At 69.1% G+C, this 57,090-nt stretch carries 50 protein-coding genes, 2 tRNA genes and 1 pseudogene (1 of these 53 only partly in view); 26 read left to right on the forward strand and 27 right to left on the reverse strand.

The genetic code is table 11. The features are described 5' to 3' along the window. Positions 1-199: 199 nt before the first annotated feature. The 7 genes from ndk to NJE57_RS06210 form a co-directional block, all read right to left on the reverse strand. Complete coding sequence (ndk, locus tag NJE57_RS06180) at positions 200-610, reverse strand: nucleoside-diphosphate kinase (protein ID WP_319027536.1); 411 nt, start codon at positions 608-610, stop codon at positions 200-202. 30 nt (positions 611-640) lie between these two features. Then, positions 641-1,057, reverse strand: a complete 417-nt coding sequence (locus NJE57_RS06185) for a DUF4233 domain-containing protein (RefSeq protein WP_319027537.1) — start codon at positions 1,055-1,057, stop codon at positions 641-643. Then, positions 1,054-2,646: a bifunctional tetrahydrofolate synthase/dihydrofolate synthase gene (gene folC / locus NJE57_RS06190; protein ID WP_319027538.1), complete on the reverse strand. Its 1,593-nt coding sequence runs from the start codon at positions 2,644-2,646 to the stop codon at positions 1,054-1,056. The genes NJE57_RS06185 and folC overlap by 4 nt, the downstream gene beginning before the upstream one ends. Continuing rightward, positions 2,646-5,354 carry a valine--tRNA ligase gene (locus tag NJE57_RS06195; RefSeq protein ID WP_319027539.1) on the reverse strand — a complete coding sequence of 903 codons (2,709 nt, stop codon included), beginning with the start codon at positions 5,352-5,354 and terminating at the stop codon, positions 2,646-2,648. The genes folC and NJE57_RS06195 overlap by 1 nt, the downstream gene beginning before the upstream one ends. Positions 5,355-5,417: 63 nt before the next feature. Further along, positions 5,418-6,410: a malate dehydrogenase gene (locus tag NJE57_RS06200; RefSeq protein WP_107748166.1), complete on the reverse strand. Its 993-nt coding sequence runs from the start codon at positions 6,408-6,410 to the stop codon at positions 5,418-5,420. A gap of 130 nt (positions 6,411-6,540) precedes the next feature. Further along, positions 6,541-7,170 (reverse strand): 3-oxoacid CoA-transferase subunit B, encoded by a 630-nt coding sequence (locus tag NJE57_RS06205; protein WP_107748165.1) that lies wholly within the window; start codon positions 7,168-7,170, stop codon positions 6,541-6,543. After that, positions 7,167-7,940: a CoA transferase subunit A gene (locus NJE57_RS06210; protein WP_107748164.1), complete on the reverse strand. Its 774-nt coding sequence runs from the start codon at positions 7,938-7,940 to the stop codon at positions 7,167-7,169. Before NJE57_RS06210 ends, NJE57_RS06205 begins: the two co-directional genes overlap by 4 nt. Before the next feature lie 129 nt (positions 7,941-8,069). Between NJE57_RS06210 and pcaD the strand changes: the two genes are divergently transcribed. The 3 genes from pcaD to NJE57_RS06225 all read left to right on the forward strand — a co-directional run bounded on the left by pcaD (position 8,070) and on the right by NJE57_RS06225 (position 11,021). Further along, the gene (gene pcaD / locus NJE57_RS06215) at positions 8,070-8,852 is read left to right on the forward strand and encodes a 3-oxoadipate enol-lactonase (RefSeq protein ID WP_319027540.1); all 783 of its coding nucleotides are present in this window, start codon (positions 8,070-8,072) and stop codon (positions 8,850-8,852) included. Beyond that, the gene (locus NJE57_RS06220; protein ID WP_319027541.1) at positions 8,849-9,745 is read left to right on the forward strand and encodes an IclR family transcriptional regulator; all 897 of its coding nucleotides are present in this window, start codon (positions 8,849-8,851) and stop codon (positions 9,743-9,745) included. Before pcaD ends, NJE57_RS06220 begins: the two co-directional genes overlap by 4 nt. Positions 9,746-9,809: 64 nt before the next feature. Beyond that, positions 9,810-11,021 (forward strand): acetyl-CoA C-acetyltransferase, encoded by a 1,212-nt coding sequence (locus tag NJE57_RS06225; protein ID WP_319027542.1) that lies wholly within the window; start codon positions 9,810-9,812, stop codon positions 11,019-11,021. 130 nt (positions 11,022-11,151) lie between these two features. Here the strand turns inward: NJE57_RS06225 and catC are convergent, their stop codons facing one another. The 3 genes from catC to catA all read right to left on the reverse strand — a co-directional run bounded on the left by catC (position 11,152) and on the right by catA (position 13,667). After that, on the reverse strand, positions 11,152-11,436 hold the full coding sequence (gene catC / locus NJE57_RS06230; protein ID WP_107748160.1) for a muconolactone Delta-isomerase: 285 nt from the start codon (positions 11,434-11,436) through the stop codon (positions 11,152-11,154). 103 nt (positions 11,437-11,539) lie between these two features. Then, a complete protein-coding gene (locus NJE57_RS06235; protein ID WP_319027543.1) occupies positions 11,540-12,661 on the reverse strand; it encodes a muconate/chloromuconate family cycloisomerase in 1,122 nt (373 codons plus the stop codon). Positions 12,662-12,785: 124 nt separating this feature from the next. Then, positions 12,786-13,667, reverse strand: coding sequence for a catechol 1,2-dioxygenase (catA, locus tag NJE57_RS06240; protein ID WP_319027544.1), 882 nt, complete (start codon positions 13,665-13,667; stop codon positions 12,786-12,788). Positions 13,668-14,014: 347 nt separating this feature from the next. Here catA and benA point away from each other — a divergent pair, with 347 nt between their 5' ends. The 7 genes from benA to NJE57_RS06275 all read left to right on the forward strand — a co-directional run bounded on the left by benA (position 14,015) and on the right by NJE57_RS06275 (position 24,738). Further along, positions 14,015-15,442 carry a benzoate 1,2-dioxygenase large subunit gene (gene benA / locus NJE57_RS06245; protein WP_319027545.1) on the forward strand — a complete coding sequence of 476 codons (1,428 nt, stop codon included), beginning with the start codon at positions 14,015-14,017 and terminating at the stop codon, positions 15,440-15,442. A gap of 47 nt (positions 15,443-15,489) precedes the next feature. Then, positions 15,490-16,044, forward strand: coding sequence for a benzoate 1,2-dioxygenase small subunit (benB, locus tag NJE57_RS06250; protein WP_413464370.1), 555 nt, complete (start codon positions 15,490-15,492; stop codon positions 16,042-16,044). Positions 16,045-16,138: 94 nt separating this feature from the next. Continuing rightward, complete coding sequence (benC, locus tag NJE57_RS06255; protein WP_319027546.1) at positions 16,139-18,235, forward strand: benzoate 1,2-dioxygenase electron transfer component BenC; 2,097 nt, start codon at positions 16,139-16,141, stop codon at positions 18,233-18,235. Beyond that, positions 18,232-19,065: a 1,6-dihydroxycyclohexa-2,4-diene-1-carboxylate dehydrogenase gene (locus tag NJE57_RS06260; protein WP_319027547.1), complete on the forward strand. Its 834-nt coding sequence runs from the start codon at positions 18,232-18,234 to the stop codon at positions 19,063-19,065. Before benC ends, NJE57_RS06260 begins: the two co-directional genes overlap by 4 nt. 135 nt (positions 19,066-19,200) lie before the next feature. After that, complete coding sequence (locus NJE57_RS06265; protein WP_319027548.1) at positions 19,201-20,637, forward strand: aromatic acid/H+ symport family MFS transporter; 1,437 nt, start codon at positions 19,201-19,203, stop codon at positions 20,635-20,637. A 4-nt stretch (positions 20,638-20,641) separates the two neighbouring features. Next, complete coding sequence (locus tag NJE57_RS06270) at positions 20,642-23,446, forward strand: helix-turn-helix transcriptional regulator (RefSeq protein ID WP_319027549.1); 2,805 nt, start codon at positions 20,642-20,644, stop codon at positions 23,444-23,446. Then, a complete protein-coding gene (locus tag NJE57_RS06275) occupies positions 23,443-24,738 on the forward strand; it encodes a benzoate/H(+) symporter BenE family transporter (protein ID WP_319027550.1) in 1,296 nt (431 codons plus the stop codon). The genes NJE57_RS06270 and NJE57_RS06275 overlap by 4 nt, the downstream gene beginning before the upstream one ends. Positions 24,739-24,822: 84 nt before the next feature. On the opposite strand, the gene clpX is transcribed toward NJE57_RS06275, so the two are convergent. From clpX to NJE57_RS06300, 5 genes are all read right to left on the reverse strand, one after another. Next, positions 24,823-26,091 (reverse strand): ATP-dependent Clp protease ATP-binding subunit ClpX, encoded by a 1,269-nt coding sequence (gene clpX, locus NJE57_RS06280; protein ID WP_107748151.1) that lies wholly within the window; start codon positions 26,089-26,091, stop codon positions 24,823-24,825. Positions 26,092-26,236: 145 nt separating this feature from the next. Then, positions 26,237-26,860: an ATP-dependent Clp protease proteolytic subunit gene (locus NJE57_RS06285; RefSeq protein ID WP_031264516.1), complete on the reverse strand. Its 624-nt coding sequence runs from the start codon at positions 26,858-26,860 to the stop codon at positions 26,237-26,239. Between the two features lie 68 nt (positions 26,861-26,928). Continuing rightward, complete coding sequence (locus NJE57_RS06290; protein WP_319027871.1) at positions 26,929-27,480, reverse strand: ATP-dependent Clp protease proteolytic subunit; 552 nt, start codon at positions 27,478-27,480, stop codon at positions 26,929-26,931. A 317-nt stretch (positions 27,481-27,797) separates the two neighbouring features. Continuing rightward, positions 27,798-29,201: a trigger factor gene (gene tig, locus NJE57_RS06295; protein WP_319027551.1), complete on the reverse strand. Its 1,404-nt coding sequence runs from the start codon at positions 29,199-29,201 to the stop codon at positions 27,798-27,800. Positions 29,202-29,251: 50 nt separating this feature from the next. Next, a tRNA-Pro gene (locus NJE57_RS06300) sits at positions 29,252-29,328 on the reverse strand. A gap of 198 nt (positions 29,329-29,526) precedes the next feature. Here NJE57_RS06300 and NJE57_RS06305 point away from each other — a divergent pair. Continuing rightward, a tRNA-Gly gene (locus tag NJE57_RS06305) sits at positions 29,527-29,600 on the forward strand. A 21-nt stretch (positions 29,601-29,621) separates the two neighbouring features. Here NJE57_RS06305 and NJE57_RS06310 read toward each other — a convergent pair. The 4 genes from NJE57_RS06310 to NJE57_RS06325 are packed head-to-tail and all read right to left on the reverse strand — an operon-like array spanning position 29,622 to position 32,147. After that, positions 29,622-30,461: an Fpg/Nei family DNA glycosylase gene (locus tag NJE57_RS06310; RefSeq protein ID WP_319027552.1), complete on the reverse strand. Its 840-nt coding sequence runs from the start codon at positions 30,459-30,461 to the stop codon at positions 29,622-29,624. Between the two features lie 6 nt (positions 30,462-30,467). Continuing rightward, on the reverse strand, positions 30,468-30,941 hold the full coding sequence (locus NJE57_RS06315) for a ribose-5-phosphate isomerase (RefSeq protein ID WP_182644118.1): 474 nt from the start codon (positions 30,939-30,941) through the stop codon (positions 30,468-30,470). Positions 30,942-30,988: 47 nt separating this feature from the next. Further along, a complete protein-coding gene (locus NJE57_RS06320; protein WP_319027553.1) occupies positions 30,989-31,516 on the reverse strand; it encodes a GNAT family N-acetyltransferase in 528 nt (175 codons plus the stop codon). Positions 31,517-31,520: 4 nt separating this feature from the next. Continuing rightward, complete coding sequence (locus tag NJE57_RS06325; RefSeq protein ID WP_319027554.1) at positions 31,521-32,147, reverse strand: DsbA family protein; 627 nt, start codon at positions 32,145-32,147, stop codon at positions 31,521-31,523. Between the two features lie 94 nt (positions 32,148-32,241). On the opposite strand from NJE57_RS06325, the gene pepN reads away from it, so the two are divergent. The 3 genes from pepN (at position 32,242) to NJE57_RS06340 (ending at position 37,935) form a co-directional block, all read left to right on the forward strand. Further along, a complete protein-coding gene (gene pepN / locus NJE57_RS06330) occupies positions 32,242-34,836 on the forward strand; it encodes an aminopeptidase N (RefSeq protein WP_319027555.1) in 2,595 nt (864 codons plus the stop codon). A gap of 338 nt (positions 34,837-35,174) precedes the next feature. Beyond that, a complete protein-coding gene (locus NJE57_RS06335) occupies positions 35,175-36,215 on the forward strand; it encodes a cytochrome P450 (RefSeq protein WP_319027556.1) in 1,041 nt (346 codons plus the stop codon). A gap of 55 nt (positions 36,216-36,270) precedes the next feature. Beyond that, positions 36,271-37,935, forward strand: a complete 1,665-nt coding sequence (locus NJE57_RS06340; RefSeq protein WP_319027557.1) for an FAD-dependent oxidoreductase — start codon at positions 36,271-36,273, stop codon at positions 37,933-37,935. Positions 37,936-37,978: 43 nt separating this feature from the next. Here NJE57_RS06340 and NJE57_RS06345 read toward each other — a convergent pair whose 3' ends face one another. After that, positions 37,979-38,617, reverse strand: coding sequence for a TetR/AcrR family transcriptional regulator (locus tag NJE57_RS06345; RefSeq protein WP_319027558.1), 639 nt, complete (start codon positions 38,615-38,617; stop codon positions 37,979-37,981). 123 nt (positions 38,618-38,740) lie between these two features. Between NJE57_RS06345 and NJE57_RS06350 the strand changes: the two genes are divergently transcribed. The 5 genes from NJE57_RS06350 to NJE57_RS06370 are packed head-to-tail and all read left to right on the forward strand — an operon-like array spanning position 38,741 to position 44,649. Then, positions 38,741-39,880, forward strand: a complete 1,140-nt coding sequence (locus NJE57_RS06350) for a VOC family protein (protein WP_319027559.1) — start codon at positions 38,741-38,743, stop codon at positions 39,878-39,880. Beyond that, entirely contained in the window at positions 39,877-40,815 is a 939-nt protein-coding gene (locus tag NJE57_RS06355; RefSeq protein ID WP_319027560.1) for a fumarylacetoacetate hydrolase family protein, read from the forward strand. Before NJE57_RS06350 ends, NJE57_RS06355 begins: the two co-directional genes overlap by 4 nt. After that, positions 40,812-42,698, forward strand: coding sequence for an acyl-CoA synthetase (locus tag NJE57_RS06360; RefSeq protein ID WP_319027561.1), 1,887 nt, complete (start codon positions 40,812-40,814; stop codon positions 42,696-42,698). Before NJE57_RS06355 ends, NJE57_RS06360 begins: the two co-directional genes overlap by 4 nt. Then, positions 42,695-43,057, forward strand: coding sequence for a DoxX family protein (locus tag NJE57_RS06365; protein ID WP_319027562.1), 363 nt, complete (start codon positions 42,695-42,697; stop codon positions 43,055-43,057). The genes NJE57_RS06360 and NJE57_RS06365 overlap by 4 nt, the downstream gene beginning before the upstream one ends. Then, a complete protein-coding gene (locus NJE57_RS06370; protein WP_319027563.1) occupies positions 43,054-44,649 on the forward strand; it encodes a bifunctional 3-(3-hydroxy-phenyl)propionate/3-hydroxycinnamic acid hydroxylase in 1,596 nt (531 codons plus the stop codon). Before NJE57_RS06365 ends, NJE57_RS06370 begins: the two co-directional genes overlap by 4 nt. A gap of 6 nt (positions 44,650-44,655) precedes the next feature. On the opposite strand, the gene NJE57_RS06375 is transcribed toward NJE57_RS06370, so the two are convergent. The 4 genes from NJE57_RS06375 to NJE57_RS06395 all read right to left on the reverse strand — a co-directional run bounded on the left by NJE57_RS06375 (position 44,656) and on the right by NJE57_RS06395 (position 49,360). After that, a complete protein-coding gene (locus tag NJE57_RS06375; RefSeq protein ID WP_319027564.1) occupies positions 44,656-45,528 on the reverse strand; it encodes an SDR family oxidoreductase in 873 nt (290 codons plus the stop codon). Positions 45,529-45,930: 402 nt separating this feature from the next. Continuing rightward, positions 45,931-47,763: an FAD-dependent monooxygenase gene (locus NJE57_RS06385; protein ID WP_319027565.1), complete on the reverse strand. Its 1,833-nt coding sequence runs from the start codon at positions 47,761-47,763 to the stop codon at positions 45,931-45,933. Further along, positions 47,760-48,386 carry a VOC family protein gene (locus NJE57_RS06390; RefSeq protein ID WP_319027566.1) on the reverse strand — a complete coding sequence of 209 codons (627 nt, stop codon included), beginning with the start codon at positions 48,384-48,386 and terminating at the stop codon, positions 47,760-47,762. The genes NJE57_RS06385 and NJE57_RS06390 overlap by 4 nt, the downstream gene beginning before the upstream one ends. Next, positions 48,383-49,360, reverse strand: a complete 978-nt coding sequence (locus tag NJE57_RS06395; protein WP_319027567.1) for a fumarylacetoacetate hydrolase family protein — start codon at positions 49,358-49,360, stop codon at positions 48,383-48,385. Before NJE57_RS06395 ends, NJE57_RS06390 begins: the two co-directional genes overlap by 4 nt. 117 nt (positions 49,361-49,477) lie before the next feature. Between NJE57_RS06395 and NJE57_RS06400 the strand changes: the two genes are divergently transcribed. The 4 genes from NJE57_RS06400 (at position 49,478) to NJE57_RS06415 (ending at position 52,705) form a co-directional block, all read left to right on the forward strand. Beyond that, the gene (locus NJE57_RS06400; protein WP_319027568.1) at positions 49,478-50,191 is read left to right on the forward strand and encodes a TetR/AcrR family transcriptional regulator; all 714 of its coding nucleotides are present in this window, start codon (positions 49,478-49,480) and stop codon (positions 50,189-50,191) included. A 401-nt stretch (positions 50,192-50,592) separates the two neighbouring features. Continuing rightward, complete coding sequence (locus NJE57_RS06405) at positions 50,593-51,027, forward strand: TetR/AcrR family transcriptional regulator (RefSeq protein ID WP_319027569.1); 435 nt, start codon at positions 50,593-50,595, stop codon at positions 51,025-51,027. Continuing rightward, positions 51,024-51,965, forward strand: a complete 942-nt coding sequence (locus NJE57_RS06410) for a fumarylacetoacetate hydrolase family protein (RefSeq protein ID WP_319027570.1) — start codon at positions 51,024-51,026, stop codon at positions 51,963-51,965. Before NJE57_RS06405 ends, NJE57_RS06410 begins: the two co-directional genes overlap by 4 nt. After that, the gene (locus NJE57_RS06415; protein WP_319027571.1) at positions 51,962-52,705 is read left to right on the forward strand and encodes an MBL fold metallo-hydrolase; all 744 of its coding nucleotides are present in this window, start codon (positions 51,962-51,964) and stop codon (positions 52,703-52,705) included. The genes NJE57_RS06410 and NJE57_RS06415 overlap by 4 nt, the downstream gene beginning before the upstream one ends. A 148-nt stretch (positions 52,706-52,853) precedes the next feature. Here NJE57_RS06415 and NJE57_RS06420 read toward each other — a convergent pair whose 3' ends face one another. Then, positions 52,854-53,408 (reverse strand): helix-turn-helix domain-containing protein, encoded by a 555-nt coding sequence (locus NJE57_RS06420; RefSeq protein ID WP_319027572.1) that lies wholly within the window; start codon positions 53,406-53,408, stop codon positions 52,854-52,856. Between the two features lie 58 nt (positions 53,409-53,466). Between NJE57_RS06420 and NJE57_RS06425 the strand changes: the two genes are divergently transcribed. Beyond that, the gene (locus NJE57_RS06425; protein WP_319027573.1) at positions 53,467-54,417 is read left to right on the forward strand and encodes an alpha/beta hydrolase; all 951 of its coding nucleotides are present in this window, start codon (positions 53,467-53,469) and stop codon (positions 54,415-54,417) included. Positions 54,418-54,731: 314 nt separating this feature from the next. Here NJE57_RS06425 and NJE57_RS06430 read toward each other — a convergent pair whose 3' ends face one another. Further along, entirely contained in the window at positions 54,732-54,887 is a 156-nt protein-coding gene (locus NJE57_RS06430; protein WP_319027574.1) for a hypothetical protein, read from the reverse strand. 611 nt (positions 54,888-55,498) lie between these two features. Here NJE57_RS06430 and NJE57_RS06435 point away from each other — a divergent pair. Then, a pseudogene (locus NJE57_RS06435) lies at positions 55,499-56,518 on the forward strand (reverse transcriptase family protein); the annotation flags it as partial. 114 nt (positions 56,519-56,632) lie between these two features. Here NJE57_RS06435 and NJE57_RS19990 read toward each other — a convergent pair. Continuing rightward, entirely contained in the window at positions 56,633-56,791 is a 159-nt protein-coding gene (locus NJE57_RS19990; protein ID WP_413464381.1) for a siderophore-interacting protein, read from the reverse strand. A 205-nt stretch (positions 56,792-56,996) separates the two neighbouring features. Between NJE57_RS19990 and NJE57_RS06440 the strand changes: the two genes are divergently transcribed. Then, positions 56,997-57,090 carry the 5' portion of an alpha/beta fold hydrolase gene (locus NJE57_RS06440; RefSeq protein ID WP_319027576.1) on the forward strand. Its footprint extends 932 nt past the window's final position, so 94 of the gene's 1,026 nt are visible here — the first part of the coding sequence; its start codon is at positions 56,997-56,999; its stop codon lies off the right edge, out of view.

The following is a 57,090-nucleotide window of genomic DNA, read 5'->3' on the forward strand; positions in this document are numbered from 1 at the left end:
GGGGTGTTCCGGGCCGCGGATGGCGGGCGCCCGGTACCGGGGCTCACGGGTGTTCCGCTCGCCGCGAATACGGGCTTCGCCCATTGTCCCACACACGCCGACGATCCGTCGCCGCGCGGGCGCGGGCGGATGAACGAGCGCCCGTCGGTCCGGGGACCGACGGGCGCGGGCAGTCGCGGTGGCTGGGGACGATCCCGGATCAGAGGTCGGGGAACCAGAGCCCGATCTCACGCGCTGCGGACTCCTCGGAATCCGACCCGTGCACCAGGTTGAACTGGGTCTCCAGACCGAAGTCGCCACGGATGGAACCCGGGGCCGCCTTCTCCACCGGGTCGGTACCACCGGCGAGCTGCCGCCACGCGGCGATCGCGCGCGGCCCCTCGACGACACCGGCCACGACCGGGCCGGAGGTGATGAACTCGAGCAGGTCTCCGTAGAACGGACGCTCGGCGTGCTCGGCGTAGTGCTCGGCCGCCGTCTCCTGCGCCACCCGGCGCATGTCCATGGCGACGAGCGTGAGGCCCTTGGCCTCGATGCGGGCCAGAATGGTCCCGGTCAGGCCTCGCTGGACGCCGTCGGGCTTGATGAGGAAGAAAGTTCTCTCGGTCACAGCGGCAATGCTACAAGTACCCGGCGGATGTCAGTCGTGCTGGCTGGGCAGGTAGCCGCCGGCGATCCGCCTGGACAGGTCCCGCCGCAGATAGAGGATGTACGCCCACACCGCCGCGAACATCAGACCACAGACGCCCATCGACCAGTGCACGGCCCAACCCGCCACTGCCAACCCGGCGAGGGTGAGGTTCATCGGGATCGCCCACGGCCGTCGCTGCAGCCCACTGGCCACCACCATCGCCACGGCGAGCAGGCTGACGAACCACACCTTCCAGGTCTGGAAGTGCGCCCCGTCGTCGACCCGGGCGATCACGGTGAGGACCAACCCGATGACGATCGCCTCGAGGATGAGGGTGCCGGCCATGATCCCCCGCAGACCCTTCCACGGGTCCACCGAGGGTTCGGGGACCGGGCCCCGGGCGTCGGTGGGGCTCGGATCCGTCACTGTGCGTCCTTTCCGAACAGGCTGCGGGCGGCCCCGGCGGTCACCACGGATCCCGTGACGATCACGCCGACGCCGGACACGTCGTCGTCCGCGGTCGGATCGGGGACACCCACCAGGTCGAGAGCGGCGCTCACCGCGTCGGGGAGGGTGTCCACCACGTGGACCCGCTGCGCGGTGAACCGGTCCTCGGCGATGCGGGCGAGCTCATCGAGGTCCATCGCCCGCGAGGACGCGGCCCTGGTGACGACGACCTCGTCGACCACCGGCTCGAGGGCCGCGAGGAACGCGTCGGCGTCCTTGCCGTCGAGCATGGCCACCACCGCGACGAGCCTGCGGAAGTCGAACTCGGAGGTGACCGCCTCGGCGAGAGCCCGACCACCGTGGCCGTTGTGCGCCGCGTCCACCAGCACGGTCGGGCTGGAACTGAGCCGCTCCAGCCGGCCGGGGTTGTCCACGGCGGCGAACCCGGCGCGGATGAGTTCGGGATCCAGCGACCGCTCCGGGCCCGCACCGAAGAACGCCTCCACGGCGGCGAGCGCGGTGGCCGCGTTCTCGGCCTGGTGTTCACCGAACAGCGGCAGGAACACCTCGGGATACTCGCCCCCGAGGCCGCGCAGGGTGAGCTGCTGTCCGCCCACCGCGAGGCGACGCTCGACCACGTCGAACTCCGAACCGAGGCGGGCCACGACGGCGCCCACCTCGACCGCGCGCCGGAGGAGCACCTCCATCGCCTCGGGCTCCTGCCGACCTATCACGGCGACCGGGTCGCGCGGTAGGAGTTCGTCCTCGAGCCCGGGCTGGATGATCCCCGCCTTCTCCCCCGCGATCGTCGCCAGGTCGTCACCGAGGTAATCGGTGTGGTCCAGACCGACGGGGGTGACGACGGCGACGGCCGGCCGCACCACGTTGGTGGCGTCCCACGTGCCGCCCATGCCGGTCTCCACCACGGCCACGTCCACGGGGGCGTCGGCGAAGGCCGCGAAGGCCATCGCGGTGAGCACCTCGAAGTAGCTCATCCGGGGCCCACCACCGGATTCGGACCGCTGATCCACCAGCTCGAGGTACGGCTGCAGCTCGCGGTAGGTGTCTACGAACAGCCGGGCGGTGACCGGCTCGCCGTCCACGGCGATGCGTTCGGTGACGGTCTGCAGGTGCGGGCTGGTGTTGCGGCCGGTGCGCTGGTGCAGGGCCCGCAGGAGAGCGTCGATCATCCGGGTGACCGAGGTCTTGCCGTTGGTCCCGGCCACGTGGACGACCGGGTAGGCGTGCTGCGGATCACCGAGGACGGCGGTCAGCTCCGCGATCCTGTCGAGGCTCGGCTCGAGGCGGGACTCCGGCCACCGCGTGGCCAGCTCCTCCTCGACCACCGTCAGTTCTGCGATGTCGGCCTGCCACTCGGGGCTGCCGACCTCCGGGATCGGGCGCGGCTCCTGGTGGTCGTCCCCGTCCTCGTCCCCGGGCAGTGGCCCTCCGAGGGAGACCCCGGAGACCAGGCCCTCCTCACCGAGCATCTCGGCGACGTCTTCCTCCGTCGGAGTGTCCCAGCCCTCGTTCGGGTCATGTGGCTCGAGCCACCGATGGCCCGCCATCAGGCGTTGCTCCCGGCCGGGAGGCCCTCGAGTCGCGCGGAGATCCGGGCGACCTCGGCCTCCGAGAGATCCCGGCGCGCGCGGATCTTGTCCACCACGTGGTCGGGGGCCTTGCCCAGGAACGCCTCGTTGCCCAGCTTGGCCCCGGTGGTCTCCAGTTCCTTCCGAGCGGATGCCAGGTCCTTCTCCAGACGGCGCCGTTCGGCGGCCAGGTCGATGGTCCCGGAGGTGTCGATCTCGACCCCCACCGTGGACAACCCCAGCCGGACCTCCAGCGAGGCCGTGGCGGTGAAGTCGTCCTCGGCCCGGGTGAACCGTGCGAGCGAGGCCACCTGGTCGAGCAGGTCCGCGGGCAGGTCCGCCTGGTCGACCCCGGTGACGCGTGCGGGCACCCGCTGGCCCGGCTTCAGGCCCTGGTCGGAGCGGAAGCGGCGGATCTCGGTGACGAGGGTCTGGGCGTCGGCCACCCGGCGCACGGACTCTGCGGCGCCCTCTGCCGGGACCACGTCGGAGGGCCAGTCGGCGATCACCACGGAGTCGCGTCCGGTCAGGCCCGTCCACAGCACCTCGGTGACGAACGGGATGACGGGGTGCAGCATCCGCAGCACCACGTCGAGGACGTGTCCCAGCACGAGCCGCGTGTGCTCGGCGCGCTCGGAGCTGCGCGCCTCGTCGTCGTTCCCGAACTGGACCTTGGCGAGCTCCAGGTACCAGTCGCACACCTCGTCCCACGCGAAGTGGTAGAGCGTCTCGCAGGCCTTGGAGAACTCGTAGCGGTCCAGTGCGTCGTCGACCGACAGTCGCACCTCGCCGAGCCGGTGGAGGATCCATCGGTCGGCGTCGGTGAGTGCGGACGCCTCGGGGAGCTCGCCCACCTTCGCGCCGTTCATGAGCGCGAAGCGCGTAGCGTTGAAGAGCTTCGTGGCGAAGTTGCGCGAGGCCTGGGCGGCGTCGTCGCCCACGGACAGGTCGCCGCCCGGGTTGGCGCCCCGGGCCAGGGTGAAGCGCAGGGCGTCGGCGCCGAAGCGGTCCACCCAGTCCAGCGGGTCGATGCCGTTGCCCTTGGACTTGGACATCTTCTGACCGTGCTCGTCGCGGACGAGCCCGTGGAGGAACACATCCGTGAACGGGACGGGGCCCGGGGTGGCCTTGTCGCCGGTGAGGGTGCGGCCCACGAAGGTGCCGAACATCATCATCCGGGCCACCCAGAAGAACAGGATGTCGTATCCGGTGACCAGCACGGACGTGGGGTAGAACCGCTCCAGGTCGGCGGTACGGTCGGGCCATCCCATGGTCGAGAACGGCCACAGTCCGGAGGAGAACCACGTGTCGAGCACGTCCGTGTCCTGCGTGTACCCGGCGGGCGGCTGCTCGTCGACGCCCACGCAGACGACCTCGCCGTCGGGCCCGTACCAGATGGGGATGCGGTGGCCCCACCACAGCTGGCGGGAGATGCACCAGTCGTGCATGTCGTCGACCCAGTCGAACCAGCGCGGTTCCTGGCTCTTCGGGTGGATCACCGTGTCACCGTCGCGCACGGCATCGCCGGCCATCCGGGCCAACTCTTCGACCCTGACCCACCACTGCAGGGACAGTCGCGGCTCGATCGGCTCGCCGGAGCGCTCCGAGTGGCCGACGGAGTGCAGGTACGGACGCACCTCCTTGACGATCCGGCCCTGGGCGGCGAGGTCCTCGCGGATCACCCTGCGTGCCTCGAACCGGTCCATCCCGTCGTAGCGGGTCCCCGTGTCGGCGATGCGGCCGGCCGCGTCCATGATCGTGGGCATCTCGAGCCCGTGGCGCTGGCCGATCGCGAAGTCGTTGGGGTCGTGCGCGGGCGTGACCTTGACGGCGCCCGTGCCGAACTCGGGGTCCACGTGGTCGTCCGCCACGACGCGCATGGTCCAGCCCTCGCGGAACGGGTGCTCGATCTCTGTGCCCACCAGGTGGGCGTAGCGCTCGTCCCCGGGATGCACGGCGATCGCCGTGTCGCCCAGCATCGTCTCGAGCCGGGTCGTGGCCACCACCAGGTGCGGCTGCGAGTCGTCCATGGACCCGTAGCGGAAGCTGACCAGCTCGCCCTCGACATCCGCGTACTTGACCTCGATGTCCGAGATCGCGGTCTGCAGGGTCGGCGACCAGTTGACCAGGCGCTCGGCCCGGTAGATCAGCCCCTGGCCGTAGAGCTCGGCGAAGATGGTCTGCACGGCGCGGGACAGGCCCTCGTCGAGCGTGAACCGCTCGCGTGACCAGTCCACACCGTCGCCGAGCCGGCGCATCTGCTCACCGATCGTCCCGCCGGACTCGCGCTTCCACTCCCAGACCTTCTCGATGAAGGCCTCGCGTCCGATCTCGTGCCGGTCGATCCCCTCGGCGACGAGCTTGCGGTCCACCAGAGTCTGGGTGGCGATTCCCGCGTGGTCCATACCCGGCAGCCACAGCACCTCGAACCCCTGCATGCGCTTGCGACGCGTGAGCACGTCCATGAGCGTGTGGTCGAGCGCGTGCCCCATGTGGAGGTTGCCGGTGACGTTGGGCGGCGGCAGGACCACCGAGTACGCCGGCTTGTCGCTGGAGGGGTCCGCCTCGAAGTAGCCGGCGTCGACCCAGCGCTGATACAGCTCGGACTCGACCTCGCCGGGGTTCCAGGAGGCGGGGAGGGAGTCCGCACGGTCGGTCTCGGGGCCGGGAGTCGCTGCAGTCGTCACCCGACCATCGTAGGCCGTCGGGCCCGCGACCCCACATACGCCGCCCGGGCCCCGCCCCCGGGGTCAGTCGGTCAGGCCGAGGGCGTGCACGGCGTCGCGTTCGGAGATCAACTCGGCCACCGAGGCGTCGATGCGGGCGCGCTGGAAGTCATCGATCCCCAGACCCTCCACGACCTCCCACTCGGCACCGCGGCTACGGCAGGGCAGTCCGGTGACCACTCCCGGGACGGTGCCGTACTGCCCCTCGGAGGGAAGCGCCACTGTGGTCCAGCTCTCCCCCGGGGTCCCGTGGACCCAGTCGCGCATCTGATCGACCGCCGCGCCGGCCGCCGACGCGGCGGAGGACGACCCGCGGACGGAGATGATCTCCGCTCCCCGGTTCGCGACCCGGGGGATGAAGGTCTCGGCCAGCCAGTCCCGCTCGAGGCCGGTGGTCACGGGCTCACCGGCGCGGGTGAGATAGGAGACGTCCGGGAACTGGGTGGCCGAGTGGTTGCCCCAGACCACCACTCCGTCGAGGTCGGCGACGGGGGCGCCCAGCCGGGTGGCGAGCTGGCTCAGCGCCCGGTTGTGGTCGAGCCGCATGAGGGCGGTGAACCGACCGGCCGGGACGTCGGGGGCGTGCTTGTGCGCGATGTAGGCGTTGGTGTTGGCGGGGTTGCCCACCACCACCACGCGGATGTCGTCCGCGGCGCCGGCGTTGATCGAGCGCCCCTGGTCGCGGAAGATGGCGCCGTTCGCACTCAACAGGTCGGAGCGCTCCATGCCCTTGCCCCGCGGCATGGCCCCCACGAGGAACGCGGCGTTGGTGCCGTCGAACGCCGCGGTCGCGTCGTCGGTGATGTCGATCGAGTCGACCAGGGGAAGGGCGCAGTCCTCGATCTCCATCGCCACGCCCTCGGCGGCGGTGACCGCGGACGGGATGTCGAGCAGCCGCAGTCGGACCGGCGTGTCGGGGCCGTAGACCAGGCCGGACGCCAGGCGGAAGAGCAACGAGTAGGCGATCTTTCCGGCGGCGCCGGTAACGGTGACGGTGACCGGGGTGGAGGTGCTCATGCGTGGGGACCTTCCTCAGGCGACGACGGGGTCGGCCCCCACAGTAGTGAGAAACCGACCCCCGGTTGATCGCCTGAACCGTCGTACACCCGTTGTTCGCCCCGGGGCCAGTCGGCGGTGTGCGGTCCCGCTAGGTGTGGACCTCGGCGCCCGTCTTGGCGCGGATCTCCTCGATCGTGACGTCCGGGGCCGGTTCGACGAGCCGGAACCCCTCGGCGGTGATGTCGAGGACACACAGGTCGGTGACGACGCGCTGAACGCACCGGCGGCCGGTGTACGGCAGGGAGTTCTCGGCCATGAGCTTGATGTCCCCCTTGCGCGTGACGTGGTCCATCATCACGATCACCCGGCCGGCGCCGTGGACCAGGTCCATGGCACCGCCCATGCCCTTGACCATCGCTCCCGGGATCATCCAGTTGGACAGGTCCCCGGCCTGTGAGACCTGCATGGCGCCCAGCACCGCCACGTCGACCGTTCCGCCCCGGATCATGGCGAAGGACTCCGACGACGAGAAGTACGCCGCCCCGGCGGCTGCCGTGATGGTCTCCTTGCCGGCGTTGATCATCTCCGGGTCGAGCTGCTCGGGCGTCGGGTACGGGCCCACGCCGAGGATGCCGTTCTCCGAGTGCAGGGTCACCTCGACACCGCCGGGGACGACGTCGGGGATGAGGGTCGGCATCCCGATCCCCAGGTTGACGTACTGGCCGTCGACGAAGTCCGCGGCGATCCGGGCCGCCATCTGCTCGTGGGTCCAGCTCATGACCGGTCCTCCCCGTTCCTGCCGCTACTCAGCTTCTCGATCTCGACTCCGGTCTCCTGACGTCCCACCTCGACGAGGCGCTGGACGAAGATTCCGGGGAGGTGGACGTCGGCCGGGTCGATCCGTCCCGCCGGGACGATCTCCTCGGCCTGGACGATGGTGATGCGGCCGGCCATCGCGACGTCCGGGTTGAAGTTCCGTGCGGTGCCGCGGAACTGGAGGTTGCCCGCGGTGTCCGCACGGTGGGCGTGGACGAGGGCGAAATCGGTGACGATCGCGCGCTCGAGGACGTACTGCACTCCGTCGAACTCGCGCACCTCCTTGGGGTCGGACGCCACGGCCACTCCCCCGTCGCCGTCGTAGCGCAGTGGGAGTCCACCCTCGGCGACCATCGTCCCGACGCCGGCGGGTGTGTAGAAGGCGGGGATGCCCGCTCCGCCGGAGCGCATCCGCTCGGCGAGCGTGCCCTGCGGCGTCAACTCCACCTCCAGCTCGCCGCTCAGGTACTGCCTGGCGAACTCCTTGTTGGCCCCCACGTAGGAGGCCGTGGTGCGGGTGATGCGGCGGGCCTCCAGCAGCGTGCCGAGACCGAAGCCGTCCGTACCGCAGTTGTTGCTCACGGTGCTCAGGTCGGTGGCCCCCTGGTCGAGGAGCGCATCGATCAGGACGGCGGGGATGCCGACCAGACCGAACCCCCCGACGGCGAGCGAGGCGCCGTCCGGAATGTCCGCGACCGCCGCGGCGGCCGACGAGAAGATCTTGTTGGTCATGTCACACACCGTAGACTCTGTTCGCCTGTTGCACAACTGTTCGTTATGCGTACACTTGAGGCGTATCGTGGTGCACGTCTCCCGGGCCCGACCGGACCCGGCCGCCTCCTCCAGGAAAGGAACCGCCCCATGCCCGCCACCCTGTCTCACCAGGTCAGCGGCCCGCAGTCAGCGGATGCCCCTGCCGTCGTACTCCTCGGATCACTCGGATCGGACCGGTCGATGTGGGACGCCCAGGTGCGCGAACTGGCCCGGGACCACACGGTCATCGCCGTCGACCACCGTGGACACGGGGGCTCCGACGTGGTTCCGGGGCCGTGCACGATCGCCGATCTCTGCGGCGACGTCCTCGCCCTGCTCGACGCCCTCGGCGTGAACCGCTTCCACGTTGTCGGGCTCTCCCTGGGAGGTGCGGTGGCCCAGTGGCTCGCGGTCCACGAGCCCACCCGGGTCCGGTCCACGGCCCTGCTGTGCACGGCCGCGAAGTTCGGCGAACCCTCGGGATGGGTCGACCGCGCGACCGCGGTCCGCGAGGGCGGCACCGAGGCCGTCGCCGACGCGGTGGTGGCGCGGTGGATCACCCCCGGTCGCGCCGAGGAGGATCCCGCCCTGGTGGCAGGTCTCCGCGAGATGATCCTGGCGACCAGCGCCGAGGGATATGCCGCGGCCTGCGACGCCCTGTCCGGGTGGGACGGACGCGCCGACCTCGGCCGGATCACCTGCCCCACCCTCGTGGTGGCCGGAGACGAGGACCCCTCCACACCGCCCGACGTGCTCCGCGAGCTCGCGGACGGTATCCCGGGGGCCGAGTTCGTGACCCTGTCGCCCGCAGCGCACGTTCCCACCGTGGAGATGCCCGAGCGCGTCTCCGAGGTCCTGCGCGCGCACCTGACCTCGGCCGGGCCCGCGTGAGCGCGGAGGACCGCGAGCAGGCCGACGACGAGACCCGGTCCGGGCTCGGGTCAGGGTCCGAGCTCGGCTCCGGTTCCGGTTCCGGGTTCGAGTCAGGGGCAGGGTCCGGCTCCACACCCGAACGACCGGCGTCCCCGGACTTCGTCCAGTCCCTCGCGCGCGGCCTCGCCGTCATCACCGCGTTCGACGCCGACCACCCCCGACAGACCCTCAGTGAGGTCGCCCGGACCACCGGGCTCACCCGCGCGACCGCGCGCCGGTTCCTCCACACACTGGTCGAGCTCGGCTACGTGGACACCGCCGGGTCGGCGTTCTGGCTCACCCCCCGCGTGCTCGACCTCGGTTACAGCTACCTCTCGGCCATGCCACTGACCGATCTGGCCCAACCGCACCTCGAACGGCTCAGCGCCCAGCTCGACGAGTCGTCGTCGATCGCCGTCCTCGACGGTCACGACATCGTCTATGTGGGCCGTGTCCAGGTGCGTCGGATCATGAACATCGGGATCACCATCGGAACCCGCTTCCCGGCCTTCGCCACCTCGATGGGCAGGGTCCTGCTCGCGGCCCTGCCCCCGGAGGAGCTGGACGCCCACCTGGCGGCGACCGACCTACGCGTACTCACACCGCACGGGATCGGAGAGCCGGCCGGGCTGCGCGCCGAACTGGCGGCGGTCGCCGACCGCGGGTGGGCGCTGGTGGACCAGGAACTCGAACCGGGGCTGAGGTCCCTGGCCGCCCCGGTCCGCGACCGCCACGGGCGGGTCGTGGCCGCGCTCAACGTCTCCACACACGCCGCCCGGTATTCGATCGACCAGCTCCGGGACGAGCTCGTCCCGGTCGTGGTGGACGCGGCCCGGGCCCTGTCCGCGGACCTGGCGACCGTCAACCGTTGACCAGTTCCGACCGAGACCCCTCCCCTCACCACGCTCCCCACCCCAGCCACCACCAGGAGAACCCATGCGCGACGTCGTCATCTGCCAGCCCCTGCGTACCCCGGTCGGCCGCTTCGGCGGCGTGTTCCGCGATCTGGACGCGAACACCCTGGCGACCTCCCTGCTCACCGCGCTCGTCGAGCGCACCGGCCTGACCGGGGCGGACGTCGACGACGTGATCCTGGGCCAGGGCTCGCCCGGTGGCGAGGGTCCCGCCATCGGCCGGATCGCCGCCCTCGACTCCCCGCTCGGCATCGACGTGCCCGGGATGCAACTGGACAGGCGCTGTGGCTCCGGACTCCAGGCGGTGATCACCGGCGCGCTGCAGGTGGCCTCCGGCGGAGTGGACCTCGTGGTCGCCGGAGGCGTCGAATCGATGAGCCAGGTGGAGTTCTACGCCACGCCCTCTCCCCGCTGGGGCATCAAGGGCGACGGCGTCTCGCTGATCGACCGCCTCGGCCGCGCCCGCACCACGGTCGGTGGCCGCTCCCACGTGATCGACGGCGGGATGATCGAGACCGCCGAGAACCTCCGCCGCGAGTACGGCATCACCCGCGAGGAGCAGGACCGACTGGCCGTGCAGTCCCACCAGCGTGCGGTGGCCGCCCAGGAGTCCGGTGTGTTCGCCGAGGAGATCGTCCCCGTCGCCGTCCCGCAGCGCAGGGGCGGGGACCTCGTCGTGGACACCGACGAGCATCCCCGCGCCGACACCACGGTCGAGACACTCTCGGGCCTCCGGGCGATCATGGCCCGCACCGATCCCGAGGCCACCGTCACCGCCGGCAACGCCTCGGGCCAGAACGACGGCGCCGCGATGTGTGTGGTCACCACGGCGGACAAGGCCGCCTCGCTCGGACTGACCCCGCTCGTGCGCCTGGCGTCCTGGGCCGTGGCCGGTGTCGCCCCGGAAACGATGGGGATCGGCCCGGTCCCCGCCACCGCCAAGGCGCTCGACCGGCTCGGGATGACGCTGGCGGACATCGACGTGATCGAGCTCAACGAGGCCTTCGCCGCCCAGGCGCTGGCCGTCATGCGGGAGTGGGACATCGACCCCGCCTCGCAGCGCCTCAACCCCCACGGCTCCGGAATCTCGCTGGGCCACCCCGTCGGCGCGACCGGTGCCCGGATGCTCGCCACCCTCTCGAACGAGATGGTGCGGCGCGACGCGCAGTGGGGTCTGGAGACGATGTGCATCGGCGGCGGCCAGGGCCTGGCCGCCGTCTTCGAGCGCGTCTGACCGGCTCCCCGGGATCGGCAAGAGCGTTCCGCACACATTGCTTGAGTGGAAGTGTGCGGAACGCTCTTGACGTTGATCGTAGCGGTGAGGGGCCGGACGTTCATCGGTCCGAGCCCGGTCGGACGGAGCGTCAGTCGTCGACTCGCGAGGGGTGCCGCGTCAGCGCCATGACCTCGATGTCCATGTACGGGAACAGCGGCAGGCCCGAGAGCAGTTCGTGCAGCTCGTCGCCGGATTCGACGTCGAAGATGCTGATGTTGGAATACTGGCCGACGATGCGCCAGAGCTCCCGCCACGTGCCTGAACGCTGCAGCTCCTGACTGTAGGCCTTCTCGCGGGCGACGGTGTCCTCGCGCACCTGCGGATCGAGGTCACGGGGGATATTGACGTCCATGCGGACGTGGAACAGTGCCATCTCGGTAGTCTCCTCTAGTTCTCAACGGTCAGTGGTCGGCAGATCAGTGGTCAGCAGGGCAGTGGGACAGCGGGACAAAGGGACAACGGTCAGCGGTCAGCGGTCAGCGGCGGGTGAACTTCTCCACCGCGTCGTGGTCGATCTCCACGCCCAGGCCCGGCCCTTCCGGGAGGTGAACCCGACCGGCCTCGTACCTGATCGGCGTGGTCACGTATGTCTCGGCCAACAGCAGCGGACCGAACAGCTCGGAGCCGTAGTTGAAGCCCGGCTCGGCGCACGCCAGGTGCAGTGACGCCATGGTCCCGATGGGCCCCTCCAGCGAGGTCGCGGCATGACAGGCGATGCCTGCCGAGCGCGCGATGGCCACCACCTCCTTGCTCCGGGTCAGGCCACCCAGCTTGGTGGTCTTGACGGCGATGACCCCCGCGGCGTCGCGGCGCACGACCTCGAGGGCGTCATGCGGGGACTGCACTGATTCGTCGGCCATGATCTGGACGGGCAGCGTGCGATTGAGCTCGGCGAGCACCTCGATCTGCTCCGTCGGGGTCGGCTGCTCGATCAGCTCGATCCCGGCCGCGACCAGCGCGGGGAGGTGGACGTTGGCGGTGAACCGGTCCCACCGGGCGTTGATGTCCACCCGCAGGCCGGCGCGGCCGCCCAGGCGCTCGGCGAGCGCGGAGATGCGCGCGACGTCCTCGGCCGGTTCCAGTGCCCCCATCTTGAGCTTGAAGGTGCGGTGGCGGTCCGCGGCGAGGAGTTCGTCGATCTCCTCGACCATCGCTTCGAGAGGCATGGCGCCCAGGGCCCACGTGCACTCGATGGAGTCGCGGACGGCGCCGCCGAGAAGGGACCGCACCGGCACCTCCAGAGTGCGCGCCCATGCGTCGAACATGGCGATCTCGAGTGCGGCCTTGGCGAAGCGACCGCGGGCCACCACTCCCTCCATCGCCTCGAGGACCGCCGGGACCTCGTCCACGCGCCGGCCCACGGCCACGGGGGCGAGGTACTTCTCCACCAGCACCTGCATGGTCTCGGCCGACTCCCCGCCCCACCAGGGGCCGCCCGGGGTCACGCCCTCGCCGTAGCCGACGACCCCGTCGGCCGTGGTCACCGACACCAGGAGGATGGACTGCTCGGTCGCGGTGGTGGTGGCGAACTTGTGGGGGCGGATGAGGGGGACGTCGAGGATGCGGGTCTCGACGGATCGGATGGTCATGTCGGTCATGTTCGGTCCTCGACTTGCTGTGAGCTGGGTGGGATCACCGGCGCCCCGGCCGCTCGTTGCGGCCGGGGCTGGGGCTGGGGCTGGGGCTGGGGCTGGGGACGATGCTTCCGGTGATCGGATGTGATCAGGCGACGTAACGGGCCTCGGAGACCGGGTCGAGCACGAAGTCGTAGACGACCTCGTCAACGCCGTCGGCGCCCGGCTCGGGGGCCAGGATCAGCTCGGGCTTGACCGCGCCGGCGACGTCGTCCTCGACCCACTCGCCACCCTGGAAGTACAGCTGTGTGGTGATGAGCCGCTTGCCCGGGGCCGTCACCTTGAGGTGCAGGTGCGCCGGTCGCCACGGGTGGCCGTCGTAGCTGGCGATGAACTCGCCGGTCGGGCCGTCGTGCGGGATCTGGTAGGGCGCGGGCTGGATCGTGGTGATCTCGAACCCACCCTCGACATCGGTGGAGAAGGTGCCGCGCAGGTTCCACTCCGGGATACCCAGGCCGTCGTCGAACTGCGAGTAGTAGCCGTCGGAATCGGCGTGCCAGAGCTCGACCGTCGCGCCCTCGATGCCGGCGCCGTCCAGGTCACGGACCTGGCCCTTGAACACCAGGAGGGTGCCCTTCTCGTCCTCGCGCATCGGCATGGTGCCCTTGGCGCCGAGGTTCGGGGCGTCCGGCACGTAGTACGGGCCCTCGATGGAGCCCTTGGTACCGGTGAAGATCCGGCTGTTGGAGTCCTCGACGAAGTGCTCGAGGAAGACGTCGAGCCACAGCGGCCACTCGCCACCCTCGCCGACGTTGATGAGCCACTGCTTGAGGACGCGGTACTCGTCGTAGGTCACCTCGTGCTGGTAGATGACCTCGGACAGCTTGGACAGCACGTCCTTGTAGATGGCGGCGGCGCGCTCCGGCGAGGTGTCGGAGCTGACCCGGTGGCCCTTGAACTTGTCGGTGGCGGCGCTGCCGGAGCCCGAGGCGGTGGGGACTGCGGTGGTGGGGACTGCGGTGGTGCTCATGACGCTCCCTGCGTGGGTGGGGGGACTGGATCGGGCCGGTGGACGATGTCCTGCTCAGGGATCGCCGTCGGCCGATGCCCTCACTGTGCCCCCGGCAAAGGTGTGTCGTCAATCACCCCCCTATACGTATGTAGTGGCAATCTTGTGCGTATCGCGGACCTCGCGGGCGCGTTCTCGCAGATAGACGTACGGATGAGAACAATCCGTTCGCGGTGCGAACAAGTGGCACCTAGGCACGACTAGGCAAACCCCTAGTGTGACTCGCCCCACACTCGGGCACCGTTGGGGTCATCACGGCAACAGGTCGCCCTCGAGGTGGCCCGCCCCGACCCCGCAAGGAGTACTCGATGTCCGATCGACTCGACCATCTGCAGCACACTCTCGACACCGCTCTCGAGGACCGTCCCGCCGAGGGCATCATCCGTGCGAACCGTCGCATCTTCACCGACGAGGAACTGTTCGAACTCGAGATGACGCACATCTTCGAGGGCAACTGGGTCTACCTGGCACACGAGAGCCAGATCCCGAACGTCGGCGACTACTTCACCACCGACATCGGCCGCCAGCCCATCATGATCACCCGCGGCAGGGACGGAGAACTGAACTGCCTGATCAACGCCTGCTCGCACCGCGGGGCGATGCTGTGCCGCCGCAAGACGGACAACCGCACCACGCTGACCTGCCCGTTCCACGGTTGGACGTTCTCCAACTCCGGTGAGCTGCTGAAGGTCAAGGATCCGCGGGACGCCGGCTATCCGGAGCAGTTCAATACCGGCGGTTCACATGACCTTCGCCGTGTGGCCCGGTTCGCCAACTACCGCGGGTTCCTCTTCGGCAGCCTGAACGAGGACGTGCTGCCGATCGAGGAGCACCTCGGGGACAGCCGGACCATCATCGACATGCTCGTCGACCAGTCCCCGGAGGGGCTGGAGGTACTGCGTGGGTCGTCGACCTACACCTTCGACGGCAACTGGAAACTCCAGGCCGAGAACGGCGCCGACGGCTACCACGTCTCGGCGACCCACTGGAACTACGCCGCCACCACCGCCCGCCGCGGCTCAGGCGAATCCAAGAACGAGACCAAGGCCATGGACGCCGGCACGTGGGGCAAGCAGGGAGGCGGCTACTGGTCGTTCGACCACGGCCACCTGCTGCTGTGGATGTGGTGGGGCAACCCCGAGGACCGTCCGCTGTGGGAACGCAGGGAGGAGTTGGCCGAGCAGATCGGTGAGAAGAAGGCGGAGTTCATGGTCGGGGCCTCCCGAAACCTGTGCCTCTACCCCAACGTCTACCTGATGGACCAGTTCTCCAGTCAGATCCGGCACTTCAAGCCGATCTCGGTGGACAAGACCGAGGTGACGATCTACTGCATCGCCCCCAAGGGCGAGAGCACCGACGCCCGCGCCGCCCGGATCCGCCAGTACGAGGACTTTTTCAACGCGACCGGCATGGCGACGCCGGACGATCTGGAGGAGTTCCGCTCCTGCCAGAAGACCTACCTGGCCGGTGCCGCTCCGTGGAACGACATGACCCGCGGTTCCACCCACCAGGTCAGCGGCCCCGACACCACCGCCCGAGGGCTGGGGATGGAGAACGTGCTCTCCTCCGGCGCCAAGACCGAGGACGAGGGCCTGTACCCGGTGCAGCACGGGTACTGGCTCGAGACCATGCGCCGTGCACTGGAGGCCGAGGAGCGCGCCGCCGCCGAGGCGGATGCCTCAGCCGCGGGGACGAACGGCGCGACGCCGAGCGCCACCGCGACCGCCTCCCTCTGATCCGACCCGCGCCCTCCGGCGCCTCCACTCCCACGAAAGGACCGATGATGTCCGCACCCTCAGCGTCCGCACCCTCAGTGTCCGCACCCTCAGCGTCTGAACCGGCGGTGGCGTCGATCTCCGTCGAGGAGATCTCCGCCTTCCTCTTCCGCGAGGCCCGCCTGCTCGACGACCGACAGTTCGAGGCATGGATCGAGTGCTATCGCGAGGACGCGATGTACTGGATGCCGGCCTGGGACGACGACGGCGAGCTCACCACGGACCCCTACTCCGAGATCTCGCTCATCTTCTACCCCAACCGGGCCGGCATCGAGGACCGGGTGTTCCGCATCCGTACCGACCGGTCGTCGTCCACCTCCCTGCCGGAACCCCGCACCGGCCACCTCATCAGCAACATCGAGGTGCTTGACCGGCGGCCCGGCGAGGTCGATGTCCGCTTCAACTGGCTCTCCTCGTATGTCCGCTACAAGGCCACCGACCAGTACTTCGGGACGTCTTTCTACACCCTCGACGTCACGGGTGAGACCCCGCTGATCACCTACAAGAAGGTCGTGCTCAAGAACGACTACATCCACCACATCGTGGACGTCTACATGGTGTGACCCTCGCAGCCACCACGCCGGCCCCACCGGGGCGTCGACGACCACCGGCCCGCTCAGAGCGGCCGATCATGCCAGCGACAAGAAGTGAGATCCCATGAGTTACCAGGTGGCCCTGGGCTTCGAGGACGGTGTGACGCGCTTCATCACATGTGGCCCGTCGGAAACCGTCGCCGACGCCTCGTACAAGGCCAGAATCAACATCCCCCTCGATTGCCGCGACGGAGCGTGCGGCACGTGTAAGTCACTGTGCGAGTCGGGAGACTACGACGGCGGCGACTACATCGACGACGCCCTCACCGACGCCGAGGCCGAGGCCGGCTACTGCCTGCCGTGCCAGATGGTCCCGCGCTCGGACCTGGTGGTCCAGATCCCCACCACCTCGGACGTGGCCAAGACAACCGCGGCCGCCCATCCCGCGACGGTGACGTCTGTCGAGAGACTGGCCGAGGGAGCGTTCGCGCTCACCGTGGAACTCGATGACCGCGGAGCGCTCGCGTTCCTGCCGGGCCAGTACGTGAACGTGTCCGTGCCCGGCACCGACCAGGTTCGCTCGTACTCGTTCTCGACGGGCCCGGACGCCGACCACCTGTCGTTCCTCATCAAGTACGCCGCCGGCGGCGCGATGTCCGAGTACCTGGCGCAGCGATGTGCGCCGGGCGACCGGCTCGACCTCACGGGCCCGATGGGGAGCTTCTTCCTGCGCGAGTCACCGCGGCCGCTGCTGCTGCTCGCGGGGGGCACCGGACTCGCACCCGTCCTGTCGATTCTGGAGAGCCTCGCCGTCGCCGGTTCCGGGGACAGGCCCGTGCACCTGGTCTACGGGACCTCACGTGACACCGATGTGGTGTACACCGATCTACTCGACCAGTACACGACACGGTTGCCGGGGATGACGTGGGACCTGGTCGTGTCCGACCCGGCCACGGCGTTCCCGAACACCGGATACGTCACCGGGTTGATCCGCCCCGAGCACCTCCACGGCGGCACGGTCGACATCTACCTGTGCGGCCCCCCGCCGATGGTGGAGTCCGTCCGGACCTTCCTGGACACCGAGGGCCTCGAGGTCACGCACTTCTACTACGAGAAGTTCACCCCGGCCACGGTGGTGGGGGACGGGGCAGCGGCTGCAGGCGCCGACCTCGCATCCACTACTCCCGTTGAGACGCCGGCAGTGGCCACCCCCGCCGAGGTCGCACCGGTCGCCGTCGACAACGCTGCTGCCGCACACGCCGACCCTGAACCGGCCGAGATCACCACGGCCCCTGACGAGCTCGCCACAGCCGGGCCGGTCGCAACCGGTCCCGTCACGGCGGAGAGAGTCTCCGAGGCCGCCCCGGCGGTCGCGACCCGCGAGGCCGTCGTGATCCCCGCAGCACCGATCGCAGCACGGCCCGTCGGCTTCCGACCCCGGATTCCGGGCCTGTTCCGCGCTCCCGTCACCGGGTCGCGCGGATCCACCGGCCCGCAGCCGGCAATCGCCGCCCGACCGGTCGGGTTCGAGTCCCGGGTCCCGGGCGTGTTCGGCCCCGGGTCCTCACCGGGACCGGCGGCCGAGGAGAAGACCTCCGTCATCGCGGCCCGGCCGGCGGGATACGTCCCTCGACCCGTGACACCGCAGCCCGTCCTCTCGACTTCCGTCCCGCGGACGACGTCGACCGCCCTGTCGCTGTCCGGCGGCGAGCGGTCCGAGACCATCACGTCCTCGACCGGTGTGGTCAGCGGCGAGGTACATCCCGGGATCACCCACTCGGACGCCCAGTTCGATGCCCGGATGGCGCTCGAGCTCGGAGCAGTCGAGCTCACCATGGGCCGACTCGACGCCGCTCGCCTGGCGGAGTTCCGCATGCTGGCGGAGTCGGCCAACCAGTACATCCGGGGCGATCGCTTCCTCGACCCGGCGCGCTTCACCGCTGCGAACGCGCAGTTCCACGAGTACCTCTTCCGGTGCACGGGGAACGAGGCCCTTCTGCAGGCCTACCGGATCCTCGAGGTCACCCGGGTGATGAACAGTGTCCTCCCGGACGCCCGCTGGGTGTCGGAGGACATCGTGCCGGAGCACCTCGAGATCGTGACCGCGTTCGAGAACGGGGATCGCGACGCGGCGCGATACCTGATCAGGCGGCACACCGAACACGCCAAGGCGACCATGCGCGCCGCGCTCGCCGACAAGTCCGTCGGGGCGGCGTCATGAGCGCCCCGGTCGGTGACCACGACGCCGTCCCACCCGTCCTTGCCCCCGGGCGTTTCGACGGGCTGTCCGTCCTGGTCACCGGTGCGGTTCAGGGAATCGGTCGTGCGGTCGCCGACCGGGTCGTCCGGGAAGGCGGGGTCGTCACCGCCGTCGACCGTGCGGACGCGATCACCCGGGTCGCCGAGGAACTGACCGCTGAGTCGCCGGACGGCCACAGGGTGACCCCGGTGGTCGCCGACCTCGAGACGTTCGAGGGCGCGCGATTCGCGGCGGACACCGCACTCGCCACTCACGGCCGGATCGACGTACTGATCAATAACGTCGGAGGCACGATCTGGGCCCGGCCCTACCACGAGTACTCGCCGGAACAGATCGAGAAGGAGGTGCGCCGTTCGCTGTTCCCCACGCTGTGGATGTGCCGGGCGGTCCTGCCGTCGATGGTCTCCGTCGAGGCCGGCACCATCGTCAACGTGTCCTCCGTGGCCACGCGCGGTGTCAACCGGGTCCCGTACGCGGCGTCCAAGGGCGGGGTGAACGGACTGACCACAGCGCTCGCGCTCGAGGCGGCTCCCCACGGGATCCGGGTGGTGGCCACCGCTCCAGGCGGAACTCTCGCCCCGGAGCGCCGAATCTCCCGCGGCGGTGACGCCCGCACCGACGAGGAGAAGCGCTGGTACCAGCAGATCGTGGACCAGACCGTCGACTCCACCGCGCTCGGTCGCTACGGCGACCTCCACGAACAGGCCGCCCCGATCTGCTTCCTGGCCTCCCCCGAGGCGTCCTACATCACAGGGTCGGTCCTCCCTGTCGCCGGCGGCGACCAGGGCTGACCGCCCGCTCCGGCTCCCGTCTACGCGCGCCGCACGTCACCTCACGCACCCTCTTCACGCCCCCGGCGCCACCCCGCGCCCCCTGGTGTCACACCGCTCCATCCCACCCATCCCATCCCTCACCGGAGGTCCACCGTGACCGAAAAGACCGCAACCACAGCCGACGTCTGGGAGTCCCCCACGCATCGGCGAACCGTCTACGGAGTGCTGGCCGTTGTCGCGCTGGCCATCCTCTTCGACGGCTACGACCTGGTGATCTACGGCGCGATCCTGCCCACGCTCATGTCGGACCCCGGTCAGATCGGCCCCCTCGGGGCCGCGCAGGCCGGCGCCCTGGGTTCGTACGCGCTCGTCGGAGTCATGATCGGAGCCCTGAGCGCGGGCGCCGTCGGAGACCGCATCGGCCGGCGGAAGATCATGCTCGGCTCGATCGCCTGGTTCTCGATCGGCATGGCCGCCACCGCCTTCGCACAGAACATCACGACGTTCGGGATCCTTCGCCTGCTCACCGGCCTCGGAATCGGCGCCATCGTCGCCACCGCCGGCGCGATCATCGCCGAGTTCGCCCCCGCCGGGCGGCGGAACCTGTTCAACGCCGTGGTCTACAGCGGCATCCCCGCCGGAGGCGTCCTCGCCTCCGCCCTGGCGATGCTCCTGCGCGACCACATCGGCTGGCGGGGACTGTTCCTCATCGGCGCACTGCCCATCATCATCGTCCTGCCCTACGCGTGGTACGCCCTGCCCGAGTCGCCTCGCTGGCTCTCCTCGCGCGGCCGCACCGACGAGGCCGTCGCCCTGTGCACCGCCCGCGGATTGCCGGTCCACGCCTTCATCGACGCACCAGCCGCGACCACTGACGACCCCCGGACGGGCACCGCTGCGATCGCACCCACCGGGTTCGCCGGCCTGTTGACCCCGGCCTACCGACTCGGCACCCTCCTGCTCGGGTTCATGAGCTTCGCCGGACTCCTGCTCACCTACGGGCTCAACACCTGGCTACCGACGATCATGGAGACGTACGGCATCGACGCCAGGAGTTCCCTGGGCTTCCTGCTGGTCCTCAACGGCGGCGCCATCGTCGGCGGGCTGGCCGCGTCGCGGTTGGCCGACCGGCACGGCCCGCGGGTCATCGTGGCCTGCTCGTTCGTCCTCGCCACCCTGGCGCTGATCGCCGTGACCCTCTCCCCTCCGATCGCTCTGATGATCCTGCTCGTCGCCGCTGCCGGTATGGGCACCATCGGGACCCAGGTGCTCGTCTACGGCTTCGTCTCCAACTACTACGAGACCGGCTCCCGCGCCGCGGGTGTGGCCTGGTGTGCGGGTTTCGGGCGGCTGGGCGGGATCCTCGGCCCGGTCATCGGTGGTCTCCTGGTCGCTGCGGGCCTCCAGGCGGAGACCTCGTTCCTCGTCTTTGCCGGAGTGGCCCTCGCCGGCGCCCTCATCACGCTCGCCGTGCCGCGCTCGCCGGGCCTGATCGCGCAGGTCCCGGATACCGTCCCGGGCTCCGGACACGACGGACGGACCGGGGGTTCGCTGGAACAGATCGAGACCCCAGCGACCGACCTACGCTGAGGTCATGACCACCATGCCCTCCCTGATCCCCCGCCACGGTCACCACCGCGCAGCGGAGCGACTCCGCGAGATCCATGGCGCGGTGGTGGACCGCGGGTCGTCGGTGGTCCTGGTGGCCGCCCCCTACGGTGGGGGCAAGAGCCACCTCGTCGACACCCTGCTCACCGGGACCACCGGTGTGACCACGGTTCTGACCAGGGCGTTGCCGTGGGAACACGACGTCCCGTGGGTGACCGCGGACCGTATCCCCCAGCGACTCCCGCGGGGAGCTGCGGGGTGTGACGAGGAGATTCCCGGCGCCCTCCCGGTCGAGCGGACGGCGACCCAGGTCGTCGACGAGCTCGGCGCCGCCCTCGGGGGCGCGGGCGCCGGGACGGTCATCGTGATCGACGACGCCGACCACGCCGACCCCGACTCCCTCCGTGCTCTCGGGTCGGCCCTCGAGGCCTCCGTCGACGGTTCCGTCCTCCTGGTCCTCACCGCCGGGAACCCCTCGGAGGGACAGTCCGCGGACCTGTGTGCCACCCTCGCCCGCGAGACCCTGCACCTGGGTGCACTCGACCACTCCGAGATCCGGGCCCTGGCGGCGGCCCGCACGGGGCGGGAGCCGTCGGCCGCCGCGGCCCGCAGGATCCTGGACTACACCGGAGGCGCCGCCGACGCGGTGGCCGCGGTCGTCGACGAGGCCTCCGATTCCTGGTGGACGAGCCCGTTCTCTCCCCCGCCCCTGCCCAGCTCGGTCGAGCTGGAGACCGGAGCCCTGCTCGCGGGGCTGGAGCCCGGAGACCGCGCAGTGGTCGAGGCCGCCGCCGTCCTCCCCCCTCCGGTCCTGCTGGAGTCCCTGGCCGCCCTCGTCGCAGCCCGACCGGGTGGGTCCGGCGAGGCCGGGAGGGTGCTGGACGCCCTCGACGCCGCACACCGGGCCGGGATACTCCGCGTGGACCTCTCCCCCGGCGCCGCCGCGCTCACGTTCCGCTCGCCTCTCGTCCGTACGGCGGTCCTTCGCGGCATCCCACCCCGCGAGCTGCTCTCTCTGCACACCGTCGCGGCCGGACTCGCGGAGGTCGAGGACCCCGACGCCGCCCTGGACCATCTGGCCGCGACCTCGACCGGTCCGGACCCCGAGCTCTGCCGTGTGCTGCGGGAGCGTGCGAGGGCTCACGCCAGGTCCGGACACTGGAGCGCTGCCGGTCACGCCTACCTCACGGCGGCGGCGCTCACCGCGGACCCCGACGAGGCGCGAGGCCTGCACATCGACGGAATCGACGCGCTCCTCGGGGCGGGGCGGATCAGCGAGGCCGCCGCGCTGTCCCACGCGCTGGACCGGGTCCGGCCCGACCGTCGCCGCGATGCCGTACTCGGTTCGCTCGCGCTCCACCTGGGCCACGCGGGAGAGGCGGAGGCACTCCTCCGACGAGCTCTCGACGCCGGGTCGACCGGTGGTCCCGGTGACACCGTTCCCGACCCGGTCGCCCTCGCCCAGAAGTTCGTCGTGCACTCACTGTGCCTCTGGCGCCCCGACCAACTGCGGCAGTGGGCCGGGGTCGTCATCGGGAGCGACCAGCCCGACCAACCCGAGGTCGAGGAGGCCCGGGCGATCACCGTCCTGGGCGAGGCGATCGACGCGACCCCGGGTGCCGGTGACGCCGACGAGGACCGACTCGGTGCACTCGCCCCCGCCGTGGCCCAGCGGTTCGAGATGGCCTCCGGCTGGATCGCCCTCGCGCACGACGATCTGGAGACGGCCCGCCGCCGGCTCGGTTCGGCCGTGCCGACCGCCGACGTCTCCGGTTCCGCGCGGATCTCGCTGTGGGCGCAGGCGTGGCTCGCACGCACCCAGCTCCTGCGTGGGGACTGGGACGAGGCGCTCCGGGTCGTCGACACCGCCGCGCGACGTCTCGACGACCTCGAACTGGACCTGTTGGCCCCCGCGATCCACTGGTCGGGTGCCGTCATCAGGTCCATGCGCGGCGACCATCTCGGGGCGGCCGCACACCTGAGGCACCTCACCACCACCGCGGACGCCTACCCAGTGCAGATCATCCCCTCCGCGATGGGTCGCATGCAGGTCGCCGCCGCCGCCGGCGACTACACCTCGGTGCGGCGGGCCGCCGAACCACTTCACGCCCTGTCCCTCCGGCTCGACATCGACCAGCCGGGTTTCTGGCCGTGGCACGATCTCTACGCCCACTCCCTCGTCCTGGCCGGTCGGCTCGAGGACGCCGAGGCGCTCATCGGACCGCCTGAACAGCGCGCCGTGGAGCTGGGCCACCGGTCCACGCAGGCCAGGCTCGGCGCGGTCCGCTCCCGGATCGCCGCCGTCCGCGGGGATGTGGAGGAGTGCTCCCGCATCTTCCACCGGAGCCTGGAATACCTCGACGGACTGGCGATGCCCTACTACTCCGCGCAGATGCACTTCGGCTTCGGCCAGACCCTGCGGCGGGCCGGCCGGCGCCGCGAGGCACACCTCTCCCTCGGGACCGCCCGAGACCTCTACGAGCAACTCGGCGCCCACGCCTACGTCGAGCGCTGTGAGCGCGAGCGCCGTGCCGGGGGCGTCGACGTGGCCCGCGCGGTCGGCAACTCCACCCTCACCCCGCAGGAACGGGCCGTGGCCACGCTCGTCGCGGCAGGGCGCACCAACGCCCAGGCCGCCGAGGAGCTGTTCCTCAGCGTCAAGACGATCCAGTACCACCTCACCCGCATCTACTCGAAGCTCGGGATCAACGGCCGCACCGAGCTGGCGGCCCACGTCGCCAGGTCGCGCCACCCGTTCGGGCCCGAACCCGCCGATTCAGGAGTCCCATGACCGCCGACAGTGCCCCGACCGACGGGCGGAGCCGGGACACCGACGCCGCGGTAGGAGACCCGTCCCGGACCGCCACGCCGCTGCCGATCGAGCTCCCCCACCACCGCCGGCCCTCACCGCGGCAGGTTCTCGCGGACCTGGGCCCCCGCGAGTGCGCCAACGCCCTCATCGCACTGATCTTCTCCGCGACCGGACCCGTCGCCGTGATCCTGGCCGCGGGAGAGCAGGGCGGGTTGTCCCCGCAGGAACTGTCGTCGTGGATCTTCGGGGTGTTCTTCGCCAACGGCGTCCTCACCATCCTCATGAGCTGGATCTACCGGACACCGTTGGCGTTCTTCTGGACCATCCCCGGCACCGTGATCGTGGGCAACTCGCTCGGGCACCTGCGGTGGTCGGAGGTGCTCGGCGCCTACGTCGTCACCGGAGTGGTGATCCTGCTGGTCGGGCTCAGTGGGGTCGCCCGCAGGGTCATGGACTGGATCCCGATGCCCCTGATCATGGCAATGGTTGCCGGGGTGTTCCTCCGATTCGGCCTGGGCCTGGTCGACGCGGTGTGGTCCTCCGCCGCCGTGGCCCTCCCCATGGTGTTGGCGTTCCTCGCCGTCGGCGCCGTCCCGCGGGTGGCCCGGGTGATCCCGCCCATCCTCGCCGCGATGCTGGTGGGGATCGTCGCGGTGATACTCGACGGCGGGTTGTCCCGGGGCGTCCTGGACGACGGGCTGTTCGCCGTACCCATGGCGCAGGCGCCGGAGTTCACCCTCCGCGGCCTCACCGAGCTCGTGGTCCCCCTGGCCATCACCGTGCTCGTCGTCCAGAACGGCCAGGGTGTCGGGGTACTGCGTGCCAAGGGGCACCATCCGCCGGTGAACGCCTGCGCCGTGGCCTGCGGGGTCTGGTCGCTGCTGGTCTCCGCGATCGGCGCGGTCTCCACCTGCCTCACCGGGCCGACCAACGCGCTGCTCGTCTCGTCCGGCGAACCCCGCCGGCACTACGCGGCCGCGATCGGCACGGGTGGGCTCGCCCTGGTCGTGGGAGTACTCGCCCCCGCGTTCGTCGGGCTCATGGTCGGCACGCCGGCGGCCTTCGTCGCGGCGCTCGGCGGGCTGGCGATGCTGGCGCCACTGCAGTCGGCGTTCGTCACGGCGTTCCGCACCGACCGCGCGTTGGGGCCGCTGGTGTGCCTGCTGGTGACGGTGGCCGACGTGTCCCTGCTCGGGATCTCCGCCCCGTTCTGGGGGATCGTCCTCGGCCTGGCGGTGTCGGCGCTGCTGGAGCGCCGCATCACGCCGTGACACTCCCCCGGCACGACTCAGGGGCGCCCCCGTGGATGGGGCGCCCCTGGGTGTAGCACTCGTGGGCCGGGCTCGGCGGTGGACCTACGCCGATTTCTCCCGCGGCTCGGAGTCGGAGAAGGGGACGATCGTCGGTAGTACGTTGTGGCGCACCGTCTCGCCGGTGACCACCACGCGGGCGACGTCGTCGCGCCCGGGGATGTCGTACATGACCGGGAGGAGGACCTCCTCCATGATGGCGCGCAGGCCGCGGGCGCCGGTGCCCCGCAGGATCGCCTGATCGGCCACGGCCTCGAGGGCGTCCGGGGTGAACTCCAGCTCGACACCGTCCATCTCGAAGAGGCGGGCGTACTGCTTGACGAGCGCGTTCTTGGGCTCGCTGAGGATGTTGACCAACGCCTCGCGGTCCAGGCTCGTCACGGTCGCCACAACCGGCAGGCGCCCGATGAACTCGGGGATCAACCCGTACTTCACCAGATCCTCGGGCATGACCTCGGCGAAGTTCTCCGTGGTGTCGAGGGAGCTCTTGCTGGCCACCTCGGCCCCGAAGCCCATTCCCTTGCGACCCACGCGGTCACCGACGATCTTCTCCAGGCCCTGGAAGGCCCCGGCGACGATGAACAACACGTTGGACGTGTCGATCTGGATGAACTCCTGGTGCGGGTGCTTGCGTCCACCCTGCGGGGGCACCGACGCCTGCGTGCCCTCGAGGATCTTCAGCAGCGCCTGCTGGACGCCCTCGCCGGACACGTCGCGGGTGATCGACGGGTTCTCGGCCTTGCGGGCGATCTTGTCGACCTCGTCGATGTAGATGATGCCCATCTCGGCACGCTTGGTGTCGTAGTCCGCGGCCTGGATCAGCTTGAGGAGGATGTTCTCCACGTCCTCACCGACGTAACCGGCCTCGGTCAGCGCGGTGGCGTCGGCGATGGCGAACGGGACGTTGAGCATCTTGGCCAGAGTCTGGGCGAGATACGTCTTGCCACACCCGGTCGGACCCAGCATGAGGATGTTGGACTTGGCCAGCTCGACGGCGTCACCGCGACCGAGGGAGGCCCCCACACGGATGCGTTTGTAGTGGTTGTAGACGGCCACCGCGAGGTTCCGCTTGGCGGCGTCCTGTCCCACCACGTACTCGTCGAGGAACGCGTGGATCTCCGACGGCTTGGGAAGTTCGTCGAGCGCCGAGTCCTGAGAGTCCTCGACCTCGGACTCGATGATCTCGTTGCACAGCTCGATACATTCGTCACAGATGTAGACCCCGGGACCGGCGATCAGCTTCTTGACCTGCTTCTGGCTCTTCCCACAGAAGGAACACTTCAACAGGTCGCCGCTCTCACCCACACGTGCCATGAGTTCTACGTCCTCGCATTCCAGGGGCCCGGATTCACACCCCGTAGTCGACGGTACGCGGGAGGGCCGGCAAATCCGACCCCGCGCGATCAGTTCATTGGACCTGACGGCGCACCGCTACCCACTACGGCGCGCCGCCCGGACGTCAGTTGGTCGCCGACAGCTTGCGGTAGTCGAACACGGTGTCGATGATCCCGTAGTCCTTGGCCTCGGCGGCCGTGAGGATCTTGTCGCGATCGGTGTCCTTGCGAATCTTGTCCGCGTCGTGACCGGTGTGCCGCGCCAGGGTGGTCTCCATCAGACGTCGCATCCGCTCGATCTCCGCGGCCTGGATCTCCAGATCCGATGCCTGCCCCTGCATGCCGCCGGTCGACGGCTGGTGGATGAGGATGCGGGCGTTGGGCAGCGCGGCCCGCTTGCCCTTGGTTCCCGCGGCGAGCAGGACCGCGGCGGCCGAAGCGGCCTGACCCAGGCACACCGTCACGATGTCGGGACGCACGTACTGCATCGTGTCGTAGATCGCCATGAGCGAGGTGAACGACCCACCGGGCGAGTTGATGTACATCGTGATGTCGCGGTCCGGATCCTGGCCCTCGAGGACGAGGAGCTGGGCCATGATGTCGTTCGCCGAGGCGTCGTCGACCTGGGTGCCCAGGAAGATGATGCGCTCCTCGAAGAGCTTGTTGTACGGGTTGGACTCCTTGACGCCGTAGCTCGAGTGCTCGACGAAGGAGGGAAGAATGTATCGGGAGGTCGGCAGTGAGGTCATCGGTGACTCCGTGGTGGTGTGCGGGGCGGGCTGGGCTTCGGGAGCGCTCCCGTGGGCGGCGGGCTCGATCACGACGGCGACGTTCCGCCGGTCTGGGACGCGCGCGTGATCACGTGATCGACGAACCCGTACTCCTTGGCCTGCTGCGCGGTGAACCACCGGTCACGGTCCGAGTCCTCCGTGACCTGCTCGAATGTCTGGCCCGTGTGGTCGGCTATAAGCTCGGCCATCTGCTTCTTAGTCAGGGCGAGCTGCTCGGCTTGGATTGCGATGTCGATGGCCGACCCGCCGACTCCGCCTGAGGGCTGATGCATCATGATCTTGGCGTGCGGAAGCGCGAAACGCTTGCCCTTGGTACCTGCGGCCAGGAGGAACTGGCCCATTGAGGCCGCAAGTCCCATCGCATACGTGGAGACGTCGCACTCAACAAACTGCATGGTGTCGAAAATCGCCATGCCCGCGGACACCGAGCCGCCGGGCGAGTTGATGTACATGGCGATGTCGCGGGTGGGGTCCTCCGCCGCGAGCAGCAGGATCTGCGCGCAGAGGCGGTTGGCGATGTCGTCGTCCACTTGGGAACCCAGGAAGATGATCCGTTCCTGCAGGAGACGCTCGTACACCGAGTCGCCGAGGCTTAGCCCGTGGGATCCGGGCGAGCTGAGGGCGGGCTGCGTCGAACCGGGCTGTGCCGCTGAACCGTTCTGGGCCACGGGGTACCTACCTTCGCTGATCGTCTCACCGCTGGTGCGGCGCCCGGCCGTCCGGCGGCCGGGTATCCGTTACGTCAAACAGTAACCAAACCCCACGACGGAACCGTCCCGACGGGGCGGGTGTTCGCTCTCAGCGTCGCCTCACGCGGCCCCCGCCCGCGAACGCCGGAGCCGGGGACCACCGTGGGGTGGTCCCCGGCTCCGGGGGGTCGATCAGGTGGCGACGATCAGGCGTCGGTGCCCTTCTCGTCCGTGGCGTCCGTCTCCGCCTCGGTGGAGTCGGAGTCGGAGCTCTCGGCATCCTGGTCCTCGCCCGAGCCGAAGAACTCGGTGGTGTCGACCGTGTTGCCCTCGGTGTCCGTGACGGTCGCCTGGACGATCACGTCGGCGAGGGCCTTGGAGCGGCGCACGTCCGAGAACAGCGACCCGAGCTGGCCGGCCTGCTGGATCTGCTGCACGAACTGGTTCGGGTCCATGCCGTAGCGCTGGGCCTGGAACATGATGTGCTGCGTGAGCTCCTCCTGCGAGACCTCGGTCGAGGCCTGCTCCGCCACGGCGTCCAGCAGGAGCTGGCTGCGGATGGCGCGGGCGGCGCCCTCACGGGTCTCCGCCTCGAAGGTCTCGCGATCGGTGCCCTCGGCCGCCAGTGCCTGGTCGAGGATCGCCGGGTCGCCACCGAACTGGTCGATGAGCTGATGCATCTGTGCGTGCGCCTCGGACTCGACCAGGGACTCCGGGGTCGGGATCTCGGTGGCCTCGATCAGCGCGTCGAGGACCTTGTCGCGGATCTCGCCCGCGAGGCCGGCCTTGGCCTGCTGCGCCACCTTCTCCATGAGGTCGGCCTTGAGCTCGTCCAGGGTGTCGAACTCGCTGGCCATCTGCGCGAACTCGTCGTCGGCCTCGGGGAGCTCGCGCTCCTTGACGGACTGGACGGTCACGGTGATGACGGCTTCCTTGCCCGCGTGGTCACCCGCGACGAGCGAGGAGCCGAACTCCTTGGACTCGCCGGCCTTGAGGCCCTCTGCGGCGTCGTCGAGTCCCTCGACGAGGGTCCCGGACCCGAGCTCGTAGGACAGCCCCTCGGTCGAGGCCTCGTCGACGGGCTCACCGTCGACGGTGGCCGCGAGGTCCACGGAGAGGAAGTCACCCTTCTGTGCACCGCGCTCGACGCCCTTGAGGGTGCCGAAGCGCGCGCGCAGGTTGTCGAGTTCGGTGGCCACGGCGGCGTCGTCGGTCGCGGGCGCCTCGACGGTCACCGTGAGGTCCGAGTAGGTCGGGAGGGTGATCTCCGGGCGCACGTCCACCTCGGCGGTGAACTCCACGACGTCGCCGTCCTCGAGCTTGGTCACCTCGATCTCCGGCTGCGCCAGGACCTTGAGGTCGTGCTCGTCGACCGCCTCGCTGTACCGCGTCGGGATCATGTCGTTGATGACCTGCTCCAGCACGGCCGGGCGACCGATCCGCGACTCGAGGAGCTTGGCAGGGGCCTTGCCCGGACGGAAGCCGGCGATGTTGACCTGGCCGGCGAGCGACTTGTACGCCTTGGCGAAGTCCGGCTCGAGCTCCGCGAACGGCACCTCCACCGTGACCTTGACCCGGGTCGGGTTCAGCTGTTCGACAGTGCTCTTCACGGTGATGATCTCCTAGGAAAGTCGTGTGGGGTTCGTGTTTCGGGCTCCGCTGGTCGGGATGACAGGATTCGAACCTGCGACCCTCCGCTCCCAAAGCGGATGCGCTACCAAGCTGCGCCACATCCCGGTGAGTCGCGCGACCGACCGTCCCGCGCCGTACGCGGAAAACCTGCCGGGCCGCCAAACCAACTCGCCCAGTGTACGACAGTGCCGTATCGGGACAGATTCCGAGTTCTCGGGCCGGGAGTTGGGAGCATCGGACCGGTCCGGTAGTGTGGTCACAGCGCGAGCACGACGAGGGGGAAACCCCAGGTCAGCCGCCGACGCGGGTGTAGCTTAATGGTAAAGCCCCTGCCTTCCAAGCAGGCTACGCGGGTTCGATTCCCGTCACCCGCTCCACAGAGTCCGCGAGGCTCGTCATCATCTCGTCTGGCATGTCGGGCACCAGAACAACGTCCTGGCATCCAGGGTCGTCAGGCGGATATCGTCCCCGCACACCCGGCACGCCCACCCGTCCCGTTGGTAGACGTAGTTGCGTGGCCGGTCGGAGCCGCGCCTGGGGACGTCGCCGTGGTCGTGTGGGGGCCGGATCGTGACGATCCCCCCGGTGTCCACCCCGACCGCCATCAACTCGACCAGGTCGTCCCACACGGCGTCGAACTCCGCGCGTTCCAGTTCCACCCCCGGTCGGAACGGGTCGAGGCCGGCGCGGAAGAGCGCCTCGGCGCGGTAGACGTTGCCCACCCCGGCCAGCACCTTCTGATCCATCAGCAGAGCGCCGATCGGCCGGGCGCTGCGGGAGATCCGTGACCACGCCCGGTCGGGGTCGGCGTCGGGGTCCAGCGGGTCGGGCCCGAGGCGACCCCGGACCTCGGCCACACCCGCCTCGTCGATGACCTCGCACCTGGTGGGTCCGCGCAGGTCGACGTAGTGGGCCGGTCCGTCCAGCGCTCCCCCACCGGGACGCACCGCCCCGATACGCATCCGTACCTGCCCCACAGGCGCGGGCGCCTCGTCTCCCCGGGAGACGAAATGGGTGTCGAAGAACCCGTAGAGCCCCAGGTGGACGTGGACGGCGAGTCCACCCTCGTAGTGGTGGAAGAGATGTTTGCCGACGGCCGTGGCGTGGTCGAAGAACCGACCGTCGACGACGACGTGGTCGACGAACCGCCCCTGTGGGCTGGATACACGGACGGGCCCGCCTGCGAAGTACTCGGTGTGCAGGCGGGCCAGTCGGTGAAGCGTGTGCCCCTCAGGCACGGGAGCTCAGGCGCCGGGGACGGGCGGGGCCTCGTGGGTGCGCTCGTACTCGGCGAGGATGTCGATGCGCCGCTGGTGGCGCTCCGCCTCGGACCAGCTCTGGTCGAGGAACGCGTCGACGATCGCCAGCGCCTCCTCCTGCGAGTGCATGCGCCCGCCGATGCCGATCAGCTGGGCGTTGTTGTGCTCACGCGCCAGCCGGGCGGTCTCGACGCTCCACGCCAGAGCGCAGCGGGCGCCGGGGACCTTGTTGGCCGCGATCTGCTCGCCGTTGCCGGAGCCGCCCAGCACGATGCCAAGGCTGCCCGGATCCGCCACGACCTTGCGGGCCGCGTCGATGCAGAAGGCCGGGTAGTCGTCCTCGGCGTCGTAGGTGTGGGCCCCGCAGTCGACCACCTCGTGACCGGAGGTCTTCAGGTGCTCGGCGATGACGTTCTTGGTCTCGAAGCCGGCGTGGTCCGCTCCCAGGTAGATGCGCATGGCGGCGATTCTGCCACGTGAGACCGGGGCCGCAGAAGGCGGTGGAGTCACCGCGGCAGGCTGACCACCATCGTCCCCGGCGCAGCCCGCTCGGCGTCGACGAAACCCAGGTCTTGATACAGCTTCCTTGCAGGGTTGCCGGCTTCGACACTGAGGGAGATCCGATCGAGTGCGCGGTCCCGCGCGGCCGGGAACACCGCCTCGAGGAGGAGGGTGCCCACGCCAGTCCCGCGGTGCCCGGGCCACACGCACACACTGAGTTCGGGCACCCCGTCGGCCACGTAGCCGTAGCCGGGATCCGCGGCGTCGAGGAAAAGAAGCCACACCACGCCGACGGGGCATCCTGCGATCTCGGCGACAAGACCGAAGTCCCCGCGGTCGGGCCGCAAATCGGTGTAGTGCGCAAGGGCTCGATCGGAGGCGAGGTCGTCACGCGTCAACCGCTCGTCACCGGTCCAGTTGACGTTGAGCAGAGTCGCCTCGGTCAGCAACTCGTCGTCGTCACCAACTAGTTGACGCAGTTCGACGGCGCCGTCCGGCCCGGCCTGCAGGGACCCGCCCGGGATAGCGGCCACCGTCTCAGTCGAACTGCGGGTCCTCGGTGCGGCTGCGCTTGAGCTCGAAGAAGTATGGGTACCCGGCGAGCAGGGCGGCACCGTCGAAGACCTTGCCGGCGTCCTCCCCGCGCGGGATGCGGGTCAGGACCGGTCCGAAGAAGGCCACGCCGTCCACGTGCACGACCGGGGTGCCGACCTCGTCGCCCACCGGGTCCATGCCGCGGTGGTGCGAGGCGCGCAGCTCGTCGTCGTACTCGTCCGTGGCCGCCGCGGCCGCCAGACCCGCGTCGAGTCCGGCGGCCTCGAGGGCCTCCGTGATCAGGGTGGGGTCCTCGATCCCCCGGCCCTGGTCGTGGATGCGGGTGCCGAGCTCGGTGTACAGCCGGCCCAGGACCTCCTGACCGTGGCGCTGGGATGCGGCGATGGCCACGCGGACCGGGCCCCACCCGTGCTTCATCATCTCGAGGTACTCCTCGGGCAGATCACGACCGTCGTGGAGGACGGACAGGCTCATGACGTTCCAGGTCAGCTCGATGTCGCGGACCTTCTCCACCTCGAGGATCCAGCGGCTGGTGACCCACGCGAAGGGGCACAGGGGGTCAAACCAGAAGTCGACGGTGCGGGTGGGGGCGGAGCCGGAAGTTGTCATACCGCCATCGTCCCCGCCCGGACCCGCCACCGCCACCCTGTCCGGTGGTAGGACTGGAGCGATCACCGTCCCCCGAGGAACCTAGGATCCCCCGATGCGCTCGTTCAACCTCTCCCGTTCCGACGCCGCCGATCGGGCCGAACTGCTCGACGTGGACTCCTACGAGGTGGACCTCGACCTCACCGACGGGTCCGGTGGTCCCGGATCGGGGACGTTCCGTTCACGGACCGTCGTCCGGTTCACGTGCTCCCGCCCCGGGGCCGAGACGTTCATCGACCTGAGATCGGCGCGGATCACGTCCGCGACGCTCAACGGCCGGGACCTGGAGACCGGGGACTACGACGACGAGGTGGGGCTGACGCTGCCCGATCTGCAGTCGACCAACGAGCTCGTCGTGGACGCCGATCTGGCGTACACCACCACCGGCGAGGGCCTGCACCGCATGGTCGACCCCGTGGACGGGGAGGTCTATCTCTACTCCCAGTTCCAGACCGCGGACGCCAAGAGGGTGTTCGCCTGCTTCGACCAGCCCGACCTCAAGGCCCGCTACACGCTGACCGTGACCGCTCCCGCCTCCTGGGTCGTGGTTGCCAACACCCCCGCCACCGAATCCGCGGGTGACGACGGTGCGGTTGTACACCACTTCGAGCCGACGGAGATCCTGTCGACCTACCTGGTGGCCCTGATCGCCGGCCCCTACCACGTGGCCGAGGACTCCTACACCGACGAGCACGGGACCATTCCACTACGGCTGTTGTGCCGCGCGTCGCTCGCCGAGCACCTCGATGCCGAGCGCCTGTTCGCCGAGACCAAGGAAGGGTTCGGCTTCTACCACCGCGAGTTCGGTATGCCGTACGCCTTCGGCAAGTACGACCAGATCTTCGTTCCCGAGTTCAACGCGGGTGCCATGGAGAACGCGGGCGCGGTGACCTTCCTGGAGGACTACGTCTTCCGCTCCCGCGTCACCGGCTACCGCTATGAACGGCGAAACGAGACGGTCCTGCACGAGATGGCCCACATGTGGTTTGGCGACCTGGTGACCATGCGCTGGTGGGACGACCTGTGGCTCAACGAGTCGTTCGCGACCTTCGCCTCGGTCCTGGCCCAGGTTGACGCCACCCAGTACACCGACGCGTGGACCACCTTCGCGAACGTGGAGAAGGCGTGGGCGTACCGGCAGGACCAGCTGCCCTCCACCCATCCCGTCGCGGCGGACATGAAGGACCTGGAGACGGTCGAGGCCAACTTCGACGGGATCACCTACGCCAAGGGCGCGTCCGTGCTCAAGCAGCTGGTGGCGTACGTGGGGCGTGAGCCGTTCCTGGCCGGCCTACGCGCCTACTTCGCCGAGCACGCCTTCGGAAACGCCGAGTTCGACGACCTCCTGCGCGCCCTCGAGACCTCGTCCGGCCGCGACCTGTCCGACTGGGCCGATCAGTGGTTGCGGACCACCGGCATCAACCCGATCTCGGTGGAGGTGGACACCGCCGCCGACGCCCCGGGAACCATCTCCGAACTGACCGTTGTGCAGGGGCCCGCCGCCCCGGGCTCCGGGGAGCTACGCACCCACCGCCTCGGAGTCGGCCTCTACAGCCGTGACGACTCGGGCGCCCTGGTCCGCACCGCGTCCGCCGAACTGGATGTGGACGCCGAGCGAACGACCGTCACGGACATGGCCGGCCTTCCCGTGCCCGACCTGATCCTGCCCAATGACGCCGACCTGACGTACTGCTCGGTGCGCCTCGACGAGCGCTCGCTGGCCACTGTCCTGGACTCGATCGAGGACGTGACGGATTCGCTCGCGCGCACACTGTGCTGGTCAGCGCTGTGGGAGATGACCCGCGAGGCCAGGCTCCCGGCGCGCCGGTTCGTCGAGGTCGTCACCCGCGCGGCCACCCGGGAGGCTCACATCGGGGTGGTCCAGCGCGTGCTCGCCCAGGCGCAGTCCGCGCTGGCGCGGTACGCCGACCCGGACTGGGCGGCCGCCACCGGCTGGCCGGAGTTCTCCGCCGCGTTGCTCGAGGCGGCCCGCGATTCCGAGGCCGGTTCGGATCACCAGTTGGCGTTCCTCGCCGCGCTGTGCAACTGCCCCGTCGGAGCCGACCAGGCACGCGTTCTCGCCACGCTCCTCGATGCGGGCCCGGACGAGGCGGGACTGCCCGGCTTGACCCTCGACACCGATCTGCGGTGGACCGTCCTCACCGCGCTCGTGGCAGCGGGAGCCGAGAACTCCGACCGGATCGACGAGGAACTGGCGACGGACGACACCGCCGGAGGCGCACGGCGGGCGGCGACCGCGCGCGCGGCCCGGCCCACTGTCGGGGCGAAGGAGGAGGCCGAGGCGCTGCTCACCGCGACCGGCGCCGATGCCCCGAGCAACGCGCTGGTGCGCGCCACGTTGCTGGGCATCGACCTCCCGGGGCAGGAGCATCTGCTCACCGGACTGTGCGAGCGCTACCTCGACAATGTGACCGCGCTGTGGAAGGCCCGGTCCGGCGACCTCGCCAAAACCGTCGCCGCAGGGCTCTTCCCGGGGTGGTCCGTGGACCCCGAGACCGTGTCCCGCTTCGAGGCCGTGATCGCGGATGACTCCCAGCCGGCCGGCCTGCGCCGGATCCTCGCCGAGCAGAACGCGGACCTGTCCCGCGCACTCGAGGCCCGGGCCGCGGATGCGGCGGCCGCAGGCTGAGCCCGGGTGCGGTCCCGCGGGATGCGTGTGGTGCCGCGGTGCGATAGAAGCGGTCGAAGTCGGCGGCGGCGCCGCGGGCTGCGCTTGACCTTCGCCTCCCCATGGGTGATGATTTCGTCAGTAATGACGGAATCGACTCGCACGGCGCATGCCAGTGCGACTCGTGACACCAGGACGGGCCGATGACGCTTCGACACTCTCTACTCCGGACCGCTACACACCGTGGGGCGCCGGTAGTTGACGTCGATCTGTACGGCGACGAGGTGGTCGACAGACCACAGGAGGTATATCGCCGAATCCGGGACGCGGGCCCCGTCGTATGGCTCCCGCGTCATCGGATGTTCGCGATCGGCCGGTTCGACGACGTGCGGCTGGCCCTGCGCGACGACGCAACATTCCGCAGCGGCAAAGGCGTGGGCGCCAACCCGGTCGCCAACACTCTCGGGCATTACACGACGCTCGCGAGTGACGACGCCACGCACATGAACCGCCGGATGATCCTCATGCAGTCCTTGACCTCCCGGGCGATACGCCCGTCGCTGCCCACACTCGAGAAAGAGGCTGCGGACACCGTCGACCGACTCTTGACACAGGATCACTTCGACGGCATCGCCGACTTCGCGACGCGCCTGCCGGTGCAGGCAGTCGCCGAACTGGTCGGCGTGAAGGTGACCCCGGAGCAGATGCTGAACTGGGGCCAGTCGACGTTCGACGGTCTCGGTTCGGCGAATCGCCGGGCGCGGGGCTCCGTACGCGGATCGCTCGGCTTGTTCCTGTACACGTTGGCGGTCGGCCGCCGGAACGTGACACCCGGCGGGTGGGCGTCGACGGTCCTCGATGCGGCTGACCGGGGAGAGATCGGGCGGGTCGAGGCGAAGAACATGATCATCGACTTCGTCGCACCGAGTCTCGACACCACGATCCTGTCCACCGGCCAACTGCTGTGGAGCCTGGGAACCACTCCCGGGCTGTGGGAACGGTTGCGCCGAGACCCGGACCTGATCCCGACCGCGGTGGTGGAAGCGGTGCGGATGGCCTCGCCCGTCCGGTCGTTCACCCGATCAGTCGCCGCGCACACCGAGTTCGGTGGGATCCAGCTGCGCCCGAAGGACCGTGTCGCAGTGCTGTTCGCCGCCGCGAACAGCGACGAGCGCCATTTCCACGACCCCGAGAGGTTCTCGCTGGAGTGGCGCGGCAGCAACGTCGGATGGGGGCACGGTGTGCACACGTGCGTCGGCATGCAGCTGGCGAAGCTGGAGATGCAGACCCTGCTGCGCGCGATGGTCTCGCGGGTCTCCTCCATCACCGTCAGCGATCCGGAATTGCTGCGCAACAACTGCCTTCAGGGTTTCGAGTCCTTCCGGGCCTCGTTCAGCTGAGTGAACGCCGTCCGCTACACGCGGGCGGTTCGTGACGATTCAAGGAGGATGACCGGTGGCCCATGTCATCACGCGGCCGTGCTGCAACGACGCGAGCTGCGTCACGGTGTGTCCGGTGAACTGTATTCATCCGACACCCGGGTCGCCCGATTTCGCCCGCGCCGAGATGCTGCACATCGACCCGGTCGCCTGTATCGACTGCGGGGCGTGTGTGGACGAGTGTCCCGTCGACGCCATCGTTCCGGACGACCTGCTGCCGCTGGACTCGAGCTTTCCGCAGATGAATGCGGACTATTTCCGGGGACGCGAGGTCGTCGGTTCGTGGACGCCGCCCCGCCAGGCAACGGAGTCCGGACCACTCCCGTTTCGGGTTGCGGTCATCGGTGCGGGGCCAGCCGCCTTCTATACGACGGGGGAACTCCTGCGTCACCGTGGCGTCCGGGTCGACATGTTCGACCGCCTCCCGACGCCCTACGGTCTGGTGCGCGCGGGTGTCGCCCCGGATCACGCAGCAACCAAGGGCGTCGAGCGGACATTCGCCGCGACCGCGTCGCGCGACGAGTTCCGGTACTTCCTCAACGTCGAGGTGGGAGTCGACGTCACCCTCGACGAACTCCGCGCCAGGTACCACGCGGTGATCGTCGCCACCGGCGCGGCCGCTGATCGCTCCCTGGCAGTCCCCGGCGAGGACCTGGCCGGGTCGCTCGCCGCCACCGATTTCGTGGCCTGGTACAACGGCCATCCCGACCATGCCGACGATCACATCGACCTCAGCGGCGAGTCCGTCGTGATCGTGGGCAACGGCAACGTGGCCCTCGACGCGGCACGGATCCTCGTGACGGATCCCGATGAGCTGGCGCGCACCGACATCGCCGATCACGCACTGCATGCCCTTCGACATTCGCAGGTGCGGCAGGTGAGCGTCCTGGGCAGACGCGGTCCGGCTCACGCCGCATACACCAATTCCGAGTTCGACGCCTTCGCCTCGCTCTCCGGCGTGGACGTCATCGTGGACCCCGCTGATCTCGTTCTCGACCCGCAGACCCACAGGGACGAGCAGTCGGGCTCTCTGGACCCGACCACGGCCACCAAGCTACGCCTGGCCCGCCGCTACGCCGCCCGCACACCAACGGGCGCAGGGCGCTCGGTCGCGTTCCGCTACCTGTCCTCCCCCACCGCCATCCTCGGAGACGAGCACGGCGTGTCAGGGGTGCGGGTCACGCGCATGGCGTACAGCGCCGACGAGACCGGTCGCGTCGTCGCCACGGGCCCGGAGACGACCGTCCCCGCGTCCGCGGTGATCCGGTCGATCGGGTATCGAGCGGATCCGTTCCCCGGACTACCGTTTGACCCCGGTGCCGCCGTCATCCCCAACGACAGCGGCCGGGTGATCGACGACGGATCCCCGGTGGTCGGCGTCTACGTCGCGGGCTGGATCAAACGCGGCGCCCGAGGCGGGATCGGCGCCAACAGACAGTGTGGCCTGCAGACCGCCGAGGCCGTGATCGCCGATTGGACACAGGGTCGCCTGCAGTCTCCCGCGATCGGCGAAGACGACGTCGACGCACTGGTCGCCGAGCGCCACGGCCACCGGGTCGACGCAGCCGGGTGGGCAGCAATCGACGACCACGAACGGTCGGCCGGGCGCAGCGACGGCCGCCGCCGCCGCAAGCTGGTGTCGGTCGACGAGATGGTGCAGGTCGCGAGCACCGCGACCTGACCAGCCCCGGGCCGGGACACCCCGCGAGCACTCCCGGCCGCGGTCAATCCCAGGCCGGCAGCGGAAGAGCGATGAGCGCTGCGACCTCGTCCTCACTCACACCCAAGGCGCGCAGAACGTGAGCGGTGACGGCGTCGGTCGTGGCCGCGTCGTCCCGTCCGGGTTGATCGTGCAGCAGCAGCGCAAGCGTCAGCGCGGCCCCGGAGACGACGGTCAGGGCCACGTCGATGTCAGATGCGACGAACCGCCGGGCGGCGACCGCCACCTCGATATCGCGACGCGCCCGGGGAAGCAACCCCGCGTCGGCGGTGGAGAGGACCGACAAACCGTGATTGACGACGACTCTGCTCAGTTCGGGATACCTACGGTGCAGACGACCGGTCAAACGGAAGCTCTGCGTGAACATCTGCGCAGGATCGCTCATGCCCTCGGTGAAGGCGTCCAACAACTCGCCGTGGTCCTCGACGACGGCCATCACCGCTGCCTCGAACAACTCCTCTTTCGTGGCGAAGTGGTTGTAGAACGAGCCGTTGCCGACGTCGGCCATCATGGTGATGTCGAGGACCGAGACCGAGGTTCGCCCCTGCGCCATCAACTGTTGAGCGGCACCGATGAGGGACCGCCGTGTCTGGGCTTTGCGTCTCTGAGCGCGCGTGAGAGCGCCCGGATCAGCCTGGGCCATCGCATTCTCCTTCCACGAAGGGTTACATGCTCCCACACTCACATGTGACGAAATCGCCAGCCGACTTGACTGACGCACGCGACGTATATGACGATATCGTCAATCACAACGACGGGGGTCGCGATGACGGTCAACCATGACGTGCACGAGGGACTGCACGCCGATCAGGGCGCCTTGCCCGGGGAACATCCCGGGCGCCGGCCGGACCCGGTCGTGAAAGTCCACGACATCGCCTGGTTGGAGTTCGACAAGCCCGATCTCGTCCGCACCGCCGCGTTCGCGGTGGACTTCGGGTTCACCCCCACCTTTCAGACTCCCGATGAGCTGCACCTGCGGGGCGCCCTCGCGGGGCCGCCGTGTGTCATCGTCCGTCGAGCAGCGCGGACCGCGTTCACCGGCGCGGCCTTTCTCGCGGCCGACGACGCCGACGTCGACACACTGGCCTCGGAGTGGGGACGACCCGTGGAGTCCCTCGGGGACGCCCTCGGAGGGTGTGCGGTCACCACCCGGGATCCCAGCGGGTGCCGCGTGCGGGTGGTCTCAGGAGTCACCGAATGGCCGGCGCTGCCCCTGCAGAGCGTCCGCAACCCGTTCAACTTCGAACGCGACCGGACCCGCGTCAACAGCACTCAGCGGCCCCCGCGGGCTCCGGCGGTCGTCGAGCGCCTCGGTCATGTCGTGCTCTCGTCGACGCGCTATCTGTCGTCGCTCAACTGGTACCTGCACAACCTGGGCATGATCGTGAGCGACTTCCTGTACTACCCCGGTCAACGTGAACGCGGACCCGTGATGAGCTTCATCCGGTGCGACCGTGGCGGAGAGGTCGCCGACCACCACACCCTGGCGCTGACACTCGGCCCCGCCGACCGATACGTCCACTCCGCCTACCAGGTCTGCGATCTGGACGCCCTGGCCGCCGGGAGCGAGTACCTCCTCGACCGGGGATACGACCACTCGTGGGGGTTGGGTCGCCACATCCAGGGCAGCCAGCTCTTCGACTACTGGCGCGATCCGGACGGGTTCCTGGTCGAGCACTTCACCGACGGTGACCACTTCGACAGCACGGTCGACGCCGGCTGGGCCCCGATGACGGCGTCAGGCCTCAACCAGTGGGGCCCGCCGGCGACCGCAGACTTCCTGGGTATCAAGCCCGGCCGCGCCGCGCTGCGCGAGTTCACCTCGATTCTCTCCTCGTTGCGCGAGTCCGACAACGAGTTCGACGTCCAACGCCTCCTCGGCCTGATGAAAGTAGCCCGCACATGAGCCTGTCCGTCCTCCGTACCGCAGATGCATGGTGGGTGCTGGTGTCCGCCGGCGCCCGTCGCATCGACACGCGCGCGACCACCACCGCCGAGCTGATCGCGGATCGTCAGGCTGTCGTCCTGGCCACGACCGACGACGGCGAGGTCGTGGACCCGGCGAGCCTGGAACTGCAGTCGCCGGTGACAGCACCCTGCCGGGTGATCGCGCAGATGACGAACTACGTCTCGCACGTCCGCGATTCCGGAATGGACCCCGACAAGGTCCCGCTGACGTTCTTCCGCAAGGCCTCGGGATCGATCGTCGGGCCGAACGACGACATCATCAAGCCCGCGCACGTGCAGCTGTTGGACTACGAGGTCGAGATCGGTCTGGTCTTCGGACGTAGCCTGCCCGTCGGGGCCACCGTCGACGAGGAGACCCTCGCCGATGCCGTGGCCGGCCTCGTGATCACCAACGACGTATCAGCTCGCGACGTGCAGCTGCCCAAGACCCAGTTCTACGAGGCGAAGTCCTACCCGAGCTTCACCCCGGTCGGTCCCGTCCTGGTGCTGCTGGAACCCGGTGAGTGGGACACGTTCTCCACGCTAACCCTGCAGCTGCGGGTGAACGGGGTGACGCGACAGAACAGCACCGTCGCCGACATGATCTACAGCCCCCTGGAGGCGGTACGAACCCTGAACAGGTTCCAGCGTGTCGACGCCGGCGACCTCCTCCTGACCGGCACCCCCGGAGGGACCGCACTCACCGCACCCGCGAAACCCATCGAGATGATCGGAGCCCTGCTCCCACCGCACCTGAAGTGGAAGGCGTTCTTCAAGCGTCAGGCCGGCAACCCGAAGTACCTGCAGGACGGCGACATCGTCGAGACGTCGGTCCGTGCAGGCGACGGGACACTCGACCTCGGCGTGCAGCGGAACGTGGTGCGCTACGCATGATCGCCCCCACCTCATCGGCCTCGTTGTGGCCGACCTACGACACCCCCGACGACATCACGCTGATCGAACAGACGCCACTCGACGCTCGCGGGTTGCCGTCATCGACGTACGCGGTTCTCACCCGCGCGGCCGAGCAGTGGCCTGACCGCACCGCACTGCGCGTCATGCCCGATGCGACCCGGTGGCAGCAGACCACCGACCGCACGTACGCGCAGTTGCTCGACGCCGTCGACCGCCACGCCGCCGCTCTCCGCGCTGCGGGCGTCGGCGGTCAGGACGCGGTCACCCTGCTGGCGCCGAACTGTGTCGAGCTGATCGAGGTGTTCTTCGCGGCACAGCGCGCAGGCATCGCCGCCCCGATCAACCCGGCCATGAGCGCCGACCACGTGGCCGAACTGATCGACAGATCGGGCTCGAGGGTCCTCGTCGCTGCCGGCCCCGACCTCGACACCGCGGTGTTCTCGGGGCTCCCGGATATCGTGGCCGCCACCGGTATCGACACGGTGTTCCTCTTGCGCCCCACGGGGGCCGACACCAACCCCGACGTGCCTGACCTGGGAGACGTCACCGTCGCCTACCTCGACGCGGCCGAGCTCCCCCGCCTCGCCGTCGAGGAGGACCGCGGTCCCGACGAGCTCGCCGCGCTGTTCCACACCGGTGGAACCACCGGCGTACCCAAGCTGGCCGGGCACACACATCGCAACGAGGTCTCCAACGCGTGGATGATCGCGGCGAACACCGTGCTCGACGAGGACTCTGTCGCCTTTGCCGCTCTGCCGCTGTTTCACGTCAATGCGTTGATCGTCACCGTGCTCGCCCCGACGCTGCGCGGACAGACCGTCGTGTGGGCGGGACCGCTGGGGTACCGCGATATCGCCCTCTACGGCGTGTTCTGGCAACTGGTGCAGGCGAATCAGATCTCCGCGATGAGCGCAGTCCCTACCGTCTATTCTGTGCTCGCACAGTGCCCGATCGACGCCGACATCTCCAGTCTCCGGGCTTGTCTGGTCGGCGCATCCATGCTGCCGCCCGCGGTGCGTGAGGGGTTCGAGTCGCACACCGGAGTCCCCCTGCTCGAGGGCTACGGCCTCACGGAGGCGACCTGCGCCAGCGTTCGCAGCTTCTTCGACGGCCAGCCTGCCGGTTCGGTCGGGCAACGCCTGCCCTATCAGCAGATCCGCGCCGTCGACGAGCACTGGCAGGAACTTCCCGCCGGTACGGCCGGGCGGCTGGTCGTGTCGGGACCCACCGTGTTCGCCGGCTACGTGCGCCGCCGCAGCGCGGACGGGTTCGATCTCGATGACGGCGGGGCTGTTCGCGACGGGTGGCTGGATACCGGCGACCTGGGATCAATCGATGAACGCGGCTTCGTGACCCTCACCGGCCGCGCGAAGGACCTCATCATCCGCGGCGGGCACAACATCGATCCCCGCGCGGTCGAGGACGCGCTTCTCGAACACCCGGATGTCACCGACGCCGGAGTGGTCGGGCGTCCCGATGTGCACGCGGGCGAAGTGCCCGTCGGATATGTCACCGTGCGTGACGGTGCCACCGTGTCCGGTGGTGACCTGCGGGCGTGGGCGACCGAGCGGGTGTCGGAGGCCGCGGCCGCTCCCAAAGAGGTCACGATCATCGACGCACTTCCGGTCACCGATGTGGGCAAGCCCTACAAGCTCGCGTTGCGAGCGCTCGCCACCGAGACCGCACTCACCGCGGCGCTCACCGACGCCGGGGTACCCGCATCGCTGGACGCTCGGATCGTCGACGGTTCGGTCGTCGCTGTGGTGCAGCAGCCCGGGGACGTCGACACCGCAGCTCGTGTTCTCGACAACTATGCGATCCACTGGCAGTGGGCGCCGGCCGACGGGCGCTCCCCCTCATGACCGATACCCACACCCTCGCCGCGCGTGGTGTCGCACTCGTGCTGACCACCACCGGTACCGCGAAAATCCTCGCGCTCGCACCCATGACGGAACGAGCACGTCACCTGGGATTCTCCGGGCGGGCGTTCCGCGTCATCGGCGCCTGCGAGCTCGCCGGCGTGGCCGGGCTCCTGCTCGGACGGCGCCACCCCCGGGTCGGTGCGGTGGCCGCGGTCGCGGTCTGCTCATTGATGGGCGGCGCCTGCTGGGCTCACCGGCGTGTCGGTGACAGCTGGACAGCCACTGTCCCCGCAGTCCTCGTCGGCGTCGGCGCCGCGCACTCCGCCAAGGGCGCACTGGAACAGAGTGGGTCCCGATGAGCCGACACCACGAACCCGTTCTCATCGTCGGCGCCGGCCCGGCGGGACTGACCGCGGCGGCGCTACTGGCCGACCTCGGGGTACCGTCGATCCTCCTCGAGCGGTGGGAGGGGATCTACCCGCAACCGCGTGCGGTGCACCTGGACGACGAGGTGTACCGGATCATCGCGCGACTCGGGCTCGGTCCGCGGTTCGCAGAGATATCCCGCCCTGCCCTCGGCCTACGCCTGGTCACCTCCTCGTTGCAGGTCATCGCCGAGTTCCCCCGCGACCCGGGCATGGGCGCGAACGGCTTTCCGGCCGCGTCCATGTTCGATCAGCCCCGACTCGAGGAACTCCTCCGTAGCGCCGTCGCCCAACGCACGGAACTCATCACCTTCCGCTCCGGGGTCGAGGTGAGCGGAATCGATCAGTCCGATACGGGAGTCACGGTCTCGGCGACCGACCGCGACACGGGCGAGCGGATCACGTTCCGCGGGAGCTACCTGCTCGGCTGCGACGGCGCCGGCAGCATCACCCGCTCGGCGATCTCGTCCAAATGGCGGGATCTCGGGTTCAGCCAGCGGTGGCTCGTCATCGATGTCGAGACGTCGGCCGACCTACGCCAGTGGGATGGCGTGGCACAGGTGTGCGACACCCAGCGAGCGGCCACCTACATGCGCGTCGGCGAGACCCGCTACCGCTGGGAGTTCCAACTACTCGACCACGAGACGGCCGAGGACTACGCCCACATCGATTCGGTTGTGCCCCTGCTGCAGCCATGGCTCATGGGAGTCGACGCGGCAGACCTGAGACTGGTCCGATCGGCCGAGTACACCTTTCGGGCGCGAGTCGCCCAACGCTGGCGTGATCGCCGGGTCTTCCTCCTCGGTGACGCCGCGCATCTGACGCCACCGTTCATCGGCCAGGGGATGGGCGCAGGTCTGCGCGACGCCGCGAACCTCAGCTGGAAGCTCGCCGCCGTCCTCCAGGGGGACGCGCCGTCATCGACCCTCGATTCCTACGAGCGGGAGCGCATCCCGCACTGCACCGGTCTCATCCGCCTGGCGATGGTGACGGGCGCCGCCATGACCGGCGGGGGTCACGGCGGCGACGTCCTGCGCCGCACCGTCGCGCCCGTGCTCGCAGCCGCTCCGGGCCTGGCGACGAGACTGATCGACAGCACGACCCCCGCACTCCGGCCGTCCTGCTACGTCAGGCGCGGGGTGGTGGGCTCCGGAATTCCGCGATGGGTGACGGCCCCGAGCGCAGCCAGCCTGGCCGGGCACCTCGCGCCGAACGCCGTGGTGGCCGCCGACGGTCGCCGCCTCGACGACTACACGGCAGGCTTCCGGATCATCGCCGTGGATACACCCACCCCTGAGCAGGATTTCGAGATCAGGCGTCGTGGCGGGGCCACCGTCGTCGTCGCGCTGGACAACCCACTCGGACAGTGGTTGCACGCCCACCACGCACGAGCGGCGGTCGTACGACCGGACGCGACGGTGATGGCGGCGGGCCGCTCGATCGCAGAGGTGTACACCCTGCTCCCCCGCCTCGCGGTCGGCAAGGGCGGGCCGCCGCCCGAGTCCCCCCGGGCCCGGGTGGGCTGAGCAGGTCTACCCCCGGCCAGCGGCCCGGGGACGCACCCGGCGCAGGCCGTGCTTGCGTGCGGTCATGGCGAGGATGACATCGCGGGTGGCGAACCGGCGCAGAAGGAAGACCACGGGGGCCGAGTTCCCCTTCGCGTAGAACGGCCTGGGATGTGCCGCGAGCGCCGCGTCCACGATGGTCCGAGCCATCGCGGTCGTGTCGAGGCCCTTACGCTCGTTACGGCGGGTCGCCGCGGCGAACACCTCGAACTCGGCGCGGTACGGTGACCGTTCGCCGATGTGCGTGGTGCGGCGCTCGCCGATACCAGTAGCGATGGTTCCGGGCTCCACGACGATCATCCGGATCCCGTGAGGTGCCACCTCGCGCCGGGTCGCCAGCGCGAACGCCTTGAGAGCGGATTTGGTGGCGGCGTAGTTGGAGCGGAAGGCCACCGGGAAGCTCGACAGCATCGACCCGACCATCACGACAGTCCCCCTGCGCCGTTCCCGCATCCCCGGCAACACGGCCTTGGTCAGCGCGACGGGGCCCAGGACGTTGATCGCGAAGAGCTCCTCGATCGCGGCCACAGGCGTGTCCTCGAGAGCGCCGGCCTGGCTCTCGCCCGCGTTGTTGATGAGGATGTCGACCTGGCCGACCTCGGTCAGCAGCGCCGGGATGGTGCCGGTGTCAGCATTATCGAGCCGGACGTATCGCACGCCCGGCACGGGGTCGGCGACAGCGTCGGGCCTGCGGCTGGTGCCGAACACGGTGTACCCACGGTCGACGAACAGTCGAGCCACTTCGGCCCCGATGCCGCTCGACGCACCGGTGACGAGGACGACCTGAGTGTCCGGTGCCTCGTCGTGGCGTGCGGGATCGGTCTGATCGCTGGTGTTCATGGGCCCTTCCGTGGATCTGCTGTTGGAGGTCGCGGGTGTGCAGGCCCGTCGATGGCGGGGTTAAGCTAACCGACGGAGTCCCGCGCGGCTCGGACGATGCTATCGGTATCGATACCGGGATGACGGGCCCGCCGTACTCGTGCAGCGTCGGCATGCAACGCTCCTCGAGGTCGCCGAGGCGCAGTTGCCCGAACCACAGCGACGTCATGATGTGCACCATGGACCCGCACGATGCTGGTGCCCTCCGACCTTCAGACCACTCGGATTGGGGCGGACCCGGTTCGCGTGGTGAATCATCGCCCTGGGCGTCCACAGCACGCGCCGGGCGATCGAGTCCAGCGTCGCGCTGCTCGATTCGGGGGTCACGACTCCGGACGCGGTGTCGGTCATGGACGGTGTCGGTCATGGACGGGGCTCCTTCTCCAGGTGTGACGACGCCATCGACGCCCCGAACACCGGCGCCCACCGCGCCTTGAGGAAGGACACAAGAGATCCCGCTGACGACGCGGCCGAGGTCTCGGTGCTCCAGATGATGTGCCCGTCGCAGCGGACGGCGACGGCTCCGCCCCGGTCGAGCCCCAGCAGGATGGCGGCACGCTCGGGCTCGACGCACCACTGAATGACGTCGACCACGTCGATCACCACCGGTCCGGTCGAGTCGCCGTCGAGGTGGTCCTGCCACGCCCGAGCCTCGGCGGTGATGAGCGTCATTGTCCTTGGCGAGCGGTTCACCAGTTCCAGGATGGACCGCCGACCATCCGCGGTACCGACCAACGACACATGCGGCAACCGCCCGCCCGGCACGACGCACGGTGCGTAGTCCACGACGTCGTCCGCTGCGCTGGACTGACGTTCCCGGTCGTCGACGGCTACCAGCGGCCCGTCATAGCAGTACCCGAACTCGAGGCCGGTCGAGACGAAGTGCGGCAGTTGCAGGGGGATCGCGGCGGTGGCTCGGGCGCGGGCACGAAGGGCGCGGGGGGACTCCTTGGAAAGCACGGCGGTCCGCGCGAGGCCTCCCCGGACGAGGTGCTCGGAGACGCGCGCCGCCATCCCTGCCGGCAGCCATGTCAGCGGCGCCCGACCCATCAGACGGGTCACCCGATACAACGCGCGGTTGGTCGCGCCGAAGTGTCGTGTGACCGCGTCGAGTTGGAAGTGGTTGGACACACTGTGCTCGGCGAATCGCTCGATGACTGGTCGGCGTTCCGACTCGTAGGTGTCGAGCAAAGTCTCATCGGCACCGTGAGTGAGCACGGCGTCGAGTTTCCACGCGAGATTGTGCGCATCCTGCACGCCGCTGTTGAGCCCGTAGCCCCCGGTGTGGGGGAAGCGATGGGCCGAGTCGCCGACCAGGATGACCCTGCCCCGTCGGAAAGTGGACGCGATCTGCGAGGTCATCGTCCACGCGCCGGTCGACACGAGATCGTAGGTGTTGCCCTCACCGAGCACGGCGGGGAGCTTCTCGCGCCAGAACTGGTCCGGGCTGGCGGCGATCGGTTGGCCGGGATGCAGGTAGGTACCCATCAGAACGTAGTGCCGGTCGGCGTGCGCGATGAGCACCCCGGCGAACTCGGGTCGGTAGATCCAGGTGAGCAGGGGCCTTTCCCCCGGATGCAGGTCCGGGGAGCGGAAGAACGCGCTGGCCATACGCGCCAGTACCGGGCCACGCAGACTGATCCCGAGGCCTTCACGAATCGGGCTGTTGGCGCCATCTGCGCCGACCACGAACGGCGCCGACAGCTGTCCGCCATCCGTGCTCACCACCACGCGGTCCCCGACCTGGGAGACGTCGCGCACACTCACTCCCCGGCGGAACTCGATCAGCGGCTCGTCGTCGAGCCACTGCCAGAGCACGGGCATCAACAAGTGTTGGCCCACGTGCGAGATGAGGAAGTCGCTGAGAGAGCGGACGTGATCCAGCTGCTGTGGGTCCGAGAGCAGGTCGATCTCTCCCAGGGGCGTCGCAGTGGTCGACGAGATCCACCGGATGAGGTTGATCTCGGAGATCGGCGGGGAGAGGGCCGCGATCTGCCCGGCGAGGTCGGGGTGGATCTCGCGCCAGATCTCGAGCGAGCGGGCGTTGATGACGTGAGCGGCAGGGTGGGTCAGCGGTTCGCGCCGTCGGTCCAGGACGAGGGAGGCGATCCCGCGCGATGCCAGCAGCAACGCGAGGGTCGCGCCGGTGCTGCCCGCGCCGGAGATCACGACCGGCGCACGAGTCTCCGGGCTCATAGGGTGCGGAAGGTGATGGCGCGCTTGTTGGCCCGGGCGGTGGTGCCCGGGCGCACGCCAGCCCGTCGGTGAACGAGCGAGGACGGAGGCTCGCCACTACGGAGACGCTCCAGAAGATAACTCGGGTCGATCGTCACACCGATGGGGTTGTCCGCGAACCCTTTGCTGTCAAAGAACGCGGCGGTCTCTTCGGCGGTGGGGAAGTTCTCAACCTGGAATTCGAGCCGGATACCGTCTGGATCCTCGTAGTACAACGACGTGGTGGGTCCGTGGTTGATCGACCACACCGGCTCTATTCCCAGCGCGGCGAGGCGCTCGTGATTGAGGAGCAGACGTTCGAGCGAGCTGTAGGTGAAGGCCAGGTGGTCGACGCCGAGGAGCTTGCGGCGGAGCCTCGCCAGCGGGAAGAGATAGCGCATCACGCCGGGGATCTTGACGAGGGCCAGCCGATGACTCTCCTCGTCCCAGGTGAGGAAGGCGATCTGTGTGTCCTCGTGAACGACTCTGGCGCCCAGGACTGTCCGATACCACTCGATCATCTCCGACGCTCGCGGCGTCTTGACCACATAGTGCGCGAGAATCTCTGGAGCCAGTGGGCTGTCGACCGGGTCTGCGATTGTCATCCTGGCTCTCCATTCTTTGCGTCTGCGGCGATGATGGGAGTGCGTTGTGTGCCCAGATCGAGAGACCCGTTTCCCGAGCGGATGGAGGCGGTGACGAGGTCGCCCGGCCGGAGGTAGGGGCCGGCCTCATTGCGACGGATGAACAACCGCCACATCACGTGTTCGGGGAGCAGTGCGGCGGCCAGGCGGCGTACGAGCGGATGGGGCGACTTCGCTGCGGTTCCGTGGGGCGTGCCGGTGAGAACGACATCTCCGGGCGACAGGTTGCAGAACGTGCTCAGTTCGCTCAGCGACTCGGCGGGGCGGTACAGCATGTTCGACGTCGAGTCCGTCTGACGAACCTCGTCGTTGACCCGCAGCTCCAAGTTCAGATGGTCGAGCAGTGCATAGTCGGCCTCGTCGAGGACGAGTAGCTCGGGACCGAGCGGACAGAACCCGCGGTAGCTCTTGCCCTTGAAGTACTGCCCCTGCGGTAGCTGGACGTCACGAGCCGAGATGTCGTTGCCGATCGTGATCGCGGCGACGTACCGGGGAAGCTGGTCGTCGGTGATGGTGACCGGTCTATCGATGGCGGCTCCGATCACCAGGCCCAGCTCGATCTCGTAGTCGAGCAGGCGGACGTGGCCGGGGCGCGTGACCGGATCATAGGGCCCGGTCACCGAGGCGTCGGTCTTGCCAAAGAAGAGGTTGAACGCGCGGTTGTCCGGATCCATACCCGACTCGATGGCGTGCTGGCGGTAGTTCGCGCCCTGGCAGACCACCCGGCACGGGACGGTCACCGGGGACACCACGGTCACGGCGGACAGCAGATGAGTCGGCGGCCGGTCGGCAGCGGTCCGCCACTCCTTCGCCCCACGTTCCAGCAACTCGCCGGTCGTCGGATAGGTGCCCTCCAGAGCGGTGACCTCGTAACCGCTGACAGTCCCCCAGTGCGTCGTCCCCTCAGCGACGAACCGGATCAGCCTGGTGGCCATGCTGGCTCCTTCGTGTCGAACCCGATGAGCCAGGACAGTATCAACTTGGTTGACTGTGGGTCAATGATCGACAGTCGTCGCGTTCGGCGGTGTTGACCCTCTCGTACACTCGGGTGCGTGAAGAGGGACGACGAGGCGAACACCGGGGACGGCTCTGAAGTCGCCGCCGAGCCGATATCGCGCGCTGAGCGCAAGGTCGCGACGCGCGGTCGGGTCCTCGACGCGGCCGCCGAGATGTTCGCCGAACGCGAGTACAGCGCGGTCACGGTCTCCGAGATCGCGCACCGAGCCGGGGTCGCGCACGGCCTCGTCTTCCACCACTTCGGTTCGAAGCAGGGGTTGTACCGGGCAGTCCTCGACAGGTTCGTCGGGAACATGGACGCAGCCTTCGCCGCAGGGGCCACCGACAACCCCGGCGACGCGATCCGAGCCGGTCTACGTGCCCACCTGTGCTATGTGGCCGATCACCCTGCGCTGGCCCAGCGGCTGATCTCCGGTGGGCGATCACCGGATTCGGACGTATGCGAAGCCTCGCAGGCAGGACGCGACAGGGCTCTGGAGATGCTGGCCCGGCTCACCGGGGTGGACTCACGCAACGACACCGTCCAGCTTGTCGGTCGCACCATCATCGCGGCCGCAGACGAGGCGTCATTGAATTGGGTTCGAACAGGGTGCCGGACCCCCGTCGACCACCTCGTGACCTGGCTCGTCGAGATGGGTTCCGCGGCTGTCAGGACCGCTGCCGTTCTGGATCCGGATGTCGACGTCGATGCCGCCCTCGAAGCCGTACGCACCGGCGGCTGGCCGGAGACACCCGCCGCGTCGGGCTGATACCCGACCGCGACACAGCGGCCGTGGCGACGTCGTGGCCCCATGCGGTTGGCGTCGACTCATGGGTGCGCGGCGAGCTGCTCGACGACGGCGTTGTACAGGTCCTCGGTCTCGACTGAGAGCGGTCGGCGGCACTGGAAGGTGCTGGGCATCTCCATCGTGACCATCGCGATCCCGCGGTCATGCAGCCGCGGGCGCCTTCACCGGCGAAGTCCAACTCGATCCGTTCGGCACGGTAGCCGGCGTGTGGCGCGAGACCGAGGAGCAGGACGTGCATGAGGCGCTGGGAGTCGTAGGAGGCGCGGAGCCGGTTTGGTGATCAGCTCGGCCAGGAGGCCGCGACCTGGAAAGTCCTGAACCCATCGAACTGCCTGGTGAACCGGTCTTTGTCGAACCCGCCCATGTTCGTGAACCGGCGCGCCGTCCTCGACGCTGCGCTGGACTGCCTGGACGAAGGCCTGACGCAGGTCAGCCTGCCGGAGATCGCCACGCGTTCCTCGGTCGCCCCGTCCTCGCTTTACCGGAGGTGGGGTACGTGGGAGGACACATCTCGCCGCGGCCGAGCTGTACTCCGCGCGACGGCGTCACTCGAGTGGCCTGAGGCGCTCACAGAAGCCCGCACCCGGTTCTGGGACGACCGCTTCGCACTCGCCAGCGTTATGATCCAGCGCGGGATCGACCGCGGAGAGCTCGATCAGAGCACCGACCTACGTCTGCTTCTGGAGATGGTGGTGGCGTCGCTACACCTGCGTCAGCTCCTGCTCGGGGACGATCCCACAACCATGATCGAGCAGCAGGTCGACCTGCTGCTCGACGGCTCCAGGAGGATGCCATGACCGATCCTGATCGCAGCCCCTCGCGTGCCCGTCGCCGGCTCATCGAAGGCAGACCGATCACCGAGGTGATGGTCGACGGCGTCTGGGCGCCGTGGGATGCCGGCGCGAGGGACCCGTTCGGGATCCCTGCCGGACCGGCCCGGCGCGATCCCGCCCCGCAGGGTGCCGCCGGGGTCGGAAGTGACGCCCTGCTGCCGTTCGCGCCCTTGTCCTTCCGGGACTTCATGCTCTACGAAGAACACGTCATCGCCGCATCGCGAGGCATCGCTCGCACCAATTTACCCGGCGCCTACCGGTTCACCGCCCTGTACGAGCGGGTCACCGGCTCGACCTTCCCGAAGTTCAAACCCCCGGCCCTCTGGTACGAACAGCCGATCTACTACATGAGCAACGCGCTCACCTTTGTCTCCACCGAGACACCGGTCGCCGCACCCGCCTACGCGGACAGCCTTGACTACGAGCTCGAGCTGGGGTTCGTCTTGCGCGCACCCCTGCGTGGCGCAAGCCCCGAGGAAGCCCTTGAGGCGATCGGGGGCTACGTCGTGCTCAACGACTTCTCGGCCCGCAACGTCCAGCTCAAGGAGATGCGCAGCGGATTCGGCCCACAGAAGGCCAAGCATTTCCTCTCGTCCATGTCCGCGGACCTGGTCGCCGCCGCAGGCCTCGACGCGACCGACCTGGGTGCCAGCGTCAGCGTCAATGGGACCGTCGTGGCCACGAGCTCGACACGGAACCCCCACCACTCCATCGCCGAGGCCCTCGCCCACGCCTCACGCGGGGAGCAGCTCTACCCCGGTGAATTGTTCGGCACCGGCACTCTGCCGGGCTGCTCCGGCATCGAGGCCGGGGTGAGACTCCATCCCGGCGACGTGTTGGAGCTCGTCATCGAGAACGTCGGGACGATTCGTCACTCCATCGCCCCTGGGGGCCACGCATGAGGATCGAACAAGTCACCGACACCGTCCACGTAGTCACCGGCACGAACGTCAACTGGGCCCTGGTCACTGACGGTGACGCCGTCACAGTCATCGACGCTGGCTACCCCAACGACGGAACAGCCTTGCTGGCCTCGCTCGAGGCCATCGGACGCACCCCCCAGGACGTCCAAGCCGTGCTGCTGACCCACGCTCATCTCGACCATATGGGCGGAATCCCCACCCTTCTCGCACAGCGCAGCGTTCCCGTCCTGACCGGTGCCGACGAGGTCGCGCACGCCCACCGCGACTACCAGGAGCAGATCACCCCAGGCCAGATGCTGCGGCAGTGCACCCACTGGTCCGGCATCACCTGGGTGACCCAGACCCTCAGAGCAGTCCTACCGCACGCGAGCATGACGGTCCCGTCAGCAGCGCCGGTTCCATTTGGCGAAGCACTCGACCTGCCCGGGTCCCCGACTCCCGTCTCGACCCCCGGCCACACCAGCGGCCACACCGCCTACGTCCTCGAGGCAGCCGCGGTGTTGTTCACCGGGGATGCACTCGTCACCGCGCACCCACTCTTACCGGGGCCACCGCGACCGCAGCTCCTGCCGAGCTTCTTCAGCGAAGACGAGACCAAAATGGAAGAGAGCCTACGAGAGCTGAGCGGGTTGCACGCCGACGTGATCGTGCCCGGACACGGACCCGTAGCAAAAGGGGCCATCGAGGACATCGTCCGCAACGTCGACAGAATGCGGTAACGACGGAGCCACCGGTGACACCGAACGGGTCGACCTGGCCTTCAAACCAGCGATGTCGGCCCTCCTGCGGCCTGCGGCCCGTTGCCGGCGGCAGAGCTTTGGTTCTCGTGATCGCACCGCGCCACCCTGGTAGGCGGAACGTCCGTCGTCATGGCCTCGATGATGGGATCCACCGCGCCGTGAGGGCGTCGCAGACGGCACGCTGCTGCTCCTCGCCCAAAGGGTGCATAAGGAGGCCCTCGATGGCGAAGACGCCGATCATCACTTCGGCATCCAGTCCGTCCGCGGCCGCGCCGGCGGCCTCGAGCTCGTTGCGGAACAAGCTGGAAGTCAGCAGGTGGAAGTTGTCGTGCCACATGGCCACTGACGGTGAGCGCTCGGCACGAGAGTGGACGGTGCTGACCAGGCGGCTCATCTGCTGCAACTGGCGCACCACCCACAGCAATCGCACGGGGATGGGATCGGCGGCCACCGACTGGTACTGGTCCAACGCATCTGCCATGACGGCGTCCAGGACGGCGATCAGAACGGCATCCTTGTCGTCGAAGTACCAGTAGATGGTGTTCGCGGTAACCCCGGCCGTCGCGGCCACGCGGCTCATCGGGGTGGCCTCGTAGCCGGCGTCGACGAAGAGCTCGCGGGCGGCGGCGACGATCTCCGCCCGCTTCTCCTCCGGCGCCTGGGGTCGCCTGTTCTCTGGCATCACTCGATCGTAGACGATCCTCTTGAACGGCATTCAACGACCTGCTACCGTCTCTTGAATGACGATCAACACACCGGCTTCGCCTGGAGAGCCCACGGCCGTGCACACCTACGTCCGACAGGACGTCACCTTCCCCTCCGAGGGTGTGGCATGCGCGGCGTGGCTGTACCGTCCCGATGGCGTGGAGAACCCGCCGATCGTGGTGCTGGGTCACGGGTTCGCCGCGACCCGGGACCTGCGCCTGGACGCCTATGCCGCCCGGTTCGCCCAAGCGGGGTACGCCGCGTTGGTGTTCGACTACCGGTCCTGGGGCGCGAGTGACGGGCAGCCTCGACGGGTGCTCGATATCGCCGCCCAGCATGCCGATTGGCGCGCCGCGGTGTCCTACGCCCGTGGCCTCGTCGGCGTCGACACCACCCACGTGGTCGGGTGGGGGTCCTCATTCGGTGGCGGTCACATCTTGAGCCTCGCCGCCCGGGACCACGCGCTGGCGGCCGTGATAGTGCAGGTACCGCACGTCACCGGCCCCGCGTCGGCGTTCGCGCAATCCCCCACACTGGTGGCTCGTTTGGCGCTGGCGGCGGCGCGCGATCAGGTGGGGGCATGGCTGGGCCGCCCGCCGCGCCGGGTGAAGTCCATCGGACGAGACGGCGAAGTCGCCATGATGACCTCACCGGGCGCCTATGACCTGGTACTAGAAATGGCTGGCGACAAGCGCGACGAACTGCTGGCCGACAACGATGTCGCAGCTCGCATCGCGCTGCGGGTGCCGTTCTACTCACCGGGCCGACACGCTGCCAAGATCACCGCACCAACGCTGGTGCAATTGGCCATCAAAGACGACGTCACGCCGTACGCCAAGGCGCGTGAGATCGTGGCTCGCATCCCCAACGGCGAGGTGAAGTCCTACGACTGCACACACTTCGAGCCCTACCTGGACCCGCACTTCCAGCACATCGTGTCCGATCAGATCGCCTTCCTGGACCGCCACGTCGGAGCCGTCCGATGACGACAGCTCCAGCACTTCCTGGGTCGGTCCTCACAAGACGCTCTCGATGTGCTCGGGACGCCGTCTGTTAATCACCGACGGCTCCTCGACGCGGCCACGATCACCACCCTGAGTACCCGGCACGCCACCGCGACGGGGATTGGAGTCAGCGGCGAGCTCGTTCATTAGCGGGTACCACCTTTTCCCGGCAAGTTCGCCTGAGACAGGTACGCAGCAGCTCCGCGCAGGACCTCGTTCTCCTGCTCCAACAGCCGAACGCGGCATTTGGCCTCGCGCAGCTCCTGGGACTCCGCCGACGTGGTGCCGGGCTTGATTCAGGCCTCCACGTCGGCCTTGCGGATCCACTTCTGCAACCTCATGGGGTGGATCCCGAAGTCGGCGGCGATCTGCTCGAGCGTCACACCCTCTTCACGGACCTGGGCGACGCGCACCACGTCGTAGCGGAACTCCTGGGGACAGGGCTTGGGCACAACAACATCCTTCCAGGCCCGCCTCGCAGGACAAGCCAGATCAGATGTCACCTACTCGTGCACCAGCCCCGCCGTCCTCCTTCAATGACGCCCGGCCCAAAATATGGAGCGCGCTAAATTGCACAAGTGCCGGTAGGCGTGAATCTGCGAAGCTCGCAGCTCAGCCATGTGACGCCCTGAAATCGTCGTCGTCGTCAATACACCGCCCCAACGGCCCGGGTGGGACGTGGCGCAGACGTCAGTTCTCCACCTGGGACGTGGCGGGCGAGCACCAGGGAGGTAACTGGCGGGGCGGGTAGATCCTCGCCCTGTTGAGGACTGCGGTGACTATCCAGCAGGGTTCCTGGGGCAGACTGGCAAGGTCCCGTCAGGCGAGGGTAACCGGAATGCGGAGGCGAGCGATCATCCGCGGCCAACGCTGGCAGACTGAGCGGCGTGGACGGCGGGCGAGGCGAGAGTGGATCGATCCGATCCGTCTCAGGGGCAACCCCTGGGTACACATCACAGCGAGTTCCTGCGTCCGGTGCCACACGGCACGCTCCGCGTGCGACACGGCACCGCCGAGACGAGTTCAGGGTCGCCTCGCCCGCCGGCCACGGCTCCGCGACCCGATGACCGAACGACTCCTGACAGCAAACGAGGTCAACGACGCCGCCGCCTGGTTCTCCCGCACCTACATCGGTTGGACCTGGCCCGAACTGCTGCGGGCACTCGACTCCGTCCTGCCGGGGGCCATCGCACGCGACGCGCTGCCGTTGCTACTCGCGTTGTATCCCGAGGAGCCCCGGCATCCGACCGAGGCTCTACGTCGCGTACTGAAGCAGTGGACCAGGCCACCGGCGAAGGCCACCACGGTGGTCCTGCCCGAGCCGCCCGCACGGGACACGATCGACGACGGACTGCCACCGCTCTACTCGGTGCGCGAGGTCGCTCAGTGGCTTGACCTCACGATCGGTGAGCTCGAGTGGTTCGCCGACCACGGCGGCTGGTTGCGCACGGCCTCTCCTCGCCTGCAGCACTACCGGGTGTGGACCCGCGAGAAGCGGGACGGGGTCCGCGTGATCGAGGCCCCCAAGCCGCGACTGCGCGAAGCCCAGCGGCGACTGCTGCGTCTCCTGGTGTCTCAGATTCCGGCGCACCCGGCGGCAAAAGGGTTCATCCCAGGGTCTTCGACCGCTGATTTCGCCCGGCCGCACTCCGGGAAGGCGACAGTTCTGCGTGCAGACCTGCGCCACTGCTTCGAGAGCATCACCGCCGCCCGGATCGCCGACGTGTTCCGTCGTGCCGGGTACCCGCCCACGATCGCGCGGGTTTTGGCTGACCTGTGCACCACCGCGACACCCGCACAACAGCTCGTCGACGTGCCCGAGGCACACGCCACCTATCTCCGCGGACGTCATCTCCCGCAGGGTGCTCCGACGTCTCCACATCTGTCGAACCTGGTGATGCGATCCTTGGACCGGCGCTTGCACGGGTTCGCCGCCGCCAACGGGCTGGCCTACACCCGCTACGGCGACGACCTGGCCCTGTCTGGCGATGCGATGGACGCGGACCGCGCCCTCTGGGTGGTACGCAAGGTGATCGCCGCCGAGGGATTCACCGTCCACGCGGGCAAGGTGCGCATCATGCGGGAGCATCAGCGACAGACACTCGCAGGCCTCGTGGTCAATGACCGACCCCGCGTCGGCCGCGGCGACTACGACACCCTGCGCGCCCTTCTGCACAACGCCCGTCGCTATGGGGCCTCATCCCAGAACCAATCCGGGCACCCCGACTTCCGGGCCCACGTCCTGGGCCTCATCGCCTGGGTCGGCGCGAGTGACCCAGCTCGACGCGAACGCCTGCTGCGCATGGCCGACGAAGTCGAATGGACGAGCTAGTCGGTGGGGGCCCCGGACCCAAATTCTGGGCCAGAGTCAGGAGCTGTGACGGGGCGCGAGCGGATCTCTGGAGCGCCTCGGCGTGCACACGCGCTGCCCCCTAGGACGCAGCCGACGAGCGAGAGCAACCCCTCCTGACAGCTTGTGTAGTCACCCCGGGAACGAGTGTTGTGGAATAGGGTGACACCGATCACATTGCGCTGCTCCGGGCGCTGTTAGGAGACCCTGCATGCCTCGCACCCGCGTCGCCGTCACCTTGTTGGCGGCGGTGACCACAACGGCCGCCTCACTGTTTGCGGCACCGATGGCCTCGGCCACCGACC

This window comes from Dietzia sp. PP-33 (assembly GCF_033790845.1).
Lineage (GTDB): Bacteria > Actinomycetota > Actinomycetes > Mycobacteriales > Mycobacteriaceae > Dietzia.

What these genes read in the sequence shown, in the direction of transcription:
- folC (WP_319027538.1), bottom strand. Translation starts at nt 2,646, where the DNA reads ATGGCGGGCCATCGGTGGCTCGAGCCACATGACCCGAACGAGGGCTGG.
- NJE57_RS06200 (WP_107748166.1), bottom strand. Translation starts at nt 6,410, where the DNA reads ATGAGCACCTCCACCCCGGTCACCGTCACCGTTACCGGCGCCGCCGGA.
- NJE57_RS06205 (WP_107748165.1), bottom strand. Translation starts at nt 7,170, where the DNA reads ATGAGCTGGACCCACGAGCAGATGGCGGCCCGGATCGCCGCGGACTTC.
- NJE57_RS06210 (WP_107748164.1), bottom strand. Translation starts at nt 7,940, where the DNA reads ATGACCAACAAGATCTTCTCGTCGGCCGCCGCGGCGGTCGCGGACATT.
- pcaD (WP_319027540.1), top strand. Translation starts at nt 8,070, where the DNA reads ATGCCCGCCACCCTGTCTCACCAGGTCAGCGGCCCGCAGTCAGCGGAT.
- NJE57_RS06225 (WP_319027542.1), top strand. Translation starts at nt 9,810, where the DNA reads ATGCGCGACGTCGTCATCTGCCAGCCCCTGCGTACCCCGGTCGGCCGC.
- catC (WP_107748160.1), bottom strand. Translation starts at nt 11,436, where the DNA reads ATGGCACTGTTCCACGTCCGCATGGACGTCAATATCCCCCGTGACCTC.
- NJE57_RS06235 (WP_319027543.1), bottom strand. Translation starts at nt 12,661, where the DNA reads ATGACCGACATGACCATCCGATCCGTCGAGACCCGCATCCTCGACGTC.
- catA (WP_319027544.1), bottom strand. Translation starts at nt 13,667, where the DNA reads ATGAGCACCACCGCAGTCCCCACCACCGCAGTCCCCACCGCCTCGGGC.
- benA (WP_319027545.1), top strand. Translation starts at nt 14,015, where the DNA reads ATGTCCGATCGACTCGACCATCTGCAGCACACTCTCGACACCGCTCTC.
- benB (WP_413464370.1), top strand. Translation starts at nt 15,490, where the DNA reads ATGTCCGCACCCTCAGCGTCCGCACCCTCAGTGTCCGCACCCTCAGCG.
- benC (WP_319027546.1), top strand. Translation starts at nt 16,139, where the DNA reads ATGAGTTACCAGGTGGCCCTGGGCTTCGAGGACGGTGTGACGCGCTTC.
- NJE57_RS06260 (WP_319027547.1), top strand. Translation starts at nt 18,232, where the DNA reads ATGAGCGCCCCGGTCGGTGACCACGACGCCGTCCCACCCGTCCTTGCC.
- NJE57_RS06270 (WP_319027549.1), top strand. Translation starts at nt 20,642, where the DNA reads ATGACCACCATGCCCTCCCTGATCCCCCGCCACGGTCACCACCGCGCA.
- NJE57_RS06275 (WP_319027550.1), top strand. Translation starts at nt 23,443, where the DNA reads ATGACCGCCGACAGTGCCCCGACCGACGGGCGGAGCCGGGACACCGAC.
- clpX (WP_107748151.1), bottom strand. Translation starts at nt 26,091, where the DNA reads ATGGCACGTGTGGGTGAGAGCGGCGACCTGTTGAAGTGTTCCTTCTGT.
- NJE57_RS06285 (WP_031264516.1), bottom strand. Translation starts at nt 26,860, where the DNA reads ATGACCTCACTGCCGACCTCCCGATACATTCTTCCCTCCTTCGTCGAG.
- NJE57_RS06315 (WP_182644118.1), bottom strand. Translation starts at nt 30,941, where the DNA reads ATGCGCATCTACCTGGGAGCGGACCACGCCGGCTTCGAGACCAAGAAC.
- NJE57_RS06325 (WP_319027554.1), bottom strand. Translation starts at nt 32,147, where the DNA reads ATGACAACTTCCGGCTCCGCCCCCACCCGCACCGTCGACTTCTGGTTT.
- pepN (WP_319027555.1), top strand. Translation starts at nt 32,242, where the DNA reads ATGCGCTCGTTCAACCTCTCCCGTTCCGACGCCGCCGATCGGGCCGAA.
- NJE57_RS06335 (WP_319027556.1), top strand. Translation starts at nt 35,175, where the DNA reads ATGTTCGCGATCGGCCGGTTCGACGACGTGCGGCTGGCCCTGCGCGAC.
- NJE57_RS06345 (WP_319027558.1), bottom strand. Translation starts at nt 38,617, where the DNA reads ATGGCCCAGGCTGATCCGGGCGCTCTCACGCGCGCTCAGAGACGCAAA.
- NJE57_RS06350 (WP_319027559.1), top strand. Translation starts at nt 38,741, where the DNA reads ATGACGGTCAACCATGACGTGCACGAGGGACTGCACGCCGATCAGGGC.
- NJE57_RS06355 (WP_319027560.1), top strand. Translation starts at nt 39,877, where the DNA reads ATGAGCCTGTCCGTCCTCCGTACCGCAGATGCATGGTGGGTGCTGGTG.
- NJE57_RS06360 (WP_319027561.1), top strand. Translation starts at nt 40,812, where the DNA reads ATGATCGCCCCCACCTCATCGGCCTCGTTGTGGCCGACCTACGACACC.
- NJE57_RS06365 (WP_319027562.1), top strand. Translation starts at nt 42,695, where the DNA reads ATGACCGATACCCACACCCTCGCCGCGCGTGGTGTCGCACTCGTGCTG.
- NJE57_RS06370 (WP_319027563.1), top strand. Translation starts at nt 43,054, where the DNA reads ATGAGCCGACACCACGAACCCGTTCTCATCGTCGGCGCCGGCCCGGCG.
- NJE57_RS06375 (WP_319027564.1), bottom strand. Translation starts at nt 45,528, where the DNA reads ATGAACACCAGCGATCAGACCGATCCCGCACGCCACGACGAGGCACCG.
- NJE57_RS06385 (WP_319027565.1), bottom strand. Translation starts at nt 47,763, where the DNA reads ATGAGCCCGGAGACTCGTGCGCCGGTCGTGATCTCCGGCGCGGGCAGC.
- NJE57_RS06390 (WP_319027566.1), bottom strand. Translation starts at nt 48,386, where the DNA reads ATGACAATCGCAGACCCGGTCGACAGCCCACTGGCTCCAGAGATTCTC.
- NJE57_RS06395 (WP_319027567.1), bottom strand. Translation starts at nt 49,360, where the DNA reads ATGGCCACCAGGCTGATCCGGTTCGTCGCTGAGGGGACGACGCACTGG.
- NJE57_RS06405 (WP_319027569.1), top strand. Translation starts at nt 50,593, where the DNA reads ATGTTCGTGAACCGGCGCGCCGTCCTCGACGCTGCGCTGGACTGCCTG.
- NJE57_RS06410 (WP_319027570.1), top strand. Translation starts at nt 51,024, where the DNA reads ATGACCGATCCTGATCGCAGCCCCTCGCGTGCCCGTCGCCGGCTCATC.
- NJE57_RS06415 (WP_319027571.1), top strand. Translation starts at nt 51,962, where the DNA reads ATGAGGATCGAACAAGTCACCGACACCGTCCACGTAGTCACCGGCACG.
- NJE57_RS06420 (WP_319027572.1), bottom strand. Translation starts at nt 53,408, where the DNA reads ATGCCAGAGAACAGGCGACCCCAGGCGCCGGAGGAGAAGCGGGCGGAG.
- NJE57_RS06425 (WP_319027573.1), top strand. Translation starts at nt 53,467, where the DNA reads ATGACGATCAACACACCGGCTTCGCCTGGAGAGCCCACGGCCGTGCAC.